71 protein-coding genes (2 of these 71 running past the window's edge) are annotated in these 51,891 nt (G+C 59.0%); 54 read left to right on the top strand and 17 right to left on the bottom strand.

What is annotated here, in order from left to right; all coding sequences use genetic code 11:
• The 5 genes in view from GOQ25_RS11595 to GOQ25_RS19675 are tightly spaced (at most 3 nt apart) and all read right to left on the bottom strand, a layout consistent with a single transcriptional unit that may run on beyond the window.
• Nucleotides 1-487: the 5' portion of a hypothetical protein gene (locus GOQ25_RS11595; protein ID WP_160350620.1), read on the bottom strand. It extends 272 nt beyond the left edge of the window; 487 of the gene's 759 nt are visible here — the first part of the coding sequence; it begins with the start codon at nt 485-487; its stop codon lies off the left edge, out of view.
• Between the two features lie 3 nt (nt 488-490).
• Nucleotides 491-682, bottom strand: a complete 192-nt coding sequence (locus tag GOQ25_RS11590; protein ID WP_160350619.1) for a hypothetical protein — start codon at nt 680-682, stop codon at nt 491-493.
• Nucleotides 682-1,005, bottom strand: a complete 324-nt coding sequence (locus tag GOQ25_RS11585; protein ID WP_160350618.1) for a hypothetical protein — start codon at nt 1,003-1,005, stop codon at nt 682-684. Before GOQ25_RS11585 ends, GOQ25_RS11590 begins: the two co-directional genes overlap by 1 nt.
• A complete protein-coding gene (locus GOQ25_RS11580; RefSeq protein ID WP_202109420.1) occupies nt 1,002-1,589 on the bottom strand; it encodes a hypothetical protein in 588 nt (195 codons plus the stop codon). Before GOQ25_RS11580 ends, GOQ25_RS11585 begins: the two co-directional genes overlap by 4 nt.
• Nucleotides 1,586-1,714, bottom strand: coding sequence for a hypothetical protein (locus GOQ25_RS19675; protein WP_255448234.1), 129 nt, complete (start codon nt 1,712-1,714; stop codon nt 1,586-1,588). Before GOQ25_RS19675 ends, GOQ25_RS11580 begins: the two co-directional genes overlap by 4 nt.
• Before the next feature lie 276 nt (nt 1,715-1,990).
• On the opposite strand from GOQ25_RS19675, the gene GOQ25_RS11575 reads away from it, so the two are divergent.
• Complete coding sequence (locus tag GOQ25_RS11575) at nt 1,991-2,347, top strand: hypothetical protein (RefSeq protein WP_160350617.1); 357 nt, start codon at nt 1,991-1,993, stop codon at nt 2,345-2,347.
• Between the two features lie 59 nt (nt 2,348-2,406).
• On the opposite strand, the gene GOQ25_RS11570 is transcribed toward GOQ25_RS11575, so the two are convergent.
• The 4 genes from GOQ25_RS11570 to GOQ25_RS11555 are packed head-to-tail and all read right to left on the bottom strand — an operon-like array spanning nt 2,407 to nt 4,633.
• A complete protein-coding gene (locus GOQ25_RS11570; protein ID WP_160350616.1) occupies nt 2,407-3,306 on the bottom strand; it encodes a recombination-associated protein RdgC in 900 nt (299 codons plus the stop codon).
• A 39-nt stretch (nt 3,307-3,345) separates the two neighbouring features.
• On the bottom strand, nt 3,346-3,843 hold the full coding sequence (locus GOQ25_RS11565) for a hypothetical protein (protein WP_160350615.1): 498 nt from the start codon (nt 3,841-3,843) through the stop codon (nt 3,346-3,348).
• A gap of 12 nt (nt 3,844-3,855) precedes the next feature.
• Nucleotides 3,856-4,332, bottom strand: a complete 477-nt coding sequence (ssb, locus tag GOQ25_RS11560; RefSeq protein WP_160350614.1) for a single-stranded DNA-binding protein — start codon at nt 4,330-4,332, stop codon at nt 3,856-3,858.
• Nucleotides 4,333-4,351: 19 nt separating this feature from the next.
• A complete protein-coding gene (locus GOQ25_RS11555) occupies nt 4,352-4,633 on the bottom strand; it encodes a hypothetical protein (protein ID WP_160350613.1) in 282 nt (93 codons plus the stop codon).
• Between the two features lie 706 nt (nt 4,634-5,339).
• Here GOQ25_RS11555 and GOQ25_RS11550 point away from each other — a divergent pair.
• A complete protein-coding gene (locus tag GOQ25_RS11550; RefSeq protein ID WP_160350612.1) occupies nt 5,340-5,648 on the top strand; it encodes a hypothetical protein in 309 nt (102 codons plus the stop codon).
• 3 nt (nt 5,649-5,651) lie between these two features.
• Here GOQ25_RS11550 and GOQ25_RS11545 read toward each other — a convergent pair whose 3' ends face one another.
• Nucleotides 5,652-5,855 carry a hypothetical protein gene (locus tag GOQ25_RS11545; protein WP_160350611.1) on the bottom strand — a complete coding sequence of 68 codons (204 nt, stop codon included), beginning with the start codon at nt 5,853-5,855 and terminating at the stop codon, nt 5,652-5,654.
• A 441-nt stretch (nt 5,856-6,296) separates the two neighbouring features.
• On the opposite strand from GOQ25_RS11545, the gene GOQ25_RS11540 reads away from it, so the two are divergent.
• The 3 genes from GOQ25_RS11540 to GOQ25_RS11530 all read left to right on the top strand — a co-directional run bounded on the left by GOQ25_RS11540 (nt 6,297) and on the right by GOQ25_RS11530 (nt 8,096).
• Nucleotides 6,297-6,551, top strand: a complete 255-nt coding sequence (locus GOQ25_RS11540) for an SHOCT domain-containing protein (RefSeq protein ID WP_202109419.1) — start codon at nt 6,297-6,299, stop codon at nt 6,549-6,551.
• A 330-nt stretch (nt 6,552-6,881) separates the two neighbouring features.
• Nucleotides 6,882-7,757, top strand: a complete 876-nt coding sequence (locus GOQ25_RS11535) for an exonuclease domain-containing protein (RefSeq protein WP_160350609.1) — start codon at nt 6,882-6,884, stop codon at nt 7,755-7,757.
• A 66-nt stretch (nt 7,758-7,823) separates the two neighbouring features.
• Nucleotides 7,824-8,096 carry a BrnA antitoxin family protein gene (locus GOQ25_RS11530; protein WP_160350608.1) on the top strand — a complete coding sequence of 91 codons (273 nt, stop codon included), beginning with the start codon at nt 7,824-7,826 and terminating at the stop codon, nt 8,094-8,096.
• Between the two features lie 47 nt (nt 8,097-8,143).
• Here GOQ25_RS11530 and GOQ25_RS11525 read toward each other — a convergent pair whose 3' ends face one another.
• The 4 genes from GOQ25_RS11525 to GOQ25_RS11510 all read right to left on the bottom strand — a co-directional run bounded on the left by GOQ25_RS11525 (nt 8,144) and on the right by GOQ25_RS11510 (nt 11,756).
• Nucleotides 8,144-8,527, bottom strand: coding sequence for a hypothetical protein (locus GOQ25_RS11525; RefSeq protein ID WP_160350607.1), 384 nt, complete (start codon nt 8,525-8,527; stop codon nt 8,144-8,146).
• 601 nt (nt 8,528-9,128) lie between these two features.
• Complete coding sequence (locus GOQ25_RS11520; protein ID WP_160350606.1) at nt 9,129-10,169, bottom strand: DGQHR domain-containing protein; 1,041 nt, start codon at nt 10,167-10,169, stop codon at nt 9,129-9,131.
• Between the two features lie 336 nt (nt 10,170-10,505).
• Nucleotides 10,506-10,832, bottom strand: coding sequence for an outer membrane protein assembly factor BamE (gene bamE / locus GOQ25_RS11515; RefSeq protein ID WP_160350605.1), 327 nt, complete (start codon nt 10,830-10,832; stop codon nt 10,506-10,508).
• A 216-nt stretch (nt 10,833-11,048) separates the two neighbouring features.
• Complete coding sequence (locus GOQ25_RS11510) at nt 11,049-11,756, bottom strand: S24 family peptidase (RefSeq protein WP_160350604.1); 708 nt, start codon at nt 11,754-11,756, stop codon at nt 11,049-11,051.
• Nucleotides 11,757-11,842: 86 nt separating this feature from the next.
• Here GOQ25_RS11510 and GOQ25_RS11505 point away from each other — a divergent pair, with 86 nt between their 5' ends.
• On the top strand, nt 11,843-12,076 hold the full coding sequence (locus GOQ25_RS11505; RefSeq protein WP_160350603.1) for a YdaS family helix-turn-helix protein: 234 nt from the start codon (nt 11,843-11,845) through the stop codon (nt 12,074-12,076).
• Nucleotides 12,076-12,342 carry a hypothetical protein gene (locus tag GOQ25_RS11500; RefSeq protein WP_160350602.1) on the top strand — a complete coding sequence of 89 codons (267 nt, stop codon included), beginning with the start codon at nt 12,076-12,078 and terminating at the stop codon, nt 12,340-12,342. The genes GOQ25_RS11505 and GOQ25_RS11500 overlap by 1 nt, the downstream gene beginning before the upstream one ends.
• A gap of 278 nt (nt 12,343-12,620) precedes the next feature.
• Here the strand turns inward: GOQ25_RS11500 and GOQ25_RS19385 are convergent, their stop codons facing one another.
• Complete coding sequence (locus tag GOQ25_RS19385) at nt 12,621-12,785, bottom strand: hypothetical protein (RefSeq protein ID WP_202109418.1); 165 nt, start codon at nt 12,783-12,785, stop codon at nt 12,621-12,623.
• 79 nt (nt 12,786-12,864) lie between these two features.
• Here GOQ25_RS19385 and GOQ25_RS11495 point away from each other — a divergent pair, with 79 nt between their 5' ends.
• The 35 genes from GOQ25_RS11495 to GOQ25_RS11330 all read left to right on the top strand — a co-directional run bounded on the left by GOQ25_RS11495 (nt 12,865) and on the right by GOQ25_RS11330 (nt 37,708).
• Nucleotides 12,865-13,308: a phage regulatory CII family protein gene (locus GOQ25_RS11495; protein WP_160350601.1), complete on the top strand. Its 444-nt coding sequence runs from the start codon at nt 12,865-12,867 to the stop codon at nt 13,306-13,308.
• Nucleotides 13,305-13,679 (top strand): Ref family recombination enhancement nuclease, encoded by a 375-nt coding sequence (locus tag GOQ25_RS11490; protein WP_160350600.1) that lies wholly within the window; start codon nt 13,305-13,307, stop codon nt 13,677-13,679. The genes GOQ25_RS11495 and GOQ25_RS11490 overlap by 4 nt, the downstream gene beginning before the upstream one ends.
• Nucleotides 13,673-13,966 (top strand): hypothetical protein, encoded by a 294-nt coding sequence (locus tag GOQ25_RS11485; protein ID WP_160350599.1) that lies wholly within the window; start codon nt 13,673-13,675, stop codon nt 13,964-13,966. The genes GOQ25_RS11490 and GOQ25_RS11485 overlap by 7 nt, the downstream gene beginning before the upstream one ends.
• Nucleotides 13,963-14,715 (top strand): phage antirepressor KilAC domain-containing protein, encoded by a 753-nt coding sequence (locus GOQ25_RS11480; protein WP_160350598.1) that lies wholly within the window; start codon nt 13,963-13,965, stop codon nt 14,713-14,715. Before GOQ25_RS11485 ends, GOQ25_RS11480 begins: the two co-directional genes overlap by 4 nt.
• 7 nt (nt 14,716-14,722) lie before the next feature.
• Nucleotides 14,723-15,679: a helix-turn-helix domain-containing protein gene (locus GOQ25_RS11475; RefSeq protein ID WP_160350597.1), complete on the top strand. Its 957-nt coding sequence runs from the start codon at nt 14,723-14,725 to the stop codon at nt 15,677-15,679.
• The gene (locus GOQ25_RS11470) at nt 15,676-16,071 is read left to right on the top strand and encodes an endonuclease (RefSeq protein WP_160350596.1); all 396 of its coding nucleotides are present in this window, start codon (nt 15,676-15,678) and stop codon (nt 16,069-16,071) included. The genes GOQ25_RS11475 and GOQ25_RS11470 overlap by 4 nt, the downstream gene beginning before the upstream one ends.
• 133 nt (nt 16,072-16,204) lie before the next feature.
• Nucleotides 16,205-16,465, top strand: coding sequence for a hypothetical protein (locus GOQ25_RS11465; protein ID WP_236844553.1), 261 nt, complete (start codon nt 16,205-16,207; stop codon nt 16,463-16,465).
• Complete coding sequence (locus tag GOQ25_RS11460; RefSeq protein WP_160350595.1) at nt 16,462-16,860, top strand: hypothetical protein; 399 nt, start codon at nt 16,462-16,464, stop codon at nt 16,858-16,860. Before GOQ25_RS11465 ends, GOQ25_RS11460 begins: the two co-directional genes overlap by 4 nt.
• A 200-nt stretch (nt 16,861-17,060) precedes the next feature.
• On the top strand, nt 17,061-17,189 hold the full coding sequence (locus GOQ25_RS19670) for a hypothetical protein (RefSeq protein ID WP_255448233.1): 129 nt from the start codon (nt 17,061-17,063) through the stop codon (nt 17,187-17,189).
• Between the two features lie 163 nt (nt 17,190-17,352).
• Entirely contained in the window at nt 17,353-17,625 is a 273-nt protein-coding gene (locus GOQ25_RS11455) for an HNH endonuclease signature motif containing protein (protein WP_202109417.1), read from the top strand.
• A 98-nt stretch (nt 17,626-17,723) separates the two neighbouring features.
• On the top strand, nt 17,724-18,209 hold the full coding sequence (locus tag GOQ25_RS11450) for a phage terminase small subunit P27 family (protein ID WP_160350593.1): 486 nt from the start codon (nt 17,724-17,726) through the stop codon (nt 18,207-18,209).
• Between the two features lie 2 nt (nt 18,210-18,211).
• The gene (locus GOQ25_RS11445; RefSeq protein ID WP_160350592.1) at nt 18,212-19,936 is read left to right on the top strand and encodes a terminase large subunit; all 1,725 of its coding nucleotides are present in this window, start codon (nt 18,212-18,214) and stop codon (nt 19,934-19,936) included.
• Nucleotides 19,933-21,231 carry a phage portal protein gene (locus GOQ25_RS11440; protein WP_160350591.1) on the top strand — a complete coding sequence of 433 codons (1,299 nt, stop codon included), beginning with the start codon at nt 19,933-19,935 and terminating at the stop codon, nt 21,229-21,231. The genes GOQ25_RS11445 and GOQ25_RS11440 overlap by 4 nt, the downstream gene beginning before the upstream one ends.
• 10 nt (nt 21,232-21,241) lie before the next feature.
• On the top strand, nt 21,242-22,117 hold the full coding sequence (locus GOQ25_RS11435) for a head maturation protease, ClpP-related (protein WP_160350590.1): 876 nt from the start codon (nt 21,242-21,244) through the stop codon (nt 22,115-22,117).
• Nucleotides 22,118-22,120: 3 nt separating this feature from the next.
• Nucleotides 22,121-23,335: a phage major capsid protein gene (locus GOQ25_RS11430; protein WP_160350589.1), complete on the top strand. Its 1,215-nt coding sequence runs from the start codon at nt 22,121-22,123 to the stop codon at nt 23,333-23,335.
• A gap of 71 nt (nt 23,336-23,406) precedes the next feature.
• A complete protein-coding gene (locus GOQ25_RS11425) occupies nt 23,407-23,637 on the top strand; it encodes a hypothetical protein (protein WP_160350588.1) in 231 nt (76 codons plus the stop codon).
• Between the two features lie 2 nt (nt 23,638-23,639).
• Entirely contained in the window at nt 23,640-23,969 is a 330-nt protein-coding gene (locus GOQ25_RS11420; protein ID WP_160350587.1) for a head-tail connector protein, read from the top strand.
• Complete coding sequence (locus GOQ25_RS11415; RefSeq protein ID WP_160350828.1) at nt 23,969-24,343, top strand: head-tail adaptor protein; 375 nt, start codon at nt 23,969-23,971, stop codon at nt 24,341-24,343. The genes GOQ25_RS11420 and GOQ25_RS11415 overlap by 1 nt, the downstream gene beginning before the upstream one ends.
• A complete protein-coding gene (locus tag GOQ25_RS11410; protein ID WP_160350586.1) occupies nt 24,340-24,510 on the top strand; it encodes a hypothetical protein in 171 nt (56 codons plus the stop codon). Before GOQ25_RS11415 ends, GOQ25_RS11410 begins: the two co-directional genes overlap by 4 nt.
• A gap of 4 nt (nt 24,511-24,514) precedes the next feature.
• The gene (locus tag GOQ25_RS11405; protein ID WP_160350585.1) at nt 24,515-25,024 is read left to right on the top strand and encodes an HK97-gp10 family putative phage morphogenesis protein; all 510 of its coding nucleotides are present in this window, start codon (nt 24,515-24,517) and stop codon (nt 25,022-25,024) included.
• On the top strand, nt 25,024-25,389 hold the full coding sequence (locus tag GOQ25_RS11400; protein WP_160350584.1) for a DUF3168 domain-containing protein: 366 nt from the start codon (nt 25,024-25,026) through the stop codon (nt 25,387-25,389). Before GOQ25_RS11405 ends, GOQ25_RS11400 begins: the two co-directional genes overlap by 1 nt.
• 18 nt (nt 25,390-25,407) lie before the next feature.
• Complete coding sequence (locus tag GOQ25_RS11395) at nt 25,408-25,905, top strand: phage tail tube protein (RefSeq protein WP_160350583.1); 498 nt, start codon at nt 25,408-25,410, stop codon at nt 25,903-25,905.
• 14 nt (nt 25,906-25,919) lie between these two features.
• Nucleotides 25,920-26,273 carry a hypothetical protein gene (locus GOQ25_RS11390; RefSeq protein ID WP_160350582.1) on the top strand — a complete coding sequence of 118 codons (354 nt, stop codon included), beginning with the start codon at nt 25,920-25,922 and terminating at the stop codon, nt 26,271-26,273.
• Between the two features lie 74 nt (nt 26,274-26,347).
• On the top strand, nt 26,348-26,599 hold the full coding sequence (locus GOQ25_RS11385; RefSeq protein WP_160350581.1) for a hypothetical protein: 252 nt from the start codon (nt 26,348-26,350) through the stop codon (nt 26,597-26,599).
• Between the two features lie 41 nt (nt 26,600-26,640).
• Entirely contained in the window at nt 26,641-29,061 is a 2,421-nt protein-coding gene (locus tag GOQ25_RS11380) for a phage tail length tape measure family protein (protein WP_160350580.1), read from the top strand.
• 2 nt (nt 29,062-29,063) lie between these two features.
• Nucleotides 29,064-29,561, top strand: coding sequence for a hypothetical protein (locus GOQ25_RS11375; protein ID WP_160350579.1), 498 nt, complete (start codon nt 29,064-29,066; stop codon nt 29,559-29,561).
• Nucleotides 29,554-30,057 carry a DUF1833 family protein gene (locus GOQ25_RS11370; RefSeq protein WP_160350578.1) on the top strand — a complete coding sequence of 168 codons (504 nt, stop codon included), beginning with the start codon at nt 29,554-29,556 and terminating at the stop codon, nt 30,055-30,057. The genes GOQ25_RS11375 and GOQ25_RS11370 overlap by 8 nt, the downstream gene beginning before the upstream one ends.
• Entirely contained in the window at nt 30,054-30,404 is a 351-nt protein-coding gene (locus GOQ25_RS11365; protein ID WP_160350577.1) for a hypothetical protein, read from the top strand. The genes GOQ25_RS11370 and GOQ25_RS11365 overlap by 4 nt, the downstream gene beginning before the upstream one ends.
• Entirely contained in the window at nt 30,401-33,304 is a 2,904-nt protein-coding gene (locus GOQ25_RS11360) for a host specificity factor TipJ family phage tail protein (RefSeq protein ID WP_160350576.1), read from the top strand. Before GOQ25_RS11365 ends, GOQ25_RS11360 begins: the two co-directional genes overlap by 4 nt.
• A gap of 61 nt (nt 33,305-33,365) precedes the next feature.
• Entirely contained in the window at nt 33,366-35,291 is a 1,926-nt protein-coding gene (locus GOQ25_RS11355) for a hypothetical protein (RefSeq protein WP_160350575.1), read from the top strand.
• Nucleotides 35,292-35,305: 14 nt separating this feature from the next.
• On the top strand, nt 35,306-36,049 hold the full coding sequence (locus GOQ25_RS11350; RefSeq protein ID WP_160350574.1) for a hypothetical protein: 744 nt from the start codon (nt 35,306-35,308) through the stop codon (nt 36,047-36,049).
• 88 nt (nt 36,050-36,137) lie between these two features.
• Nucleotides 36,138-36,566 (top strand): hypothetical protein, encoded by a 429-nt coding sequence (locus GOQ25_RS11345; RefSeq protein ID WP_160350573.1) that lies wholly within the window; start codon nt 36,138-36,140, stop codon nt 36,564-36,566.
• Nucleotides 36,553-36,966 (top strand): hypothetical protein, encoded by a 414-nt coding sequence (locus tag GOQ25_RS11340; RefSeq protein WP_160350572.1) that lies wholly within the window; start codon nt 36,553-36,555, stop codon nt 36,964-36,966. Before GOQ25_RS11345 ends, GOQ25_RS11340 begins: the two co-directional genes overlap by 14 nt.
• Nucleotides 36,963-37,466 (top strand): lysozyme, encoded by a 504-nt coding sequence (locus GOQ25_RS11335; protein WP_160350571.1) that lies wholly within the window; start codon nt 36,963-36,965, stop codon nt 37,464-37,466. The genes GOQ25_RS11340 and GOQ25_RS11335 overlap by 4 nt, the downstream gene beginning before the upstream one ends.
• Entirely contained in the window at nt 37,463-37,708 is a 246-nt protein-coding gene (locus GOQ25_RS11330; protein WP_160350570.1) for a hypothetical protein, read from the top strand. Before GOQ25_RS11335 ends, GOQ25_RS11330 begins: the two co-directional genes overlap by 4 nt.
• 279 nt (nt 37,709-37,987) lie before the next feature.
• On the opposite strand, the gene GOQ25_RS19380 is transcribed toward GOQ25_RS11330, so the two are convergent.
• Nucleotides 37,988-38,146, bottom strand: coding sequence for a hypothetical protein (locus GOQ25_RS19380; protein WP_202109416.1), 159 nt, complete (start codon nt 38,144-38,146; stop codon nt 37,988-37,990).
• Between the two features lie 149 nt (nt 38,147-38,295).
• Between GOQ25_RS19380 and GOQ25_RS11325 the strand changes: the two genes are divergently transcribed.
• On the top strand, nt 38,296-38,559 hold the full coding sequence (locus GOQ25_RS11325; RefSeq protein WP_160350569.1) for a hypothetical protein: 264 nt from the start codon (nt 38,296-38,298) through the stop codon (nt 38,557-38,559).
• 354 nt (nt 38,560-38,913) lie between these two features.
• Here GOQ25_RS11325 and GOQ25_RS11320 read toward each other — a convergent pair whose 3' ends face one another.
• On the bottom strand, nt 38,914-39,132 hold the full coding sequence (locus tag GOQ25_RS11320; protein WP_160350568.1) for a hypothetical protein: 219 nt from the start codon (nt 39,130-39,132) through the stop codon (nt 38,914-38,916).
• 160 nt (nt 39,133-39,292) lie between these two features.
• Between GOQ25_RS11320 and GOQ25_RS19375 the strand changes: the two genes are divergently transcribed.
• The 11 genes from GOQ25_RS19375 to GOQ25_RS11270 form a co-directional block, all read left to right on the top strand.
• On the top strand, nt 39,293-39,586 hold the full coding sequence (locus tag GOQ25_RS19375) for a hypothetical protein (protein WP_202109415.1): 294 nt from the start codon (nt 39,293-39,295) through the stop codon (nt 39,584-39,586).
• Between the two features lie 155 nt (nt 39,587-39,741).
• Nucleotides 39,742-41,133 carry a hypothetical protein gene (locus GOQ25_RS11315; protein ID WP_160350567.1) on the top strand — a complete coding sequence of 464 codons (1,392 nt, stop codon included), beginning with the start codon at nt 39,742-39,744 and terminating at the stop codon, nt 41,131-41,133.
• Nucleotides 41,124-41,831: a TadE/TadG family type IV pilus assembly protein gene (locus GOQ25_RS11310; protein ID WP_160350566.1), complete on the top strand. Its 708-nt coding sequence runs from the start codon at nt 41,124-41,126 to the stop codon at nt 41,829-41,831. Before GOQ25_RS11315 ends, GOQ25_RS11310 begins: the two co-directional genes overlap by 10 nt.
• Complete coding sequence (locus tag GOQ25_RS11305) at nt 41,824-42,636, top strand: hypothetical protein (protein WP_160350565.1); 813 nt, start codon at nt 41,824-41,826, stop codon at nt 42,634-42,636. Before GOQ25_RS11310 ends, GOQ25_RS11305 begins: the two co-directional genes overlap by 8 nt.
• Nucleotides 42,633-43,520, top strand: a complete 888-nt coding sequence (cpaB, locus tag GOQ25_RS11300) for a Flp pilus assembly protein CpaB (protein ID WP_160350564.1) — start codon at nt 42,633-42,635, stop codon at nt 43,518-43,520. Before GOQ25_RS11305 ends, cpaB begins: the two co-directional genes overlap by 4 nt.
• A complete protein-coding gene (locus tag GOQ25_RS11295) occupies nt 43,517-44,884 on the top strand; it encodes a type II and III secretion system protein family protein (RefSeq protein ID WP_160350563.1) in 1,368 nt (455 codons plus the stop codon). The genes cpaB and GOQ25_RS11295 overlap by 4 nt, the downstream gene beginning before the upstream one ends.
• A complete protein-coding gene (locus GOQ25_RS11290) occupies nt 44,848-46,779 on the top strand; it encodes an ATPase, T2SS/T4P/T4SS family (RefSeq protein WP_370519940.1) in 1,932 nt (643 codons plus the stop codon). The genes GOQ25_RS11295 and GOQ25_RS11290 overlap by 37 nt, the downstream gene beginning before the upstream one ends.
• Before the next feature lie 22 nt (nt 46,780-46,801).
• On the top strand, nt 46,802-47,626 hold the full coding sequence (locus tag GOQ25_RS11285) for a type II secretion system F family protein (RefSeq protein WP_202109662.1): 825 nt from the start codon (nt 46,802-46,804) through the stop codon (nt 47,624-47,626).
• On the top strand, nt 47,590-48,504 hold the full coding sequence (locus GOQ25_RS11280; protein ID WP_236844269.1) for a type II secretion system F family protein: 915 nt from the start codon (nt 47,590-47,592) through the stop codon (nt 48,502-48,504). The genes GOQ25_RS11285 and GOQ25_RS11280 overlap by 37 nt, the downstream gene beginning before the upstream one ends.
• Complete coding sequence (locus GOQ25_RS11275; protein ID WP_370519939.1) at nt 48,489-48,860, top strand: DUF192 domain-containing protein; 372 nt, start codon at nt 48,489-48,491, stop codon at nt 48,858-48,860. The genes GOQ25_RS11280 and GOQ25_RS11275 overlap by 16 nt, the downstream gene beginning before the upstream one ends.
• A gap of 315 nt (nt 48,861-49,175) precedes the next feature.
• Nucleotides 49,176-51,891 carry the 5' portion of a filamentous hemagglutinin N-terminal domain-containing protein gene (locus GOQ25_RS11270; protein WP_160350560.1) on the top strand. 932 nt of this gene lie beyond the right edge of the window, so 2,716 of the gene's 3,648 nt are visible here — the first part of the coding sequence; the start codon lies at nt 49,176-49,178; its stop codon lies beyond the right edge, outside the window.

Raw genomic sequence — 51,891 nt, 5'->3', positions numbered from 1 at the left:
CAGGAATGGCCGGCTTACGATTCGGCTCTGGTGCGGCGGTGGCTTTGGGCACATCCTCAGCCCTCACATATAAACCGCGAGGATGGGGGTTCATCCCCCCGCCTGGAAGCGGATTCCATCGTGTTAATCCGGAGTCCTTATCTCGTCCCGCAGCGGCGGCTTCGGAGTCCCATTTATCGCCGCTAGGCTGGGGTGCGGCGTATTTGGACAGCAGGGCGCGGGCGAAGGCGACGAGATCAACCCTCATATCGCCCGTGTTCTTTGTCTGCGACCACTCGAACAGGATTTGGTTGTCACTCGGCCCCGCCTTCTGCTCACCCAGCGCGGCTCGGGCTTGCCACGCTTCCCAAGCGGCCTGCAATTTTGGGTGTTTGTACCGCTCATATACAACGATCCCGCAATTACTTTGATCCGGGGATAGGTTTACTCCGGGCCACCTGCCTACAGCCCACGCCTCAAACGCTTCCCGCTCTTTGTCGATGTTCATTGCTTATTCCTCGCAGCGCAGCACTTCGCGCGTGACGCTGTTAAGTTCGTCCAGGGTTTTGCAGGGGTCGTTATCCCCGCAGATCGACACAGCCTCATTTCCGGCTTCGTGCGCGGCATCGTCAGGCCAGTCACGGCGCTTTGCGACGATGCGCACTTGTTCGTACAGGGTTCGTCCGTGGGGCTTGGTATTCATCACTTGCCCTCCTGCGCGGATAGGGCGGCGTCATGTACACATTTCGCCGTTTCTTCGACACGTTCCGGCGATGTGTCGATGCGCTGAACAACCGGCAGGCAGGTGCGAACATTCGCCGGCCGGTTCTCGCTCTGCGGTGCGCTCCAGAGGTGCGCGTTGCGTAGGTCGGCATTCGCGTCGGCAAACAGCACGGCCAGCGGGTCGTAATAGGGCTTGTCGAGCGCTTCTGCAGGCACAACACGCGTAATGCTCTTGTCGCCGATCCAGACGGTGACGCCGGCGTATCCGGGGTGGGGTTGGGTGGTCGGGGTGTGGGCGGTCATGCTGCTCTCCTTTTGTCGGTGACACAGCGGCGCGCAACTTCGACCAGCCAACGGGCAAGGTCGGGCGGGGTCGCTTCGCGCTCGGCTTTGGTGATGTGAGGGCGGTAGTCGTGCCGCTTCCTTGATTGCACGACATAGGCGGCTTCGCCCAGTACGATGGGCAAATCAGGAATGCCGGCAGGCTCTTGGCCGACGATGTAGAACCACGTGGCTTTCTCTGCCTTATGGCCCCACCATTTCTGTGGGGCGGCGAGCGTCCATCCACCCCATGCGTCGCGTCCAGCGCCGGGGTAGGGGATGCGTTGAGCTGGCCATAGCAGGCTGCCCGCTGGATGCTCGAGCACTCCACCGAACTCTCGCACTAGAGCGACGGCCAAGCGGCCTAGGTTGCGCTCGTCTGGGCGTGGTTTGGCAAAAGCCCGAAGGCGACCCCATGCTCGGCAGGGCGGATGTGCAACCACCGGCAGATCTCCGTCATAGGTGCGCGCATCTCGTTCAATGTCGTAGACGTCGCACTCTGGCAGCGTCTTGTAGATGGAGTCGGCGCGGGCAAAGAGGACTGCTACCTCGGCGCTCTCTGTCATACCGCTTCCTCCACAATCATCCACACAGCCACCACCAGCACCGCAAGTGCAACTATCAATGCGCAGTCGATAAATCGGTCGGTGTATGGCTCTGCGGGGAGGAAGTCGTCTTCGTTGACTCTCATGCTGACACTCCTGTGAGGGTGGGGTACGATCGCGATTAGTCCACGACAGGCGAGGGCGCGATGGTGTTCTTTTGGGTTTTGGGTTCGGCTTTCGCAGGGCTGATGTGGGGTATCGCCATTGGTGCGGGAAGCGCGCCTGCAAAGTGGTGGGAGGTATGCACTGCCGTCGGGACCGTGGGTGCCACTATTGGGGCGGTTGGCGTCCCTGTATGGCAGAACCTAGACAGACGAAAGGAGATGTTGCGCGATCGAGTGACTCAGGATTGGGCTATCGCTATGGAAATTGAGCAGATTGCAAGGCAACTGCGTCGAGCGTTAGAGGCCTGGGGTAAATCGGCGCGACAACCATCAGACCATGTGTTCTTTGATTTGAAATCTCGTGCGGAAACTGCAAAAGGGCGTACAAGAGACGCGTTTGGTGTCAACTTGCTCTGTGATCTACAAGGTTTAATAGACGCTTGCAAAACGGAAGCCGATGATGTTTGGGCCCGTACGCACCGAACTGTATCTGCGAAATTTATAAGAGAGCATATCGCTCAGATCAGGACGACAGAGGAGTTCACGAGGGTCTGGATGCGTACTTTACGTACAAGAGCGGAAGATGTAGGAATCAAGTTCGACGCAATTCTTTGACTTCTTCCGTGGACGTAAAGGGGAAGCCCGCCCACATGGGTTCCGTTTGGTGGTGGAGGTTAAAGCGATTTCTCTCCGCGCAGAGCCTCGACGACACCTGCGAGCATCTTCGCCAACTCGCCCGTCATCAGAGTCATATCTGAATCGAATTTCTCATCGTCGTTCTGCATAACGTCTTCGTTATTTTCTTCCAGCACGTCGAGAGGCGCCACGCGCTTGATGTCGAGCGATTCGGTCAATACGAACGACACTCGATCCGCCCAGGTCATCGCCAGCCGCGTGCACTGCTTTCCTGACTGGATGTGCCGGCGGGCGTCGTCGCAGTCGATGGAGTGTTTCAGGTAGCGCACCACGGCGCGACTTTCGCCTGATGCCCTCAGCTCCGTGTCCTGATCGATTGTGAAATTGGGTGGCGGCTCGTCCGCTGCCAGCCAGCCGGTCATGGCTGCCGCTGGGGACTGAGCGACGTACAGATTCTCGATAGGGAGCGGATCAATAGTCTTGACTAGCAGGCCGATCACCTCGTCCGCCTTGGAGTCTGATGCAGTGTCGATAACCAGCCACCGGTTAACTGGATCAATCCAGACGCGGGTGTCACGGTAGACTGTGAGTGCCCTGGGCAGCAGCTCGTCCGTGACGCGCTCCTTGATTTCCTTCATCTGCTTGCGGCCGGGCTTGTAGCCTTCCTGCTCTTCGATTTCCTGGGCGCGAGCCTTGGCTGCCTGATTAACCACGGTAGCGGGTAAGAGCTTGCGTGCAGCGCGGACAGTAAGCAGAATCTGCCGATTGACCGTGTACGAAAGGGCGCCATTCTCGCGCGGAGAGATCCAGCCGATCGATTGCATCTCCAAACCGTTGTCCGCTTTGAAGGCGCGGCGGGCGAGTGAGGCGTCGAGCTGCTCGGAGTCGAAGACGCTGGGGTCTGTCAGGCGGTAAATCTTTAGGTTCTTGAACCACATGGCGAGGTCCTATGTCGGTTGGGGGCGCCGTAGGCGGTGTCAGGGGGCGCGGTTGAGCAGGTAACGTCCCTTGGGGGCGTGCAGCCACCACTGCGGTTGCTTGGCGCCCGTGGGATATTCGTACTCGCGCCATACTTGCACCTTGCTGTTCTTGTGCGATAAGCGAATGAAGCCCCACGGCTTTATGTCGCCAGCGGTGTGGGCAAACAGGGTCCAGCAGGGCACAGGAGTGCCGTCGGCGTCTTCCGGCAGCACTACGCGATGGAAGCTGTCGCCTAGCAGACTGTTGAACCATCTAACCTTGCGGATGCCGGCGCGCGTGAGTTCCCAATACCAACCGACCAGCACGATGCTGAAAGCGAACCGCCAGGGGTGGTCATGCAGGCCTCGGTCGGGGTCTGAACCAACGAAGCGGTGCAGATAGAAGCGCCAGCCAAAGACGGTGCAGAGGTAGTAGCGCTCGAGGTAGGGCGTGCTGGCGTCGCTGATGATGCGGCCGGGCAAGTGCCCGGACAGCCAGTGAAGGAAGCGTTTCATAGCCTGGGGCCTCTAAAAGGGTATGTCGTCGTCCATGTCCGCCAGATTTGAGGACGGAGGGGCGCTTCCATCCCTCTGTGCCGCGTAAGCGTTGCCTTTGCGGTCGTCCTGACCGTCAGGCGCATCTGCGGCATGCCCTCCGCCGCCCTGTCCCGCGCCGCCGAGCATCTGCATGTGATCAGCAATGATTTCGGTCGAGTAGCGATCACCGCCGGTCTTTTTGTCTTCCCACTTGCGGGTCTTGAGTCGGCCCTCGATGTAGACCGATCGACCCTTCTTCAGGTATTCCCCGACGATTTCGGCCAGGCGGTTGTAGAAAACGACGCGATGCCATTCGGTTTCCTCGCGGCGCTCGCCACTGGCCTTGTCTTTCCACTGCGATGTGGTGGCGATCGAGATATTGCAGACGGCCGTACCGTCTGGGCTATAGCGGATCTCGGGATCGCGCCCGAGATTGCCGACGAGGATGACTTTGTTGACGCTGGCCATGCTGGCGAACTCCTTGGGCCTATCGATGGGCCAGTTGATCGAGGTAGGGGTATTGCTGCGCTTCGACGGTGAGGGTGCTGCCGTCAGGGTTTACATGCAGGCAGAGATAAACGTTGCTCAGTGGGTCCTGCACCAAGCGCCCCGAACCGCCGCAACTGCGTGCGAGCAAGGTGGCCCGACGTTTGTCGTCGGCAATGAAAAGCCTTTCGTCACTCTTGACCACTGCGCTGCCGGCGACAAAGGCGGCAGCTGGTACGCAGAGTGCGATAGCCGCGGCGGCGGCAACTTTGAATGTGTTCATGTGGAGGTCCTTGCCCTGGCCGTTGGGGGGTAACAATCTCAAGGCGACACGCGCCCCTGCGAATAAAGCATCGCTTTCATCTGCAGTGCGGAGGAGGGAGGAAGGGCACCGGCGCTAACCCGTTGCCGGGCGCGTGCCGTCTTGAGATTGCTGATAGGTGGCCCGTTTCGTGGACCGGACGGCTGGGAGGTACCAGCACCTAAGGAGCCATCAAATGCGGGCCCTGAGCGCTCACATGAAGCAGTGGTTTCATCACTCAGAGGAGACTCGGACTTGTACTTGCTACGGCGCTAACCCGTAGCCGATCAAGGCCCGCGTTTGATGGCCCCCGTCTTTCCGGGGTGTCAGATGGTGCCGTGCGTTCTACATCCGGGAGGGCCTACGCCTATCACCCGGGTATCGGTCCGACCAGGGGAGGCCAGCACGGAACTCCGTCAGGCTTTCGCCTTCACCATCATCAAGGCGGGCTAAACAACAGCTACTCCGACCGGCCGGCCCATAGAGTGCGCGCCGAAGGGTTTACCTGGTAGATATATCTCAGGACACCTTTACCTTCTAACGCCGCGTGTCCAATTCCACGCCGCCGCCTTGATGATGGCCCCGGCTCTCACCATGCCGGGCATGGGCCTGTGCGTACATCCAGTTCCGGCCACCGAGAAAACTGGTTATGTTGCTAGCTCCAACTACGAACAATGAGGGAGACAACATGGCCCATTTCATCGTCACCTTTAGAATCAAGAATGACGCCACATACCAAGCCCGCTATGACTCTTTTGTGAACACTGCGTCCAGTTTTGCGGACATCATCCCTTGGGATGAAACCACGTCATTCTTGGCGTTCAAAGCAAAGGACCACACGTTGTCATCGGCGGGTTTGTGCTCGGCTCTCTATCTGCAGAGCGAGTTCGACGCGGTAAAGGACATGATGGTTGTTATCGATTTGGATAACCGAACCAAAGCCACGCGTGGTGATATTGCGTATCCAGGGTTGCTGGCCGCAGGCCTTGGCTTCTAACTTTTACGTGCTTCCTGCTGGAGCAGTTTTAGATAGGAGGCTTTCTAGTGCTGCCTCTTTATTCCTTTTCACCTCCTCTTGGAACGCGACCAACCGATTGACCTCGGCGAGTTGTTCGAGCAGAGGTTCTCGTAGTACCGACAGCTCGCGCAGCTTGCTCTCGGCGGAAAGAATTTCGCTGACCACGGCGATAATTTCGTCCTTCATCTGATCTCCTTGGCGATTCATTAATTGCGGTCCATCCGTATGCCCTCTGTCACAGGGTAGGCGGATGATTCCGGGGCAGCACACGCCTAGCTACTCCCGCTCATCGCGGCTCTAGGTCGTGCGCTGCCCATCAATCAACCCGCGCAGCCTGTAGCCTCCCTGGCGTACCGTGCGGGTCGAAAGGCGCTCGATCTTTGTCAGGGGCGGCGCGTGAGCCCTGGGCCTAGCCGCGCAAATGCGCCATTGGCCTGTTTATCTCTTGGCTGGTTGTTAAAGAGCGGGTGATCCGCAGTAGTTCCAGGTGGCTTCCGCCTAGGCGTTCTTTGCTGCGTTGGGTGAATATTAGCGAAGCGCAAACATCTAGTCAATAGCGAAACGCGAACATTTTTATGTAACTCGACTTCAGTTACGATCCGTATGTCTACTTTGAGTGGAGCGGCTATGGCGGTAGCTGACGAATTGAGCAAGCTTGCCGAGTTGAAAGACAGAGGCCTTTTGACTGAGTCCGAATTTGAGGCGCAGAAGGCGAAGCTATTGGTCGGGGATCAGCAGGCCCCGCCACCCACTGAACCGATGGTGAAGGAAGAGAAAAAGGGAAGCCCAGTCTTCATAACTCTGTTGGTCGTGGCGGGAATTGTGTTCGCGTTTTTATATTCGGAGCGTCAGTTGGAGATAGCACCGAGATGCGCGCTTTGACCGCTGATAAAAAGGCCATTGATCTTTGTTGGGACGATCAAAGACGGAAGTCTCTGACGCCGGAGGCGCAGCGTTTCATCGCTGGCACGTGCGAAATGATGGAGGCGAACTTTATTAATCGGTGGGGGCGAAAGCCTTGAAAAACGCTGGTAAGCAGTTCTGGCGCCGATTCGATCCTCCGCACTCCTGCCACGGCCAAAAGTAAACTGCCGCAGCGGAGGAATTTATCTAGCCGCAGCCCGACCCATTGATTTGTTACCAGAATGAGTTCTAGAAAGACGTAGGCGCGAGTGTTAGATTCAGAACCCAACTAGACGAAGGAGAACCATTATGCCGACTTTCGCTGCGATCGATGTGGAGATAGCTAACCCGCGCCTAGCAAGCATTTGTCAAATCGGCGTAACAGAGTTCAAAGGCGGCGAATTGGTGGACCAGTGGGTGACGCTTGTCAATCCGGAAGACTATTTCGACCCAATTAATGTCGCGATCCATGGTATTGATGAATCTATGGTTGCCGAGGCTCCCGTGTTTCGCGATGCGGTTAGCTCGCTGGTGCCACGGCTAGAGGGTAAAGTCGTAACCGCACATACAAGCTTCGACCGCTCAGCGCTATTACGCGCGTTTGAAGCTTGCGGCGGAACTCCGTTTGTCTGCAAATGGTTGGACTCTTCTCGAGTGGCCCGATTAACGTGGCCTACTGTTGCTTCAAAAGGTTATGGACTGGCGAATCTGGCAGCGATGCTAGGTATTGAGTTTCGGCATCATGACGCGTTGGAGGATTCGCGTGTCGCCGGGCTTATCCTGTTAAGGGCGCTCCAGGAAAGTGGTCAGTCCCTCGACTGGTGGTTGGATCGTGTCCATCAAAGAAGTTCCCCAAGCAGCGTCGGGGGGGCTCCGATCGCGCAGCTCGGAAACCCTCTCGGCCCGTTTTCCGGTGAAGTAATCGCTTTCACTGGGCAGTTGTCCATGACTCGGGCTGACGCTGCCAAGGCCGCCGCGAGCGTCGGTTGCGAAGTGGGAGAATCGGTGAATCGCAAGACTACTATTCTCGTGGTAGGTGATCAGGACATTACGCGATTGGCTGGCAAGACTAAGAGTTCGAAGCACCTTAAGGCGGAACAGCTCGTTTCCAAAGGGATGGGAATACGGATTGTGGGCGAATCCGATTTTCTGTCCATGCTCGGGCCAATTTCGCTCCCTGAATAGCTGCCTCCCGCTGAAGGGGGATGGGCTCGCTTGCGCTTCTCTCTCATTAGCCAAAAGTTAAGCGCTATGCCGAAGAAACCTAAGGTCTACATGCCGACCGAGGCTGAGGATCAAGAAATCAACCGTGGGATTGCGGCGGATCCGGATACCTACGTCCCGAGCGACGAGGCGTTCGCGAGGATGAAGCGCCGCGGCCGTCCTCGTTCCGACGCACCGAAAGTCCAGCTCACGGTGCGCTACGACCGAGACGTGGTTGACGCTTTCAAGGCTGAGGGTCCTGGGTGGCAGTCGCGCATGAATGACGCGCTGCGCGATTGGCTGAAAGAGCACCGCGCTTAGGCAAAAAAAACCGCCCGGAGGCGGTTGATCTGGAGCTCAATCGATAATTATTCGTCAAAAAATCCAAAACCTACATGCTGGGCTAGAGCGCGAGGGCCTCTGGACACGAAATTGGCTTTGGGTAAAGTGCTCCGCCTCTCAATATTCAGCAAAAGAGTGCGGAACATGGCAATTAGGAAAGAACAGGCAACCGCAAATTGCTGAATCCGATGCTTAGACATGACGCCAACAAGGTCAATATCCAGCGGGTCCGCTCTCCAGTTTGCGGTTGTCCCGTAAATACGACCACGGTCTATTTCTGCCAAACTGGTGGAGTGCCATACGCCGTGCTGCAGACGGTACTGCATATCGTTACGGGTGGTGCTTAACCAATTTTTTCCACCATTGCCCTGCGAAAGAGCTCTAAAGTCCTGTAGCTTTGCATAGGCCATTTGACGTTTGGCTAGTGGGAGCTCAGATGAAAGGGCGCTTTGAGCCAAGTGGTCTAAAACACTATCTAATTCGTTCCAAAAGGACTCATGGGAAGAGCTTCGCGAGCGCTGTGCGGTTTTCGAAAAAAGAATTCCAGTCCACGGCGCTGAGAATCTACATAAGTGCCCACCCTTCGTGCAGGAAATTGGCAGTGATAACGCGTGGGCCAATGCATTAATCTTGTGGGCGTGCGAGTCGTCAAGCCAGCAGTGCCCATTACCGAAGAGTCTAATTATTACATGTGCGGCATAATAAGCTGAATAGTAGACGCGAATTAGCCACCAAGGAAGTGCTAGCTTTTCATTTGGCTTGCTATCCAGACCGCTCAGGGATTGAATACAGGATATTGACAAGCGGTGACAGTCTGTCGCCAGTAACTCGCCTATATATTTCGGGTCTCGGAAGTCTAGTCCAAAAGAGCTTGTATTAGCTCCAGAGATTACCGTGAAAGCGGATTCTCCGAGAATGCAGTCGGCGAGTGGACTATTGCTCGTTCGTCCCTTGGCCCGAAGGATCGGCAATGCTAGTTCGTGGTTGGTCGCATCAGAGAGAAGTGACACGCTAGCCCCGCTTTTTAGGCCCGCCCAGGGTAAAACCCGTCTTCAGAACTTGCTCATATCGCTCGAACAGGGCAACGGGGCTTTGGCCGGGGTCACAGATATCTGATTTCCTGAGCCTTGCAAAAAAGGGTGTTAAAACTTCGGAGAAATTCTGCGCAGAATAATCATCGCCATGTCGAGCATGTACGCGTTCCGCCACCAACGGAAAGAACAAAAGGATCGCTCTGAACAACGTTGAGTTTGCAATCTGATTTTCCGGAGCGTGAGAGCGAATTTCGCTTGCCCAAATCGCGATGTAGGGTCGAAGCACAGAGTAAACCCAGTCAGAATCTGCATCTCCGATCGTACGAGAAATTGAATTTAGGGCGGCTTTAAACGTAACGCGAGAGATCTTTCCTTTGCTCCGACTTGACGGACTCATTAGACCTAGAAGTGGGCTTTCAGGCCGCTCGTGGAACATATCGTACACTTCGCGGTGTAGGGCGTCGGAACCGGTCTCTGCGTCGGCCAACTTCTTAATGTCTAAAAGCAGTTCGTTGGGTACAGGCCGCTGCTTTGTGTTTATATCAATAAACAACCTGGCCTCATCAGATCTCGACAAGCCGTTATAGATCACCACAGGCACCCTCAAGTTGGTCTTCGCTTTATGAAAGCCGTAGACCCGATGTTGTCCGTCTAGGATCAAGAACGCGCCTGGCACAGGATTTATTCTCAATACTTGGCTTCGGCTAAAGTATTTTAGATCGGCGGACGGTTGAGCAGATAATATGATTGAGCAAGGTATTGTTCCGAAACCGCTATCAATATAGTCTGCTATTTCCTGCGCTCTCTTCTCATCAAGTGCGCGTTGAAAACCCTCGACAGGATTTGAATATCTTGTTTCAACAGTGCAGGTTGCACCCAAGACATCGCTGGGCATGGTGACGGAGTAAAACCGGTATTGCCCTTGTGTGATTAATCGAGCCGCAAAACTTAGGTGACTCTCCCCTGGTTCAGAGGTCACATCTTCGTCTACATCAGCCGTCTTTTTTGCTTTTGCCATGTTACACCTTTGAAAAATTTCGTACGTACTTTAAATGAGTATTAGTCTTAAGTGAAGCCCGATGTATGGGTAGCCTTAAGAGGGAATCCGACTTAAGTCGTCCGCACACCTTCGCCCTCCAGGGCTCCTTTTCTTAAGATCAATGTTCCATGCTTGCCATTCGCTGGGGGCGCACGAGCTTTCCAGAGATGGATATTAGAGGGCGCTGCATTTGCAACAAAGGCTTCCCACGACCGCGCACCGACCCACACAATACGCAGCAATATGCCACGGACTCTGCCCATCGGGGCGATGTCCCGAGGTGCTCGCGGGCGGGAGGGAGGCAGCGCTTAGCCCTCAGCCGCCGAGACGGGCGCCGTCGCCAGCACTGTTCGTGCTCACAACATCGCGCACGGTCTTATCCTGATTGAACAACACGGTCAGGGTCTGCTGCTCCTGCCCCGTTCCGAATGGTCCGGTGTAGAAGTAGAACCACTGAGCCTGGAGCAATCCGTACTGGTTGAAAGACGTGCTCAGAGGAGAGCCAAAGTCCCGCACCATATCGTTGTAAGTAGTCACGCCCGGCTGGATAGTCTGTATCTTGGCCTGATCAATCTGCGAACCAGTGCTCGCACAGCCTGCCAGAACGATCGTAGGCACCACAGATGCAATTGCAAATCTCATTTCAATACTCTCCTCTGCTGTCTGCCGTTCTTTGATGGAGCGAAGGGCCTGGCGCCTCGCTGGCCGTGAGTGACTACCTAGTCAGCTTCGCCCCAACCCAAACTACGCGCCCCAGAATCCGCGCCGCCGGCTTTCTTCAGCTTCTCGGTTGGGTGGGTTGGGGCAGTCCAGCCGGGCAGCAACTGACGCCGCGCGCAAGCTTAGTGCTCGAATGAACTAGAAATCCTCGCTCCGCCAAACCTTCAGCACTCGTCCAAACACTTCGAGGTCCATCGTCTCGTCGATCACCCAGTCCCTGTAGGCCGGGTTCTCCGAGATCGCCAGAAGACCCTTCCCGGGCACGCGCTGCAAACGCTTGATGAAGCCCTCGTTCCCGACGCGGAAGAAGTAGACCGCATCGAACTCAACGGCCTTGACGCTGGAGTCGATGATGAGCGGATCCCCGGAATTGAACATGGGGCGCATCGAATCGCCGAATCCCGTCACCACGCAGAGGCTATTCGTCTGGCTATAGCCGCGTACATTCTTCTCGAGCCATTCCCTACTGACTTTCAGGCTTTCGATGACGCCCGGTTGATCCCGGAGTTCTACCCCACTTAATCCCATCCTTCCTCCTGTGTCGTACCTTCCGATCGTGACGCACAGTCGAGGGTTTTCTATGGCTTCTAACTGTTCGCCAGTTTGATTTTCCCCATGGGGCGTATCTAGCCAACCAGGAGGCTTGCCCGCGGCAGATTCGATCCTGCGGGCGGTGTCCTTTCTCATCCCTCTCGGCTTCCCCGTTTTGGAGTCTTTTGCCCCATCTCTCAGATTCATGAATTGAGCGGGGGACATCTCTAACAGTTTGGCCGCCGCCGAAGGTCCGCCGGCCTCGGCCTCTAAGGAGCGCAAGTTATCTCGCCGGATTTGGTCAATGTCTTTCATTGGAAGAAGTTGATACCGAAACGCGAAACTTTTATATGCGCGAAACGCTATTGAAATAGCTTTCGCGTTTCGCTAATATGTAGTGCATGAAGCTATCTGACTATCTAAAAGCTGAGCGCGGCCGGTTGGCAACCCTAGCTCGAGACATTGGGGCTCCCATATCGAACACCAGCGAGTGGGCTTCTGGGCGCCGCCCGGTTCCCGTCGAGCGGTGTGCTGATATCGAGCGCGCGACCGATGGCGCCGTGACCCGACGCGATCTTCGCCCGCATGATTGGGCACGCATCTGGCCCGAGCTTGCCGAGAAGGAGGTGGCGTGATGCTTCAGTGGCTCCGCAGAAAGCTCTTCACCGCCATTACGGAGACTGCCCAGCCGGTTATCCATTTCGACCATTCCTTGATTGAAGAGGTAGGCGAGGGCGCTCTGGTGATCCTGAAAACCAAGATGCGCCTAACTGGTGAACAACGTGAGGACACCGCCGACTTCTTGGCGAAGCTGCGCGCTGAACGGCCTGATGTGCGCTTCTTGGTATTCGACCGCGATTGGGAGGTTCACATCATTCACCCGGAGGCTAGCTCGCGATGAGGGCGGCAACTATAGCGCCGATTATCGAAAGCGCGACCCATCTGTGTGCCACTACGTCCGCCCAAATACGCTCGACGCGCTCTCGAAAAGGCGGCACGACTTCGCACCAACCGAAGCCAATCTCTTGCCCGGGCGGATCGTGGAACTTCTTTTTGACCCAATGTTTTTCTTTCCATCGCTTCCACCAGTTCATGGTCGGCCCTTCTCCGAAGGATTTCGTGTGTGGTAACCGAAATCATAGCGGGTGTGGGCCGACCGCCCCTTTGGGTCTCCATGCCTTAGTGAAGCGTCGTTTGGGCCGTGTTCGCAGCGTTCCAGGCTCGGCGGTCTGCTTCCTCGCAAAGCCGCTGCCACAGAGACATAACCGTTTCCTGGCTCGGCTGATCAAAAGAGCGCAGCGCCATGTCCTGTGCTTCAGACAGAAGTTTTTCAGTTTCAGACATTGCCGGTCCTTGTTGGTTTTGTATGGCTGGCAGTTTGCGGCAGCGCAACAGTAATTAATACGTTCGGGAGATAAGACAGATGAACACGACAGACGCCGCGTACAACACAGTTCATGACTATCCGGGCGGCAGCGAATCGCTCGGGCCGCGCGTCGGGATATCACCGGCCGTGCTGCGCAACAAGGTGAATCCGAACAACAGCACGCATCACCTGACCCTGGAAGAGGCTCAGAAGATCAGCGCCGTGACGGCAGACCCACGTATGTTGCAGGCGTGGGCGCGCGCTGATGGATATCTGTTGGTGAAGGCCCCTGATTCCTGCAAGACCGAATCAGACATGTCCGTGCTCGAGCAGATGGCGGGCCTTATGGTCGCCAATGGGGCATTTGGGCAGGAGGTCTATAACGCGCTTGCAGACGGCCGGGTAGATCTTCTGGAAGTGGATCGAGTCGAGCAGGCCGGTCGCAGCGTCATGACCGCAGTCGCGGAGGTGAAGCAGCGTTTGAAAGGGATGGCGGAATGAAGGGTATTTCGCCGACGGCTGAGCAGCGTCAATTCCACGACCTTCTTTGCGCCGTGGTGGGCTGTGTTGCATGTCGTCTGCATGGAGTGATTAACACGCACGTAAGCGTCCACCACATTGATGGCCGCACCAAGAAGCTCGCGCACTGGCTGGTGTTGCCGTTATGTGCGGGCCATCACCAAGAGGGCACTGGCGCCCCCGGGATGATTGCTGTTCATCCCTGGAAGGCGCGCTTTGAGCAGAAGTACGGCAAACAGCTGGATCTGCTGCGCCGCTGCGTCCGGTTTCTCCTGGCTAAACGCTGCGAGGTTCCGGCCGCCGCCCTGGAGGCATGTCGTTATGACACGGCATTGGGGGCGCAGCCATGCTGATCATGGGTTACCGCATCACCGAAAGGGTTCAGAAGATCGCCCGTGACGCGATTCTGCACCGGCAGGGGTCTTTCTCTGCTCTTCACATCGGCCGTGAGATCAAGGCCCATATCCGTGAATCCAAAAGCGCATGGCGTGGCATGAGCGTGAATGACGCGGCAGTGGCAGCCGCTGATGCACTCATTTGGGAACAGTACCGCGCAGGCCTGGTGAAGCCCACCGGAACGTGGCTTGGCCGCCAGTACTGGCGTGTGATTGATCAGAAAGCGAAAAGGAGCCAACGTTGAACGCGCTCATTATCGGGACACAAGCCATCCGCCAGGATGCAGAAGGGCGGTATAGCCTGAATGACTTGCATCGATCGGCTGGTGGAGAGCCCCGCCATCAACCCGCTAACTGGCTGCGTCTTGGCCATACGGTGGAGATGGTCGAACTGATTTCTAACTCCTCAGATCTGAGGAATAGCCCTCTGAGTGCGGATCCAGGCCGTTACGGCGGCACTTTCGCGTGCAAGGAGTTGGTGTACGCGTACGCCATGTGGATCAGCCCTGCATTTCAGCTGCGCGTCATCCGTGCGTTTGAAGCGCTGCGCTCGGGGGCGCACAACGTGCCGAGCGATTTTGCCAGCGCGTTGCGTCTGGCCGCAGATCAGCAGGAAGAGATTGAGCGGCAGCGTCTGGCGCTGGCAGAGGCTCAGCCCAAGGTTGAGTTTGCTGAGGCCGTACGCAGCACTGTAGACGCGATTGGCATTCGGGACATGGCCAAGCTGCTCGGGACGGGCCAAAACCGGCTGTTTGCCCGCTTGCGCGCTGACGCCATCCTGATGGCCGACAACCGCCCTTATCAATCCTACATCGACCGCGGCTATTTCCGATTGGTTGAGATGCCCTGGCGCGATGACGAAGGCCAGATTCACGTTTCCTTCAAGACCCTGGTCACGGGCAAGGGTCAGGTGTGGCTGCAGCGCCGCTATTGCGCCCCCAACAACTCAATTTCGGTGCGTAGCGCAGTGCAGCTCGCCCACGCTAACGCATAGGATCACCATGAGCGTAGAAGCCATCACCTGGGCCTTGGGCCAGCAGATTAAACCCTCTTCAGCAAAGTTCGTGCTGGTCGCGCTATCCAACTGTGCCGACGGCCGGGATTTCATTGCATGGCCCTCTGTGGCCTACCTCGTTGAGGCGACGAATCAGGACCGCAAGACGGTGCAGGCCAATCTGGCACACCTGCGCGATCTGGGATTCATCGAAGACACCGGCGAACGTCGCGGCAGCACGAAGCAGGTGGTTGTCTATCGATTAAAGACACCCGAAAACGGGGCTGTTAATAACTCGGATAAAGAGTCCCAAAAACGGAACAGTACCGAAAACGGAACAGTACCGTTTTTGGACGGAAAGAGGCCCAATATTCCCACGAAAGAGGCCCAAAATTCCCCAGAAAGAGGCCCAAAAACGGACCACGGAACCGTAAGGAACCGTAATAGAACCGTAAGGGAACCGTCAGAAGGCGCTGCCGCGCCGTCTGCGCCCCCAAACCCGGTCAAAACGAAAACCACAAAATCGTCCGGCACGGTGACAGCCGATCAGCTGGTCTCTGAAGGCGTTGACCGCCAAGTGGCTGAAGACTGGTTGAAGGTCCGCAAGGCGAAGGATCTGCCTTTGACCGCTACCGCCTGGACTGGCATCAAGGCCGAGGCCGAGAAAGCAGGGGTGACGGCGGCAGATGCCGTGCGCATTGCCACCGAAAACTCATGGGCAGGATTTAAGGCGATTTGGCTGGATAAGTTGAAGGCCGAGGCTGGGGGCGCGGTTGCTGGCGCTGTTGACGATCTGGCCTTCCTGAGGTCTTGGCCCGGCATCGTCGCCAAGGGCAACCAGCTGGGCCTTCGCCAGGAGGACGGCGAACAGGCGCCACATTTCAAACTCCGCGTGCTGAAGGCTGCAAACCTGAGTCCTGAGCAACTGGCTCGCGCGCGTGCTGACTACGGGGTGAACGTATGAGCGCAATCCATTTCGACGTGAAGGGCAGGGTCACGATTGAATTGCCATGGCCACCAAAGGAATTGAGCCCGAACTTCCGCGGGCATTGGAGACCGATCGCAGACGCCAAGAGGAAGTACCGGAGCGATGCTCGACTGCTTGCTCACTCGGCTCTGAAGCATGCTGACGGTATCAGCCGGTTTGAGCCGATTCGTTTGAGTTACGAGTTCTTCCCGCCCGACGTGCGCGCCTATGACCGCGACAATCTCGCCGCCCGCATGAAGGCGGCCACCGATGGGATTGCCGACGCACTACGGATGAATGATGCGGGCTTTCACTTCGCGCCAGCCGTCCTGCGTGAGAAAGTCAAAGGCGGGCTTGTCAGAGTAACGATTGAGCAGGTAGAGCCATGAACATCATGCCCAAGCCTAAAGCCCGATGTGAGCATGGCGTGTGGCTCGTCTGGTGCGATCGGATTGGCCCATCGCCCCGGGCAACGCTGCAGGAGGCTTACCGGGAGTGGGCACGCCGCTGCGGGTGGGCGCTATGACGACACTCAAGCAACGCAGCGAAGCGCAGCAAAGTAGTGCAATTTCAAATGACACTACTTTGTTGCCACGTTGGATGATGGCCGACCCACTGAAGGTACTTCTGAGCAAGGAGGCCGCCGAGCTCAAGCGCACCTGCACCGGATGCAGCCATGCCGCGGAGCGCGTCAGTCCCTTCGGCGAGCCGGTTATGAGATGTCTGAAGGGGAAGCCCTACGGGAAGAAGTGCAGTCAGTTTGTGGGAGGTGAGTCGAAGTGAAGTCGAATATCGAGATATTGTTGGGAGAGTGGGGCGCGTGGAAGCGGGGGGAGAACCGTTCCAGTCTCGGCTATCCTGGCCAGTCAGCCTTTCAACGCATGCGAGTCGACGGGCAGCGGCGCGCCGACCCGTATGCGCTGATGGTCGATGACGATTTGCGAAAGGTGGATGAGCACATAGCCCGACTGTTCCCCGAGGCGCATGTCGTGGTGGTGGCGCATTATGTGTGGCCGGGCCCGGTTAAAGCCAAGCTTGACCGCGTGAGGGCGACGCGCACGCGCTACTACGATCTGCTCGAAATGGCGCACAAGCAGCTGTCGCACTGGATGGGCGATCGATATCAAATCCCGTGTGTTGTTCCGGCCGAATTTATTTTGTCCGGACACCTTGTATGACTGTCCGGACTGAATCAGAATAAAACCCGTACGCTGTGTAGTTGCGTCTGTGGACTTACTTCCCGATCTCGCCCCGCTTTGAGCATTGCTCAGCGGGGTTTTCTTTTTGGACGTTCATGATGAGCTCTATCCCATGTTCTAGTGAGAAGTGCCGGCAGATTGTTGAGTACCTGCGCCAGGAGCTTGGGCTGCCCGGAGGTTTGACACGACTGCAGGTGACCTTCGAGATGGGCGACGTTATCCGTGCGGAGTTATCGTGCTTGCCGCAAGGAGACGCCGCGCACGTCGGTGTGCGCGAGCATGCGGTAGTTGACGTCACCAAACTGTAATTGATCGCAAAGGCAGATTTGCTGTCCACTCAGGAAGAGATCGAACTTATGGGCAGTAATGCCTAAGCGGCCGCAACGCCCTTGTCGTGCTGTGGATTGCCCAGCACTACACCGTAACGCCAATGGCTACTGCGTTGAGCACCAGGCGCTAGCCAAGGTATGGGTGAAGAAGGCCGAGCAATCGGGACGCGGTGGCCGGCCCTGGCGCCGTCTGCGCGACCAGATCCTTGAGCGCGATGGCTACCTCTGTCAGTGCGAGGACTGCCAGCGCAGGCCGTTGCCACTGGTGGCGCATGAGGTTGACCACATCGACAACACGCGCGGCCCGGACGGCAAGCTCAACAATGATCCGAGCAACCTGCGGGCGGTGAATGAGGACTGCCACAAGCGGATCACCCAGGCGCAGGCACAGCGGGCGCGACGGCCTGTCTGGTAGGGGGGAGGGTACCCAAAAAGTTCGAGGGCCTCCCGCCGGACACCGGCCGCTCAGTCAAATTTTTACGCCCGCGAAAAATGAAATTCAGGAGTTGACCTATGGCAGGAGTCGCAGGCCGGTCGGGCCGCAAGCCCAAACCGGTCGCGCGCAAGCTGGCAGCGGGCAACCCAGGCAAGCGAGCAATCAACACGCAGGCGCCCGAATTCGGGACGGTCGTAAACATCGATCCGCCTGATTGGATGCCTGAAGACAGCCCTGGGCGCAGCCTTTGGCTCCACCTGGCGCCACTACTGTGCGCCCAGCAGATCCTTCAGGCGACGGACATTCAGAACCTGGAGATGTACTGCGCTGCCTACACCCGTTTCCGCGAGGGCGAGGCTTCCATTCTCCGGGATGGCATCACGGTGGCCGGAGCACAGGGCGGCTTGGTGAAGAACCCCGCCGCGACGGTGATAAATGAAGCTGCGCGGCAGATGGCGACATACGGCGCATTGCTTGGTTTGGACCCGTCCAGCAGGCAGAGGCTGCTTGGGCCGAAGAAAAAAACCGCAGGTGCAGACCTGGCGGCTATTCTGGAAATGTAGGCATGGCCAAGCCATCCTATCCCGGCGTGGCGATGGCCACGCAGTTCGCGCGCGACGTCGTTCGCGGCAAGGTGCCGTGCTGTCGGTACATCGTCATGGCCTGCCAACGGCACCTGGACGAACTGGCAAAGAGCAAGACGCGAGACTTCCCGTACCGGTTCGACCCGGCCAAGGCTGAAAAGAAGCTCCGCTTTATCGAGTTCCTGCCGCACACTAAGGGCGAATGGGCGAGGCTGCGGCAAAAGGTGAAGCTGGAGCCGTGGCAGGCGTTTGGCATTGCCTGCACGTTCGGTTGGGTTCGCAAAAAGGACGGACTGCGGCGCTTTCGCGAATCGTATTGGGAAGTCCCGCGTAAGAATGGCAAGAGCGTGATCGCCGCGGGCGTCGCGCTGGGCATGTTCTGCGCAGATGGTGAGTTCGGCGCCGAGGTTTACAGCGGCGCGACCACTGAGAAGCAGGCGTGGGAGGTTTTCCGGCCCGCCCGCTTGATGGTAAATCGCACGCCCGAGCTGAAAGAACTGCTGGGCATTGAGGTCAACGCGGGCAACCTGAACCGGCCCGAGGATGGCAGCCGGTTCGAGCCGATCATAGGCAACCCCGGCGACGGTGCTTCACCATCGTGCGCGGTGGTGGACGAATACCACGAGCATGACAGTGATGACCTGTACGTCACCATGCAGACGGGTATGGGGGCGCGACGCCAGCCGCTGATGTTCATCATCACGACGGCGGGCGCCAATATCGCCGGCCCCTGCTACGACAAGCGGCAGGAAGTGATCGAAATGTTGGAGGGGCTGGTCCCCAATGACGAGCTGTTCGGCTGGATCTGGACGATTGATGAGGGAGACGACTGGACCGACCCGAAGGTGCTGGCCAAGGCCAACCCAAATATTGGGGTTTCGGTCTACCAGGACTATCTGGTGGCGCAGCAGCAGCAAGCCATCCGGCGCGCGCGCTTTGCAGGCAAGTTCAAGACCAAGCACCTGAACGTCTGGACGGCGGCCAAATCGGGCTTCATCAACATGGCGAAATTCATGTCGCCGCCGTGCCAGGACCCGAGCCTGTCGCTGGATCAGTTCAAAGGCTGGGACTGCGTGCTGGGCCTGGACTTGGCGTCGAAGGTGGACTTGACCGCCATGGTGAAGCTCTTCTACCAAGACATTGATGGGCGCAGGCATTACTACTGCGTTGATCCAGTGTTCTGGGTGCCCGAGGACACCGTCAACGGAACTGAGAATCGTCGCCTTGCAGATCGCTATCAGGCTTGGGTGGCATCGGAACATTTGATCCAGACGGATGGTGCGGAGATCGATTACCGCGACGTTCTCGCGGAGGCGCTGGAGGTTAACCAGCTGGCGCCAGTGGTGTCGTGTCCTATCGACCCGCACGGTGCCGCGAACCTGTCTCACCAACTCGATGATGAAGGGCTGAACCCCATCACGATCATTCAGAACTACACCAACATGGCCGACGCGATGAAGGAGTTCGAGGCGGCCGTGTTGTCGGGGCGGTTCCATCATGACGGACACCCGATCATGACCTGGTGCGTGGCCAACATGGTGGCGAAGTACCTGCCGGGCAGTGACGACGTGATGCGTCCTATCAAGCAGGGCAATGACAACAAGATCGACGGTGCCGTGGCGCTGATCATGGCGATTGGTCGCGCCATGGCCGGTGTCGAGGGGCCTGATCTCTCGGACTTTTTCAATAATGCGGTGATCGGATGAAACATAAAGCGCACAAGGTTGGTCGGCTCCGCGCCGCGGTGCTTGGCTGGCTCGGCGCGCCATTCGGCCTCACCGACGTTGAGGCCTGGGAGCGGTTTGGGGCGAGTAGCTCCGCTGGTGTCAACGTCAACGACCGCAACATCCTGCAACTGTCGGCAGTCTGGGCGTGCGCGAGGCTTATCTCGGAAACTATTGGCACGTTGCCGCTCGGCATGCACGAGCGAACCGCAAGCGGCAAGCGCCCAGCTCCGCAACATCCGCTGCACTTCATTCTGGGCACACAGCCGAACGTGGACACCGTGTCCTCGGTGCATTGGGAGGCGGTGGTAGCGGCGATGCTGTTGCGCGGCAATGCTCGGTGCGAGAAGCTGATGGTCGGCGAACGAGTCGTCGGCCTGCAGTTCCTGTATCCCGGGCGGCTGGCTATCACTCGCAGGGCAGACGGGGCGAAGCAATACCGCTACACCGAAGACGACGGCCGGCAGCGCATCATCCCGGCCTCGCGGATCTGGACCATTCCGGGTTGGTCCCTGGATGGTCAAACCGGCGTGTCGGTCATCCAGTACGGCGCCCAGGTTTTTGGCGCTGCTCTGGCCACCGATGAGGCCGCAGCTGGCACCTTCAAGCGCGGACTGATGCCGACCACGTGGTTCAAGTATCCGAGCTTGATGAAGGATAACCAGCGCGAGGACGCGCGAAAGTTCATCACCGAGCGGGCGTCTGGGGCGGTGAACTCCGGGAAGCCCCTCATTCTCGAAAATGGAATGGAGGTTGGCACCATCGGGATCAATCCCAAGGATGCCCAGATGTTGGAGTCTCGCGCCTTCAGTGTTGAGGAAATCTGCCGCTGGTTCCGTGTCCCTCCCTGGATGGTCGGGCACACCGAAAAGTCCACGAGCTGGGGCACCGGGATTGAACAACAGATGATCGGATTCCTGGTGTTCACGCTCGGCCCCTGGCTCAAGCGCATTGAGCAGAGCATCGTCAAAGATCTTCTGACGCCGGCTGAGCGCCTGCGCTACTACCCGAAATTCGCGGTGGAAGGACTGCTGCGCGCCGACAGCGCCGCGCGCGCCGCCTTCTACAGCGTCATGGTCAACAACGGCATCCTGACCCGCGACGAGGTCCGGGAGCTGGAAGACCGGGCCCCGATGGGTGGCAATGCAGCAGTGCTCACCGTGCAGACTGCTCTCGCACCGCTGGACAGCTTGAGTAGCAACACAGCAGACCAGCAAGCCCGCGCCGCCATGGCGAACTGGCTGAAAGACATGATGGCCTCATCGGCCGACTCTTAAGGAAAGTTTCATGACCATTAAATCCCTGCCCTCGGCGCCGGGCGGCCGCCCTTGCGCGGCCGTTTCGAGCTACTTGGCGCCGCGTGCGCTCGAGCGTTGGGACGCCAGCGTGCGCGCTGCGGTCGAATCTGAGGACGACCGGTCCATCAGCATCTACGACGTGATCGGCTATGACTGGTGGACGGGCGAGGGCGTGACCGCCAAGCGCATCGCATCAGCCTTGCGCTCCATGGGTGCTGGCCCCGTCACGGTCAACGTGAACAGCCCGGGTGGCGACATGTTCGAGGGCTTGGCCATCTACAACCTGCTGCGCGAGCACCAGGGCGAGGTGACCATCAAGGTGCTTGGCCTGGCCGCGTCCGCAGCATCGATCATCGCCATGGCTGGCGACACCGTGCAAATCGCGCGCGCTGGCTTTTTGATGATCCATAACTGCTGGGTTGTCGCGCAAGGCAATCGCCACGACCTGCGCGAGTTTGCCGACACGATGGAACCGTTCGACGCAGCGATGGCGGACATTTACGCCGCGCGCTCGGGGCAAGACATGGCCGCCGTCCAACGGCAGATGGATGGCGAAACGTGGATCGGCGGCAGCCAAGCGATTGAGCAAGGCTACGCCGATGAGCTTCTGTCTTCCGATCAGGTCGGCAAGGGTGACGCCAAGGCTTCTGCCAGCGCCGTGCGGCGAATCGAAGCGGCAATTCGCGCCGCCGGCTTGCCGCGCAGCGAAGCCCAACGACTGATTTCTGATTTCAAGTCCAGCCTGAGCGATTCGGCTGGCAGCGGTGAGCGCGACGCCACCGGACGCGGCCCGAGTGATTCGGCTGCTTTCAGCACTACGGCCGCACTGGCCGCATCCCTCACCAACATCATCCCGAAGAGGTAAACCATGTCCGTTGAACGCGACATCGAAACTATCAACGCCAGCCTGAGCAAGGTCGGCGATCAACTCAAGACAATGGCCGAGAAGGCTGACGCCGACATGCGCGCGCGCGGTACCCTGGACGCACAGCTGCGCGCGGACATCGACAAAACCCTGACCACCCAAGGTGAGCTGATGGCGCGCTTGGCCACGGCCGAGCAACTGCTGGCCAAGGTCCAGAACGGCGGCGGTGCGCCTTCAGGTCCTCAGTCGATGGGCGCGCAGATCACGGAGAGCGAAGATTTCCAGGCGTTCGCATCGAATCCGCGCGGGACGTTCCGCATGCCGGTTCAGGCCGCCATCGGTTCTGGCTCGACCTCTGCAGGCGACCTGATCGTCCCGGACCGAGTGCCCGGAATCCAGGCCCCGATGCTCCGGCGTCTCACTGTGCGCGATCTGATCAGCTGGGGACGCACGAGCAGCAACAGCATCGAGTATGCGCGCGAGCTTCTGTTTACCAACAATGCCGCCCCGGTTGCCGAAGCTGCACAAAAGCCGGAATCGAACCTCACGTTCGAGGCCGATCAGGCGCCCATTGTCACTATCGCGCATTGTATTCACGCGTCCAAGCAGGTGGTGGCCGACGTGCCGATGCTGCAGTCGTACATCGACGGTCGTCTGCGATATGGCCTGAAGTTCGTTGAAGAGGCTCAGTTGCTGAAGGGCTCCGGCGTGGGGCTGAACATCAATGGCATCTACACGCAGGCTGCTGCGTACGCCAACCCTGGCGTGATGGTGGCGGCGGAAACGCGCATTGATCGCTTGCGTTTGGCGCTGCTGCAAGTCGAGTTGGCCGAGTATTGGGCGGATGGCATTGTGATTAGCCCCATCGATTGGGCCGCCATTGAACTCACCAAGGACGCTCAGAACAGCTACATGTTCACTAACGCGCGCACCTCGATGCAGCCGGGGCTGTGGGGCCGCAACGTGGTCCCGACCCAGGCCATGGATGCCGGCGACTTCCTGGTCGGCGCATTCGGCGGTGGTCTGGCCGTGCAGGGTTGGGACCGTGAGGATGTCAACGTCCAGATCGCATTTGAGGACCGCGACAACATCATCAAGAACATGGTCACGATCCGCTGCGAAGAGCGTGTGGGTTTGACCGTGTACCGGCCACAGGCCTTCGTCAAGGGCGACTTTGACGGTCTGGATGTCGATCCGGATGCAGGCGGCGGAGCGTAAGTAGTCCGACCGACAACCTAAGGGCCGCGCCAATCGCACGATAGCGCGGCCCTGATTGCATGGAGAACATCATGGATATCACGGCGAAATCATCCTTCGTCCATGGCTCGGTCACGTTCAAGCGTGGTGCCACGGCGGAGGTTTCGGACATTACGGGTAAAGCGTTGATCAGCGCCGGTTTGGTAACTGAAACCGCAAAGGCTACAGATAAACCCGCGCCCAAGGGTTCCGGCACCCCGGCGCCCAAAACGTCCGCCAAAAACTCGACGTCCGGCCCGAGCAAGACGGATAGCAAGGAATAAGCATGTCGGTCATCGAATTGGCGGTTGCCAAGCAATATCTCGACGTCATCCATAACAGCGACGACGCAAAGCTCCAATTGTTGCTTGATGCCGCCGAGGATGAGGCCGCGCAGTACATGAACCGGGGCCTGCTGGACCCATATCCCGCAGCGTTGCTTGTTGACGGAGTGCTTGTTTTGGCTCCGCCGCTAGAGAAGCCATTTCCTAGCGTGGTACTTGGCGTCATGCTGCTACTGCAGGCTGCCTATCAGGCGTCGCCTGATGACGCGGAAAAGCTGCGTCGGGCGGCAGAGGTCAAGCTGGCTCCGCATAGAGTGGGACTGGGTGCGTGATGCTTTCCCATCGCCTACGTCACCGGATCACTTTTCAGCACATCGCCCAGCCGTTGCGCGACGCTGACGGCTATCCCATTCCGGGATCAGGCGGTTGGCAAACCGTAGAGCTAGGCGACGGAACGCGGCTGGAGAACGTGCCTGCTGAAGTGCTGACTGGGCCTGGCCGCGAGTTCCAAGGGGCGGCAGCAACCCAGTCGGAAACATCGGCGCGCATCAACCTGCGCTGGTTCCCGGCGTCCGAGCGCGACATGGCCGCTTGGCGCGTCGTGTGGGATGGCCGTATCTACAACATTCATTCCGTCGAAACTGACGCGACAGCACGCCGGGAGTGGCGACTGCGCGTCGTTGACGGTCCGTCGGAAGGCCAATGAAAAGATCACAACTTGAGCGGATTGAGGAAGGTCAGCGCCGTATCGAGGCCAAGCTAGACATCCTCATCAGCGCGCTGGCAGACAACCCTGAGCAAGAAGAGAGGTTCGATCTGGATGGCTCGCCATTGGACGCTGTCGAACGCGATCAAACCCAATCGCTGGACTGATCTGATGAAAATGGAAACCAGTTTGCGCGGCTTGGACGGTCTGCTCGACACGCTGCGCTCCCTGCCGCCGGAACTCGTCAGCAAACGCGGCGGGCCCGTCAAACTTGCGCTGGCGAAGGGAGCACGACTGATCCGCGACCAAGCGGTCGTTAACCTGCGGGCCGCCATCGAGCGTGGTGGCGACGTATCGACGGGGTTGCTGGAAAAAAATGTTGTAGTCACCCGCGGCAAGCCTCCCCATGGTGGCAAAGGGGAGCGCTACCTCGTTCGCGTACGCCGGAAGGCGTATGACATGCAGAAGCTCAGTAAGCGGCAAGCTGCAGGAAAACGTGTGACGACGCACAAGACGGCTTCGCTGCTGGAGTATGGATCGAGCCACCAGCCAGCCACCCCTTGGCTGCGACCGGCTGTTCGGCAGAAAGGTGAGCAGGCAATCCATGTGATCACCACAGACCTCGCGCAGCGTATCGACAAGACAGTCCAGAAGCTCGCCGCAAAGAATAGGGGGCGCTGATGTTCGCACCAGTATTTCGGGTGCTGAGCACCCCCGCGGTTCAGGCTCTCGTTGGCAGTCGAATCTACGGATCGGGCGCCGCGCCGCAGAACACGCCGCTTCCGTACATCACTTGGTTCACAGTAGTGGGGCAGCCGTATGACCAGCTCAGCGGCGCGCCGGATGGGGACAACGACTCTACCCAGATCGATTGCTGGGCAGGTCCGTCCGACGATCAAGAAACAGTCTGCCGCAACATAGCTCAAGCGGTGCGAGACGCGCTCGACAGTGCTGGCATCGCAAATCGGATCGTGGTGCATACCCGCGAGCCGGACACCAAAATTTTTCACATCGGTCTGCAGGCCGATTTCATTCACTCCCGATAATTATTGTGTGAGGTCACTATGACTGACGGTGTAATTAAGACCCAGGGAACTCATCTGTTCTTGGTCGACAGCGTAACGACACCGGAAACTCCGGCGATCGTGAAAATGGCCTGCCCGACGGGCATCACTGGAATGGGCGCCGGTGCGCGCACGCAGATCGACAGCACTTGTCTCGACGCGCTGGTCGATCAGGAATCTATGGCGGGCCTTGGTGCCCCGGGCACGATCTCGGTTCCCTTCAACTTCATCCCCAAAGCCGCGTCGCATCGCGGAATCCTTACGACGCTGAAGGATTCGGGCGAGACGCTGACGTGGATTGTTGGATTCTCGGATGGCACCAGTGTGCCGACGCTGGACAGCGACGGTGATCCGGAATGGCCGACGCAACGCACTGCAGCGCGATTCCAGGCGTACATCACCGAAGTGGTCATTGATGTGAATACCAATGACCGCGTGGTCGGGACGCTGACCCTTCAGCGATCCGGCCCGGTCACCTGGAACTTCAAGACTGCGTAAGAGAGAGATAAAACATGGCGAGTACGATTCCTGACGACATGTTTGCGAGCGACGTGGTGCATGAGCGCACAGTAGAACTCGCTGATGGCCGTCGTCACAAGCTCTACTTTAAAGAACTGCCGATGGTTGAATATCGGCTCTTGACTGAGGCCGAGCGTTCGCAAGACCCATCGGTGCGTGCCAAGTCGGCCGCAGGGATCATTGCAGCTAGCGTGGTGGAGCCTGACGGTACTCCTGCTATGACGGTTGAACGCGCTGCAGCGCTCAAGCCCGGGGCCGCCACCGCAATCTTTCGAGCCATTCTTGAGCTGAACGGCGCTCTGACCCCCGTGGTTGCCGAGAGTGAGGCGGAGGCGGAGGGAAACTGATCAGCGGCCGGGCGTGGTTCTGGCACGTCTTGGCGCTTGCGCTCGGCCGCACGATCGGGGAGTTGCAGCGAACCATGACCCAGCGCGAGTTCATGTCCTGGGTTCGGTTCTACCGCGAGCACCCGTTCTCTGATTCGCACCGGTATCACCGTCCGGCAGCTCTTGTTTCTCAATCCATGGCCAATGGCGACATGGAAGCCAAGCTGGAATGGTTGCAGGGATCGCTGAAGCCTGCGGCCCAGGTTCCACCTTCTGGCGATTATTCCCCGGAAGACTTGAAGACCTTCGAGGCGCTTGGCATGAAGTTGCCCGAGACGCGCAACTGAAAGCGACGCCCACGCAGGTGGGTCAATATTTGGAGTAGGCAATGGCCACTGCGGGCAGTATTGTCGTTGACCTGTTGATGAAAACAGGCTCTTTCGAGACCGATGCACAGCGCGCCGCCAAGGTTTCGGAGCGTCAGTTCAAGGAGATCGAGCGCCATGCGAAGGCAACCGCGTCGTCCATCACTAAGTCATTTTCAGGCCTACTGGGTGGAGCGCTATTCGGCATAGGCGTCCGGGACGTTTTTTCGAAATTCGTCCAGGAAACGCGGAACGCTCAAGATGAGCAGGCGCAGTTGGCGGCAGCTTTGACCGCTACCGGTCAGGCCGCTGGCTATACTGCCGCCCAGCTGAATGATATGGCCACGAAGTTCGCTGGGGCCAGCATATTCAGCGAGGGCGACATCAACCGCGCGCAAACGCGCTTGATCTCTTACTCGGGCATCGTCGGCGAGCAGTTCCCGCGTGCGTTGCAGGCTACGATCGACATGGCCCAGCGCATGGGGATGACCGTCGAGCAGGCAGCCGAGACAGTGGGTCGCGCGCTGGATGTTCCAAGTGCCGGGCTAGCATCTCTGTCGAAGCAGGGCTTCAGGTTCAATGATGATCAGAAGAAGCTAGCCAAGCAGTTGGAGAGCACAGGCCAAGCTGCAAAGGCGCAGGATATTATTCTGGCGGCGCTGGAGTCTTCATACGGCGGTGCTGCGCAAGCCGCGAGAGGGACACTTGGCGGTGCCCTGCAGGCGCTGCAGAATCAGATCGATAGCCTGATGACCGGTGATGAAGGCAGCGTTAACGGTCTGACTGCGGCGGTGAACGACCTGACAGACTCCCTTGGGAACGACGACACGAAGCAGGCGTTTGCCACCTTTCTGCAGGGTATGGCGACAATAGCGACTAAGGCCGTCGAGCTAGGAGCAGACTTTGTCACGCTAACCGAAAGAGCGGGTGGTTTCTTAGAAATGCTCGGCGCCTTTTCGCCGGCCAACGGTATCGCCAGCCTGTTCCGCAATAACTCCGAAAACATTTCGGCTGCAAAGAAAGAGTTGGAAGACCTTGCGGCGATGCAGGAGAGGCTGAACAACGGCACAGCCAAGTGGAACGACTACGGTCAAGAGTCCCTGGACGTGGCGAAGCGCGCGGCGCAGACTCGGCTGGAGTACTTCGAGCGCTTGGCGAAGCGAGGCCAGATAGCGCAAGACAGAGCGCTTTTTGGGCCTTATGGCGGGGTTGAAGAAACGGGCGGATCACCGCTAGCCCCGAAAACTCCTACTGCGCCAGTCTTGTCGGGTAAAGGCGGCAAGACTAAGAAGTCTGCCTCAGAAACAGCATATGAGCGGTATCTCAAGCAGCTGCGTGAAGGCAACGCGCTTTTTGGCGCTCAAACGGAACTGGCCAAGGTCAACGCGCAGATTCAGTTGGGCTCCTTCGGCAAGCTGAGCGAGGCGCAGGCCAACGATTTGCGTCAGGCCGCGATGCGTAGAGACGCACTCGAGGCCGAGCAGGATCTGTACAAAGAGCGCGGCGAGTCACTGGACGAGTTCATCAAGCAGCTGGAGGAAGAAGGAAAGGCTTATCAGGCCTTCTACGACAAGGTAACCGGGCAGGGTGCCGCCAAGGACTTCATCGGCCAGATGGGAATGCTGGCTGCTATGGAAGGTGACCTGACGCCGGATCAGTTTTCCAAAGCACAGAAGGATCTCCTTCAGCAGTTCGGCGACACGATGGATACGATGGATGAGTTTGCGCGATCCGCCGCGCAGAACATCCAAACGCAGCTTGGCGACGGGCTGTATTCGGTGATCACCGGCAATTTCGATGATATAGGCAAGTCCTTTGCGAACATGCTTGCACGCATGGCGGCGGATCTTGCTGCGTCTGAAATTTCGAGGTTGCTCCTGGGCGACTATGGGAAAACCGGAAACGTAGGCGGAGTCTTAGGGAACGCGCTCAAGTTCTTCAGGGGGGGCGCAGGTGCCGGCGCGGCCGCATCGAGCGGAATTTCGGCGAGTTCTTCGTATTTCTCAGCGGGCGCTGCGTTTTCGTTGTTCGACTCCGGGGGGTTCACCGGGGTTGGCGGACGGTACGACCCAGCAGGGATCGTGCACAAGGGTGAGGGCGTTCTCAATCAAGATGAGATCCGCGCGATTGGCGGCGAGCAAGGATTCAACGCGTTGCGCCGTGCCATTCGCACTGGACACTCGGCAGGCGGAATGGCTGGCTTCCCAAGCCTGCCGCCTAGCGCGATTGGGCAGGCCGGCGGCGATGCCGGGCTTTCTTTGGTTTTCGAGACGCATGGTGTCGACGTTGAAGTCGTGGAAGAGCGCGAACGCCAGTACCGCTTCATTGCGCGACAAGAAATCGATTCGCGTGTTCCAGGCCTGATGGCCAGGGAGCAGGCACGTCCCAATAGCCGTTTCTCGCGGCAACAGAGCATCAGCACGAATATTCAGCGACAAAGGTAGTCATGGCAGATCTTGAAAAAATTCCGTTCTGCCCGACTCAGGCGTCGTTCGGGGCGTCCTTTGGTGATGGCTCGGTGAGCACGGCGTTGGACGGGGGCGCGAGTCGCTACCGGGCGGGGCCGGACAACCAGTCCGACACGGTGAATGCGTCCTGGGTGCTGCGCGCTGAGAATTACTCCATGTTCATGGGGTTCTTTCGCAAGATGCGTCGGCTGGGGGGCGGGCCGTTCCTGATTGACCTGTCGTTGCAGTCGCACGAAATGATCGAGTACACGGCCTATTTCGTTCCACGCACGCTGCACTTGGTTTCTCGGCAAGGCGCGGTCTACACGGTGTCGGCACAGTTGGAAGTGCTGTCGCGTGACGACTTCGATCAGGAGGACCTGGACTACTGGGGCAGGCTTGTTACGTTGCTGATCATCTACGGCAACCTGCCTGCCGCCAAGGAGATTCTTGACCTGCTGGCCAAGCTGGTGAACGAGGACTTGCCGCATGACTGACGAAACCAGCTTCTACTTTGATGGCCCTGCCTCGGCAAACGAGATCCAGACGCTGGAAATCAGCCATCCGTCCTTTTCCAAGGTCTGGCGCGTGCAGGGGAAGTACCGCAGCGGCCTCTGGGCCAGGGACGAAGCCAACGCGCTGCAGTGGTTCGACTATGTGCCGCTGGCGCTGCGTCCTCTGGAAGACCGGGGCAATCTCGACTTTGGCCTGACCGTGACGTTTGGCGACTTGGGCGAGATTCTGCCCGATGAGATCGAGCGGGCGCGCGCGGCGGGCACCATGCACATCAAGCCGACGGTGATCTACCGCGCCTATCGCAGCGACGACCTGGCCGGCCCGATGGTCGGCCCGATCACGCTCGAGGCGCGCAAGCTCAATCGGCAGCAGGACGGTGCGCAGTTCGACGCCACGGCGCCGGAGCTGAACGTGAGCAAGACCGGCGAACTCTACACGCTTGATCGCTTCCCTGGCCTTCGGATCGCGCTGTCATGACGGCCTGCCTGGATGATCTTCTGGATCAGGTCTACGACCGCGACAGCAACAACTGCCTGCATTACGCGGCGGTGGTGTGGGAGCGGCTGACCGGTGATAGCCGACTGCGTCAAGTGCGCGAGGATGATTTCCGCGCTGGCCAGCTTGCCGCGCTTTTCCGTGGGTACAAGCGGGTGGACGGGCCGACGCGCGAGCCGTCTATCGTGCTGATGGAAAACCTGTCCGGTGAGTCTCACATCGGCGTGTGCTGGCAGGGTCGCCTAGCCCACATGCCGCAGAGCGGCCCCGAGTTTCTGCCCTTCGACGCATCCCGGGCTCTGTACCGGAAACAAAGGTTTTACGCATGACAGTTGTCAAGTTCTTGGCTGCGCCTGACGGGGAGTACGAAGAGGTCGAGGTCAGCGACGTTCGCGCATTCTTGCTGCAGAAGTTCGGGCGCCGCTGGCCGCGCGGCACGCGCATCACCAGCATGTTGACCGGACGCCAGATGGTGCCGACCAACGACACGGAAGTGTCCGAGGCCTGTGCGATGCCTGGGCCGCTGGTGATCGAGGTGATGCCGGGCGGGCCTGAGACGTGGACTGCGATTGCGGTCTCGCTGGCCATCTCCACGGCCTCGATGATCCTGACCGCGATCCTTGAGCCAAAGACGCCGAACGCCACGCGCCGCAACGTCCAGCACGAAAGCCCGAACAATGGCTTGTCACAGCGCACCAACGAGATGCGCATCAATGGGCGCATCCCGGACATTTGCGGCCAGACTCGATCGACACCGGATCTGCTGGGCGAGACCTATCGGATCTACGACAACCACGTCGAGCGTGAAATCGCCTACATGTGCGTGGGGCGCGGTGCCTATGCGATCCATGACGTGCGCGACGACACGACCGACGTGGACCAGATCCCAGGCATGTCGGTCGAGGTCTACGGGCCGAACACTTCTCCGAATAGCGGCAGCCCGCAGTTGCGCATCGGTGACGCGATCACGCTGCCGCTGGTGGGTGCCAAGCGCATCAACGCGGTGAATGGCCAGACCTTGGCACCGCAGGATGCGGGCAGGGTAGTTCGCAGGGGCATGGTGTTCTCGTCCCCCAATGTGATCACATCGCAGGACCCGGAGATCGACTTCAATGAATATTTCGTCCCTGGTGACACTATCGTCATCACGGGCGCCGCGCAGGCAGACGGGACGTTTATTCAAACGGCCGATGCTAACTTTGAGGTAGAAGACGCTCCCATCCCGGAGTGGGGAGAAGTCACATTATCTGGAGACCACACCGCTGTTTGGGAGATTGGGGACTTAATGACCATCTCCAACGGTACGGTGACGTGGGAAGCCGTTACGGAAGGCGGCGAGGGGTACGTTTATACCGCTTACGGCAACGTGAATGGAATGTACCCGGTTGTGGATGTTGATTTTACCCCTGGCACCCCCGGAGTTACGACGATTCGCCTGGACGTGACTCTAAACAGCTCCGCGTGGCGCCCATTTAGGCCCGGGGCGGCCCGCCAAGGGAATGTGGAAGGGACGCCCACGCTTAGCCGCCCATCTGACACCGAGCAGTTCGACCTCTCTGGCACCTACACTGTCAACACGATGTCCGGTACCACACTGACGCTGAGCTCGCCGGCGTCGGTAAATCCCGACTGGACTGTGATGGAGGACGATTTCGGCGGTTCTTCGATGACGCTGTACCCCGTCATCGAAACGGTTGGCGAGCGCTGGGTCGGCTGGTTCGAGGTGCAATCCGCCTATGAAATTTCGCGCATGATCATGAACGTGGTCGCGCTCAATGGCATGTACAAGGACAACGGGCGCACCCAATACGCCCGCACGGTTTGGTTCACGATCCAAATCGAGAAGCTGGATGCAAACGGCGATCCTACGGGGCTGGTGCAGACGGTCAATCAGGCGGTGGTCGGCTCGTCCGTCACGCGGGCGATGCGGGCGAACACGATCAACGTCGAACTGGATGACGGACCAGGGAAACGCTGGCGCGTGCGCGCGCGGCGCACGACTGACTCTGATACAGACTTTGACGGGTCAGTGGTCGATGAAATCAAGTGGCAGGATTTGTACATCTGCGCCCCGATTACGAATAGCCACTTTGGCGACGTGACCACTGTCTACGCCAGTTCGTTCGCCACCGATGGCGCGCTGGCGATCAAAGAGCGCAAGCTGAACATGCTGGTCACGCGCAAGCGCCCGCAGCGGATTTCAGGCTCGACGTTCACGACAGAGCTGTACGAGACGCGGAACGTGGCTGACACCATCGCGGCGATCTGCCTGGATCCAAAGATCGGCAATCGGTCGCCGGCCGAAATCGACTTCGACAACATCTACGACACGGCATGGGAAATTCGGGATCACTTCGGCGTCGATGTGGCGCAGTTCGATTACACGATCGACAAGGACGTTCTGAGCTTCGAGGAAACTCTGTCGATGATCGCGGATGCGGTCTTCTGCCGGGCATACCGGCGCGGGTCGGTCATTCGCCTGTTCTTCGAGCGCGAAAACGCCAACAGCGCGATTCTGTTCAACCACCGCAACAAGGTGCCAGGGTCTGAGGTGCGCGCGGATTCCTTCGGCGGCGATGCCGAGGGGCACGATGGGGTGGAATACCAGTGGATCGATCCGGAGACGGACACACCGACCACGATCTACATCCCGTCGGACCAGAGCGCGATCAACCCGATGCGCAAGGAGTCGGTGGGCGTGCGCACGTATGAGCAGGCCCATATCCACGCTTGGCGCCTGTACAACAAACTGCGGTACCAGAACGAGGTGGCGACGTTCGACGCGCTGCCCGAGGCGAACCTGCTGACCCTGTCCGAGCGCATCAGCGTGGCGGACAACACTCGAGCGAATGCGCAGGATGGTGAAATTACCTGGGTATCGTCAGACAATCCGCGCTTGGTCGGCCTGTCGCAGGAAGTGGATTGGAGCGCTGGCCCTTACGTGATTTTCCTGCAGAACAGCGACAGGCAAGTCGAGGTGATGGGGGTCAGCGATGGCGGAGGCCCGCGGCGGGCATTGCTTGAGCGAGAACCAAGAACGCCTATCGTCCTACGCGGCGAGGGCTACAACCCCACCGGCTTCATCATTGGTTCGGCGTCCGGCTCGCGCCACGCTCGACCGTTTCTGATCACTGAGAAGGGAGCGACCAATGATGACGGCACGATCCCACTGACCGCGATCAACTACGATGCCAGGTACTACGCGAACGACCTGGATTTCATCGAATAACACACCCCAAACCAACCATCGGCCCCGCCTTCGAGCGGGGCTTTTTTATTGTGAGTTCAGGATGGCCGAACCTATCAGTAAGCAGAAGCTGGTCTATGCCGACGCTGACGCGGACACCTTAAGCAATTTCGCCAATGGCGAAGCTGGGGTTCCAAACATCAATCGTGCGGGCGACGATGTAAAGAATCTGGCCACGATCCGCCAAGAGGCGCTGGCTGCGGCAGCAGATGCGGCTAATCTCCAGACATACTTGTCCTATGACTCTCCCTCCACCAAGCGGATGGTGGACGATGAAAGTCAGCCTGTCGGAATTCAAGGCGACGTCACTAATGACTCAGACCCGGCGAAGAATGGCCGGTATACCTGGGGCGGCAGCGGGTGGACGAAGAATCCGGTGCAACCTGCTAGCGGCGAGACGGTCGTCGCCCTGCAATCTGATGTTGGAGAAATTAATGGCAACCTCGGGAAAGCGGCGACCCTCGTGTCGGCAGATTCACCCGACCATTACCCCATTGCCGCATACCGCCACGCACTAGCTGTCGGGGTACACAAGACGACCGGCGAGCTTTACGCCAAATTCCCCACTAACGACCCAGGCATTAAGCAAAATGTGGACAACCGTTTGGCCGCACCTATGTGGTCAATGGTCCAAGTCGAGACGGATCCGCGCTATGGAGTGATGGCCCTCAGTGCGAACGGGAAGTCAGTCTTCCATTTGGACTTTCAAAAGGGCGTTGCGGTGGCATTTGGCAAGGAGTTAGGGAGTGGTTCCGATCTAAGCCGTTTCCCGCTCGTGGCGGGAACCCAGATGTTGATGATGATCCTCTATGGGCAGTCACTCGAAACGGGCGCACAAGGGCAGCCGCCGCTCTCGACGGCGCAACCCTACTCGAACCTGACGTTCGGCGCAGGACCGAAGGCAACGAAGGCAGGGAGCCTTGGCTCGAATCCCGGCACAAGCACCTCTAAGCTGCTCGTAGAGGACGAGCTAAACGGCGACCAGGGTGAGGGTGGAAATCGAGGCGAAACGTCATGCTCCGGAGCAGCGAACTATGCGAGCGTGATCTTCCGTCGCTATGGAATTGACCCAGCGGATCTGCCGTTCTTCGCTTCCACTGCGGCTCACGGCGGCTATACCATCGATCAACTCGGCGTCGGCTCTTCGTGGCTTCAAGTGTGGCGCGATCATGTGACTGAGCAGGCGGCGCGAATTCGGGAGCTGGGCAAGGTCCCGATCATGCCGGCGCTGATCTGGGGGCAGGGGCAAGCCAACCAGTCGGGCGCAGTCACTCCAGAGATATACGCCGAGAAATTGGAGGCGCTGCGGCAGTATCAGGTGGATTTCGTGAAGAACGTCACGGGCCATGAGTGGGAGCCTCCTATGCTGCTCTTCCCGCCAACGGCCAACGCTATGGGCTACTCCACTCTCGCGCAGCTATGGCTGGCGCGGACGCGTCCGGACAAGTACAGGATTATTACTCCGGATTACTTTTTACCTCGGGCCGCTGATGGCACCCACCTAATCAACATCGGCTACAAGTGGCGGTCCGCTTATCTGGGCCGCGTCGAGGCGGACATCACGCTTAATCGGAAGTGGAAGGACTATGTCATGCCGGGTCTGCCCGTGAGAGTCAATGCGACGACCGTTCGCGTGTCGTGCTTCAGTGGGTACCCACTACAGTTGACGGGCGACACGCCATCTTATGGATTCGCCGTAACGATCAACGGCGCCTTGGTTCCGAGCGAATCGCTGACTGTGACGCTGGTCGGTCAGGACGTCATTCTCACCCACCCAACGGCTGGGCCAGAAGACATAGTCATCGTCCGCTACGCCATGAACTACAAAGCGCCAGGCGTCACGCTTAACGGGTACATGGGGGGGCTTTGTGACACCAGCCCTGATGTGGTCGAGATCGAGGGGCAAGTCTACAACCTGTGGAATTACTGCCCGGCGTTTATGGAAACAGCGCGGTACGAAACCATTTAAAGGAAATCTAGCTCATGGCTAATGTCTGCATTCAATTCCCGTCGGATAGCCCGATCGTCAATCCCGTTCCCGTCACGGTCAACGGAATCTTTACCGCAGGTCCTGAGCCGGATGCGTGGGGTGACTGGCTCTTCGGACCCGATGCTTCGTCGCTTGTCGATCTGCTCAATGGCAATGTGCTAGCGATCTCCCAGAGCGATCCTCCTGGGCCCCCGAGCTTTTCCGCGAACAGCGTAACGCCTCAGATTTACCCGTACGCGCTGGAGTCGACGTTCCAGGACGCAGCGCAAATGACGCAGATCATCGCGTTCCGAGTGCCAGAGAATAGCTGCACGCTCTGCGGCGCCGGGAGTGCTAATGGCGCGGTGGGCAGTGCGTGGGGTTCTCTCATTAACTGGGACTCGACCAACTCGCGGCTGCAGTTCTATTTGCGCATGGGTGGGTCTACCCAGACCGCAAACCTGACTGTCCCGGGCGCGCAAGTCGGCGATGTTTGTATCGCCGCGTTGGTAGACACTCCAACAGGCAGCCGCGGTTATGCGTACGGGGTTTCAACGGTCGCCACTGCTGCTGGCCCAAAAGTGGTTGTCTCTGGGAGATTTGTCTCCGTTGGAGCAAGATACAGCTCACCGAATGGATCAAATCGCGCCGAGGTCAATGCCTTTCAGCTGTACGCGAGTGCCCTAAGCGAATCGGATCTGCGCGCCAAGATGGCCCGGTTGGCATCCCGGCTTGCTGCGCGTGGGCTGCCCATCTGACGATTAGCAACCAGAACTACCCGACGCCCGCTTCGGCGGGCTTTTTCACGTCTGGAGCAAGCATGCACACGAATAACCGGGGCACATCATGAGACACCGATTCCTAACCACTGACGTGTGCGCACGCCTGTTCTGCGTGGTGTTTCTGACCTACATGGGATTGGCGGCATTGACGGTCAGGACGACTGTGCCGGGGCGGCTAGTGGCCATGGAAGGGGATTGGACGATCGTCATCTTCCTCGCGATCTTGGCTATAGCCGGAGCGGTGCTGGTGGATGTCATCGTCAATTCAATATTGCCTGACAGATACGCCTGGCAGTGGGTGAAAAGCCGGCGCGATCTGCTGTACATCATCAGCGCGCTACTCAGCATCATCCCAAGCTGGTACATGACCAAGACGTTCGGCTTGAGCTACGCGGGCAGCATCTTCTATCTGGGCGCGCCGATTCTGATTTTTCACCTGGCGCTGTGCGACATCAAAGCCAAATACGGAGCGCAAGTCAATGAAGCCCGCTAACACCCTCACGCTGGTCTCGTCTGCACTGTGGGGTGGCGCTGCGCTGGCCCAAGATGGCGTCGATTTTGGGGGCCGGTTTTCTGCTGTCTCCCTGTCTACCTGGATTTGGGCGTTCGCCATCTTGATCGGTGGCGTCCTCTTTCGGATGGCGCTCGATATCCGGGCGCAGAAATTCTCCTGGGACGCTGCTTACCTGATTCCGACCGCCGCCATCTGTGTGGGCTGCGGTTTTTTTGCCATCGGTGCAACCGAATGGTACATCGGTAAGGGAAATGCGCTGAACCCCTTCGCGCAGATGTGCGCCATCATCGCCGCGTCAATCAATTCCGAGATCGTGCTGGATCGGGTCAAGCAGTGGATCTCGCGGATCCTGGGTGGCGATAAGGCGGGGCAGTCATGAGGACGTCCGCTGATGGCATTGCCATGCTGCACCATGTCGAGCAGCTGCGTCTGAAGGCGTATCCAGATCCGGCAACGGGTGGCGCGCCGTGGACCATCGGCTATGGGCACACTGGGCCGGAGGTTTACCCCGGCCTTGTCTGGACGCCGGAGCAAGCCGAAGCAGCATTCGAACGGCGGCTGAGGGAGGAATTCGAGCCAGCCGTGATGCGGGCCTTGACGGTCGAGACCGCGCAATGCGAGTTCGACGCCATGGTGTGCTGGGCCTACAACGTGGGCGTGGGCAATATGAAGTCCTCGACCCTGATGCGCCTGCACAATGCCGGCCGCCGCGACGAAGCCGCTGAGCAGTTCCGAGTCTGGAAGCGCGCCGGCGGCAAGGACTGCACGATCCGATCCAACAACTGCTACGGCATCATCCGCCGCCGTGAAATGGAGCGCGCCCGATACCTGGGCGTCACCGGCGCCGAGGCCATAGCCATCTACGAGGCAACCAAATGAACGCGCTGCTTGCCGAAATCATGCCGTATCTGGCCGGGCTGGCTGCCCTCGCCGTGGCCTTCGTGGGCGTCTTCTTCCGGGGAAAGTCCTCCGGCAAGGATGAAGCCCGTGTCGAACAACTGGAGGCCGACACATCGGCCAGAGAGGAAGCCCGTGAAGCTGCTGCTGAAATTGAGCGTCTGGATGATGCTGCTGTTCGTGATCGCGCCCGTGAGCGGATGCGTCGGAACCAAGGTCGGTAATTATTGCCAAGTCGTGCAGCGGCCATTCGAATGGCGGTCGGATGAAGAAATCGACGCCACGCCGATTCGGCCTCTGAGGTGGATCGAGGCGGAGGCGGAGACTTGGGAGAGGATATGTAGGGCGAGGAGATCTGCCGGGGGAACAAGATAATGCTGGCGCACCGCGTCCAGGCGATGGGTCAGCATTTCGAGACTTGCTCATTTGCACAAGTGCACTGCGTGTGTCGGGCTACTGACTGTTAGCTCTTGCCAACTGACGTATGCCCCACTCTGCCGCAGTTATTGAGGAGTGCGCTGTTTGTTTGGGTCGCTTTGAGCTTGCTTGCGTGCAGCGTCATCTTTTTGCTGCTGCGATTGCTTATCTTGTGGCTTATCCGAAGGGTTGGCCTTGGGATCAGTGGAACCAGCGAAAATGCCGAAGCGTGAAGATAAAGTCATGATGGTACCTCTTAGATAATTGTGGCAAGTGCCACCCACCCACAGTACCTCCGGATCTCGTAAACACCTAACACTGAAGTGCAACACATTCCGTTGGTACTTCTAGAGGCCTATACTAAATCTCCTTATGCTCATTTCAAGGATTCGTTATGGCTAACGATCGGATAATTCGAGGGTTAGAGAGCTGGGACAACGAGGGGGGGGCTCAGATTGCTACATTAGCTGCAGCATTCGAGATTGAGGATTTTGAGGCGAGCGAACAACGCATTTTGGCGTTTCTGGGCGCTTCGCTACTGTGCCTGTGGGATGAACTACCCACCGACGCCCGACAGGCCATTTTGAATCAGAAGGCGGTTCAGAAGGCGTATGACGAATCACTCGTTAAGACTCGAATACAGTCGCTTCAAAAATAGCCCGTGTGTCACAATTGTTGTGTGCCGATGCCGCAATCAGATGGCCCGTACTTCCTTAGATGCCATCGTTCTTGGAAGCCGTTCGCTCCCACCGTTCCCACGATCGCTCTGCCCAGCGCCAAGAGTTGATCTAAATCTGTGTTCTGTATGCTCGCCCAGCGGCGGAATATAAACTCCTCCGAGGGCGTGTCGACGTAATCGAGTAGGTGAGGGGCAATGTCACGCACGTACAAAAGTGCGACGACACGTCCTGCCAGAATGGCCGCGACGGCCCATTCGTCACCGTCGTGGCTGTCTTGAAGGTATTCGGGGATTGGGTAAGTCGCCATAGCGCGATGATACCCAGGATTTCACTCAGGCAGGCTCGGCCCTAACCGCCACCCAGAACCAGTGGCTATGCTTGCCCCGCTTGGCCCGCTGGCGCTTGTAATAGATCCGCACGCGCCCGGCGTGGCCGGCATCGATTTCTGCCTGGTGCTCGCCGTCATCGGCTAGCTCTGGCGGGGGTAGGATGTGTGAAGCCTGGGCCACGAATTGGCCGGGCACTCGAGCGAGGATTCCGTTGTCTTCCATGACTGTCAAAATACTGTTTGTGTATACAGTATAGCTTGCGTAAATTGCTGTCTAAAACTCGGCGCGGCACCTTTGTAAATCAAGGGCTTAGGAGCCCTAATACATCGCTGTCATTTAGACAGGCACCAGAATTTCACCTATATAAATCAAATACTTAAGTTTGCATTTTGATGTTTTGACGGAATACATCGTGGTGGTCGCATTGGTGGCACTGGCGTCGGTCGCTGCTTATCAGAACTTCGGGGATGTGCTGCGCACGCAGACATCGGCGATGGCGCACACGCTCGCGGGCGAGGACAACACTGGTCGTGTGAATAATGCCGGCACGTTGGCCACGAATGCGGTGGCAACGGGCCATACGTTGAAGACGTACGGCAAGCCTACCGTCACGCCCGGCGCAGATAAGACCGATACCGCTTCCTCTACACAAACACCAGTCGCCGCCGCTCAATAATGGATTCGCCAGGGAGGCTCCGTGCCGTGGCGGCGTGGTGCGCGCTGATGCGCCGTCAATATCCGACTGCAGCGACTAGGCGCCTACAGGCTGGTCAAGTGCTGCCCCTGATGCTGTGCATCTTGTTGGTATGCGGAGCCGCGTGGATCGGACTGATGCGGATCTCGCTTGCGGCAGACGCCCGCGTGCGGCTAACACACGTGGCAGACGCGGTCGCTTATAGCGGGGCGGTGGCGCAGGCGCGCAGCCTTAACCTGCTGGCTTACGTTAATCGCGCGCAGGTAGCGCATCAGGTCGCGATGGCACATTTGATGACGCTGGCGTCATTGAATCAGTTTGCTGAAAACCTGGCGGTAGTGAAAGCGGCAGGCGATCCTCCCGATTGGTTGTTGCAGCGACATTTTGGCGAGGAGGCGGCTGCCGCTTACCGTATGGCCCATCTGCTGCCGGTTGCCACAGGTCGGCTTGCTGATTCTGAGAGTGAGTTGATTGGGGAAGCCATCCAGCGGCACGACAAGGTCGTACATGATGTGCTGCTGAAGGCGGCCGACGGGGTCGTCGGAAAGATGCGTGCCATGCGTGACGAAACGATGTTGCGAGTACTGCGTGCCAATTACCCGGATATAGATGGAAACGCGGTTCGTCTATCGCAGGCAGACGAGCGCGACCCCGCTGTTGCTATGCAGATCGTCGTGTCTACGGACGATCCAGCGGCGTCTGTTGCGCGCAACGAGGGCCGGAATTCGGGTGAATTTCGTCGGTGGGTGGAGCAAGCCGCCATGCGATATCCGTTTCTGCAGTCACGCGACTTGACGTCCCTGTCGGACTGGGACGCGCGGCACGACAAACGGGCGTGCGGAGAAAAGCGATTTGAATTGCGGCGCCGTGGCCATACGCTCCTGGATGATGCCGGCCATTGGTCAGCGCAGGATAGCCTTTCCTATCACGAGCTCCAGGGCAATGCCGGGCTCGCTTGCTATTACCGGGAGAATCCGCTCGCGTGGGGACAAGCCCGTGATCGGGCGGCGCAGGGGCCCGACGGCGTACGACCGCCAAGGAAGTTCTCCGATGTGCCCTTCTGGAAGTGGGTACGCGAGCACACCACCTGGGACATCGTCACCGGCGAAGAGAACTCGCTGGCGGATACGTACGCGGATTTCGACGCTGGGTTAATGGAAGCTCGCGGCTTACCGGCGTATTACAACGTCGCTGAGGGCATGGCGAATCAATCACTGCGTTTTGCTATTCAGTTGCGTCAGTCGCTAGGGTCATTACATCGCCGCGCGGCAGGCCCACGCCTCGACAGTACGTCTGGCGGCGTATTGGATACGCTCACGGCTGGGCTCGCGGTGACAGTCGGTAGTGCGGCGCAGACGTATTACAGCGATCTTGCGAGCTCGGGCCTGGACTCGAATTCGAGCTCCGATCAAAACCATAATTTGAACGCGAGCCGGAATGCTAATGCATCCATGAGCGCGGACTTGTTTCGCCCTCGCTGGAGGGCTCGGCTCGTACCTTCCAACTCGCAGGAAGCATCATGGCAATGACAGACCCGAGGCATCGCGGCCAAGCGGCTGTCGAGGCGTTATTGGCAATGGCGCTGTTGGGAGTCTTCATGCTCTCGATCATCGATCTTGGCTCCCTGATTCACCGGGTTCAGCATGCTGGACACGTCAGCCGTCTAGCGGCATTTGTTGGAGCCATCGATTCGTCTGCCTCGGATAACGCACTTCAGTCTCGATTGAGCATCGAACGTCAACCCACAGCAGGATCATCGCAAGATGCAAACGTGTCGGCGGTCGGCCAGCATGCGGAGAAAGGTAACGGCTCCGATGCAGGCGATGGCAATACTTCAACAATTAGCGCGTTGATGCGGGATTGGGTCGACGTCGATTCAGAACTGCGCGTGGCGACCGTGACCGTAAGCGCCATGCGGGGAAGTGACGTTAATCGCCCGTGGTTGCCCTCGATAAAGCGCCGGACGGTGATCGCGATCGACGCCGGCACCGAATTGTCGGACGCCGAAGTGGCACGGCGTTTACAGACATCCGAGCACGGCTGGTCGCATAGCGCGAAGCAATCCGCTGAGGTGGCCGATAGCGTGCTCCGACGGCTGGAGCACATCGCCGCTCCCAGGAGGGCCGTGGGTTGGCCTGGTGAATGGGTCGAGGCCTGGAGCGACCTGCCTGCCGGTGTGCAAAGCGGTACCGCTGCCAACAGGAAAGTAGGGAGGAGAGATGAATAAGCCATTTGCGATGCATCCGAGGCAACTCTCAGCGGGATGGATGACGTGTCTTTGGTTTGTCTTCGCCTTCGTCTCGGTCACAAGTGTGGTCCTTGAGGCCCGCGCGGATGACCCGGACTTTGCGTGGCGCATTCCGCCGGATAGCACGCCCGCACTCGCGCTGACGAGCGTGCGCGCGTTTGGCATTCCCCTTGATGTTCAGGCGTTCCATATGCCTTATCCGGTCATCGAGGTGTTAAGTCATATGCGCCAGCAGTATCCCTCGCTGTCCCAGATGCCCGCAAAACCTGAACAGGGCATTCAACTGGCAGGCCAAGTCCAAGGGCGATCCGCGTTGATTACGCTGTCACCGGTGGGACTCAGGCATACGTATGGGACTTTCTCACTGGCATCTCTGACTACCGACGCGGGCGATCCATTGGGTGCATTGGATGTTTCGTTGCATGACGACACGGTGCCGCCGATATGGATACCGCGTTCTGCGTCGTTGACGATGCATGTCGAACAACGGGGCCATCGCGACACGCGGCCGGGCATGCAACACGTGCAGACCCAACGGATGATCAACCCACAGGCGATCAATCAACCCGCGGTGATCCAGCAAGTGTGGCGTCTGACATACCCTTTACAAGTCGCATGGCGGACCATCAATCAGGGGTTGCGTCATAACGGCTGGGTGCAGGAGATTTCGAATGATATGGCTGGTTACTGGCGGCAGGATCGGCAGTCGCTTTATGTGTCATTAGCGGAAATCGAAGAGGGTACCGCGGTGTACCTGCAGCTGACCGAGGAGACAATGCCATGACCTCTCTTCACTCGCCACTGCCCGTCAGGCTCCGCAAACTCGGGGTATACGGCGTATCGCTGGTAGCGGGCTTGTCGGCGGCTTGGGCCGTACACGAGCACATCCAATCGCGCGAAGCGGAACTGGCACGCCAAGCACAGGTGCCGACGCAAGAGCGCGTAGTTGTCGCCGTCGATCTTCCGGCTGGAAAGCCGTTAGGTATCGACGACCTGGCATTGCGAGAGGTGCCTCTGGCTTGGTTACCCGCGCATTCTTTCGGAGCCGAAGCCGTGGATGAAGTCTTGGGCCGAAAATTGGCCACGGATTTGAAGCAGGGCGAAATTCTGCAGCCCACACATATCGCCGCCACAGAACAGCCTGCGCCATCAGAGCGTGTGCAACCGGGTCGACGCGCATTGGCATTGACGGTGGGAGAGATCGATGCCGCCACGGGCGTGCTGCGCACCGGCGATCTGATCGATTTGTTTGTGTCGTTTGCCCATCATGGTCAGCGCATCACCTCCCCACTGGCAACTGGCGTGCGGGTCCTCGCGATGGAAAACGGACCGGATCCTCGCGCACTCATCACACTCGACGTATCGGAAAAGGATGCGATAAAGCTCGTGGCTGCCCGCCAAGCGGGGCGCATGACCGCTGTGTTGCGCCATAGACAAGATGCGGTCGTTGCAGGTAACGCAGAGCCAAAAGATCTGGCGGCGTGGATGGGCCTCGAACGCCCTCACGAGGTGCAGCGCCGCCATGTTCCTGTCCTGTATGGCGACCGTGTAGATAGCCAGAACTGGGTTTTCGAGTCTGGCTCGGAAGGCACAGGTGGCCGTCCCGCATCATCGGGCGCTGGCGGGCGTAGCACGCCTGCGGGCGATGCCAGCAAGCAGGAGAAATGATGGCCGCAGGCGGTGGTTTGACGTGGCTGATTGCCAGCCTTTGTTTGGCGTGCGTAGCGAAAACAGTAGCAGCACCTGCGAATCTGACGATGGAAGTCGGCCAGACCAAGGTCATTTCACATGCCTCGGTGGCACGGGTTGCGGTGGGCAACGGGCAGGTCGTCAGCGCCGTCTCCGTTGATGGCCGCGAGGTGGTGCTATTTGCACGGCAAGAAGGCGGGTCCTCGGTTCATGTGTGGGGAGAAAACGGTGTATCCGCTGCTTATGAAGTGCAGGTCAGGCCCGCGGGATGGGCGCAACTGCACCGGGAAGTCCAGACATTGCTCTCGCATATCCCAAGCGTGCGTAGCTCGATCGTTGGTGACAACATCGTCATAGAGGGGGAGGATCTGGGCGACGACGACCGCGAACGCGTGGCGGCGCTCGTGCGCCGCTTCCCGCGTATCGTGGATTTCACGGGTCAGGTTGGATGGGACCGAATGGTGTTGCTCGATGTGCAAGTGGTCGAGTTACCAAGCATCCACCTGCGGGATTTCGGCGTGCATTGGGATGCCATGTCTCAAGGGGGCTTGCAGACTGGTGTGTTCTGGCAGCCCGGGGGCCAAGCGCAACTCGCTGCAGGCGCGGCACCTTCGCCTCTGACGAGCGCTGGGGCCACCGTGGGCGGATATTTCGGGATGAATGCCTTGCTCACCTCGCGCATTGCGGCGTTGGCCCAGCAAGGTGAAGCGGTGATGCTCGCGCAGCCCCAGCTGCTGGCCCGTAGTGGCGCGACCGCATCTTTCTTGGCCGGGGGCGAGGTGCCCTATACCACTACGGATGCCAACGGTCGCAGTCACACGCAATTCAAACCGTACGGTGTGTCTTTGAATATCACCCCGCGTATTGACCGCAATGGGGCAATACGCTCGCGCATTGAAGTGGAAGCCAGTTCAGTCGATATGTCTCTTAGTGTGGCGGGTGGACCGGCGTTGCGCACCAGGCGTGCCACCACCGAGTTCAACGTGCGATCGGGACAGACCCTGGTCATCGGCGGGTTCCTCTCCAGGGAACGATCGAACGAAAAGAAAGGCGTGCCCGTGCTGCAGGATATTCCGGGCTTGGGCTCGTTATTCTCCGCGCAGCGCGAGCGACATTCAGAAACGGAACTGGCCATCTTCGTCACGCCGCGCATCGTGTCACAAGATCATCCAGAGCTCGCCCAACGCGTGCAGCAGGGCAGGGACGTTCTCGACAGCGCTTTTCCAGAACCCACACGCCTGGGCACGGCGACGCCTCGCAACGATGACGCGGGAGACTGGAGCATGGATCGAGGCCCCGGTTCGCAATGGCAGCCCCTGCACGACGCGCCACCAGGGGAATGAGTATGCTGACTCTCTTACTAACTTATGAAAGTGGCAAACAACAGACTGTCAGTGTGAATACGCCGTTAACCATCGGAAGAGCCGCCAATAGTGGTTTACGCATCAGGAACTGGCGGGTGTCGGGACAGCACGCCCGGCTCAATGGTCGTGGGCAAACGTTGGAGTTAGAAGACCTGGGCTCTTTATTTGGGACCTGGGTGAACGGCCGTCGCGTCACGGTACATCGACCGGTGCTGCCGGACGACGCCATTGTTATCGGACCGTGTCGGATTTACGTGCGGCCTGATGGAGAGACCTCACAGGGCGAAGCCTGTTACGCCATTGCCCATTCCTTCGAGGCCATATGCGCGAATCGCATGGAGCCGGGATCCTGTAATAGCACAGACGATATTGGATTGGATGGTGATTTAGCCAGGCCCGCACGGACGAATAGTCTTCCCACGCCCGCACCGTCTGACACACCAAACCCAAGCTCGCCCGCAGCCCACGACGGCCCCGAAAGTTCAACGAAAAACGCGCCAGGAATTGTTTCGCCGGTGGATATACGTGTATGCGTGGATGGCGCAGACCGGAACGCGCCCGCGGATGCGCGTCTTCAAGCATTACGTCAACGTCTACATACCAAACTGCGTGAAGCGCTCGATCTGCGGCGACGTGATATCGCCAGCATGAGTGATGTGACCTTGCGAGAGGTGGCCCGCACGCTGCTCGAAACGATCTCGGTAGACGCCGACGCGCGCCTGACCGATTCCGAACGCGAGTCCATCTGCCGCGAGGTATTGGACGAAGCCTTAGGCCTGGGCCCTCTGGAGGCTTTGTTGCACGACCCGACCATCACCGAAATTATGGTCAATCGCTACGACGAAATCTATGTTGAACGAGAAGGCCGTCTGTCACGACACAAAGCGGTATTCAGCAGCGAACAGTCGGTACGATGGGCGATTGAGCGCATTGTTGCGCCGGTCGGCCGTCGTATCGACGAAAGTTCTCCCATGGTCGATGCGCGCTTATCAGACGGCTCTCGCGTCAATGCCGTCATTCCGCCGATCGCGTTAAAAGGCGCGAGCCTCACTATCCGCAAGTTTCCCGCTTCCAGGCCGAAAATCGCCGATCTGATAGGCCATGGCTCAATGTCGCCTGTCATGGCGGATTTTCTGATGCGCTGCGTGCAGACGCGAAAAAATATTGTGGTGTCAGGCGGCACGGGAGCAGGTAAGACAACGTTACTTAATGCCCTGGTCGCAGGCATCCCAGGCGAAGAGCGTATCGTGACAATTGAAGATGCGGCGGAGTTGATGCTCGAGCATGGCAATTGGGTGGCGCTGGAATCCCGGCCGCCCAATCTTGAGCATCGTGGGCGTATCGATATTCGCGACCTTGTGCGCAATGCATTGAGAATGCGCCCTGACCGCATCATTGTTGGGGAGTGCCGGGGCGCAGAGGCCTTCGATATGCTCACGGCGATGAATACCGGTCATGAGGGGTCATTGACCACACTACATGCGAACTCGCCGCGTGACGCGCTTAGCCGTCTGGAAAGTATGGTGCTGATCGCGGGCATGGATCTGCCATTGCCGATTGTGCGCGAACATATCGCCGCCAGCCTCGACCTCGTCGTCCAAGTGGTGCGCCTGACTGACGGCCGCCGTGTTGTGCATTCGATCGCCGAGATTACCGGGATGGAGGGCAATCAGATTCAGGTGCAGGAATTGTTCCGTCATACGCGCACGGGGAGCTTTAGAGAAAGCGGCTTGGTGCCCACGTTCATTGACGAATGGCGCGAAGCTGGCGTGGCGTTCGATGGCGCGGCGTTTGGCTCGGCAGCGACAAAAAGGCCGCAAGGCATCGATAGCGGTGTTGACTGTCGACCGCGGGCACACCACGAGAGTACCTGACATGGTTTGGTTTGCACTTGGTATGTCCGCATTGAGTGCCTTGCTCCTGGTCTGGCGCATACAGCTGTCTCTCGGGCCAGCATTGCGGCGCTACCGCGAGGTCTATACCCGCCAAACCCATGTCACGTTGGAGGAACTGTTTCTCTTCGTGGACGACGATCACTTGTGGTTAGGAACGCTGATGTTGGCGTTGATGGCGGGAGGGTTGATATTCGCGTGTACGGGGAGTTTCCTCGCCATGGGGGTGATTGTCCTAGGTACTTTCCAAGTCCCGCGTTTGGGTACACGTTGGCTGCGTCGACGTCGGTTGTTTCGATACGAGCGCGATTTGCCAGCAGCGCTGCAGGCGCTGGCGGCCTCGCTGCGATGTGGCCTGAGTCTACCAGCTGCGTTACGGCATCTGTTGGACTATAGCGAGGCACCGATCACGCAAGAATTCGGCCTGTTGTTGCGCGAGCATCGAGTGGGAGTGCCATTCGATACTGCGCTTCAGCATCTGGGCGAGCGAGTGCCATCCGAAGCCAATATCCTGCTCGTCGCCGCGTTGCGCGTCGCTTCCCAAACTGGAGGCGCGCTCGCTGAAACCCTGGAGCGGCTCGCCGTGACGCTACGCGAGCATCAGCGCATGCAAGACAAAGTCAGGACTTTAACCGCTCAAGGCCGCCTTCAAGCTTGGATCGTCGGCGCGTTGCCCTTGCTGCTGCTGGTGGCGCTAAGCTATCTAGATCCTGATGCGATGCACCAAATGTGGACGACTACCGCGGGCTGGATCACCCTGGCCGTGGTCGCTACCTTGGAGCTAGCGGGCATATGGCTCATCCGCCGTATCGTGACGATCGATATCTGACCGGGGCAACCATGTGGATGCTACTCGGGATAGTGCTGGCGGGACTGGCGGCTTCCAGCGTGACATGGCTGCTATTGAGAGCAATCAGTGCATCGGGTCGCGTGGGTGGCTCCACATACGTTCCAGTCGCATGGCGCCTCGCCTGGCCGTGGTTATCAGCATGGTCCGCCGTGCTGGGCCGTCACCTGACCTGGCGCCAACGAGAATGGTTGACGGCCTGGGCGCAACAGGCAGGCTTGCCTCCTTGCGTGACCCCCGCGCATCTCTGCGCCTGTGGAGTGAGCGTGGCATTGATGGGCACATTCGTTGGGTTTTACCTGGCTGTATTGGCCGACTCGCGCCAGGCGCAGGCTTATGCGATGCTGTTTGGCGCGGTTTTCGCGGTGGTCTGGCTGGGGTCGGTGCTAGATGCTCGGGTGCAGCGTCGCAGGCGAATCTTTGAACGCTCCTTGCCGTTTATGCTGGATATGATCACGCTCTGTGTGGAATCGGGCCTTAGTCTGCATAGTGCGCTGCATCTGGTGGCAAAGATGGGCCCGCCCGGTCCATTGCGCGACGAGGTCTCCCACGCGCTGACGGATATGCGTGCCGGTGTTCCGCGCCAAACGGCGTTGCAAGCCTTGGTCACGCGATGTGGCAGCCCAACCGTACGTGCCTGGGTGTTGTCGATGCAGCAAGCCGCGGAATCTGGCATGAGCCTGAGCGTGTTCTTGCGCGAGCACGCCGCGCATACCCGTCTGCAACGGGTACAGCGCGCCGAGACATTGGCAATGGAAGCACCGGTGCGGATGCTGCTGCCCTTGATCGGGTGCATCTTTCCCTGCACATTCATCGTTTTGGCATTCCCGATCGTCGTGCAAATATGGGGGGGTGGATGACACATCCGCGAGCCTCCAGGAATCGCATCCGTCTCGTGCGGGCGCGCGGCTTTCTCGGCCGCTTACGTGGGCTCTTGTGTCGCGCTACCGCGCCAGGGCCGCGCACCGGATTCTGGCTCAAACCTTGCTCGTCGATCCATACTTTTGGCATGCGGTTCGCTATCGATGTGGCTTTCATAGACCGTGCGGGCAAGGTGCAACGCCTTGTCCGTAATGTGCCCCCCGGGCGTATGGTGTTCTGCTTTGGAGCCGCCTCGGCGGTCGAGCTGGCGGTGAAGCCCTATGAGTCAACGCCAAGATACCGCCGGCGGCTACAGGTTGCGGTGGCTCAGGCCAGCCGAGCACGAAGAAAATGAGCCGCTCGGACGAGCGCGCAAATAGTTCCATCGGATTGGTCTGATTCTTCAAACCGCAACGGAGTCGTAGACTCGCCTCGTTCCAGGTTGAAATCCTTGTAGTGCCTGCATGAATCACCCAGTTTTCCGGTGAAGTCAGGCCATCGGCAGCCCTTTAGCGCTTTTAGAAGCTTGGGTAGTGTTGCGGCCGTCCTTTCTTTATCGAGTAACAGCTGTGCACCTTGTTAGTTTGAGTAACCAGTCGGAGAGACTTGGAAGGTTCCCCGTCATTCCCTCCCTATTGGCTTTTGCGCTTCGTACATCTCCGGCCACATCATGATCAAGAATCGAAAGTGTCCGGGCCGCGTTATCGCAGGACTATTGTTTACCCCCGGTTGGATGTCGGCATGGGCGCAGACGCTGCCCATCACGCCGGATACGGGCGAGCTGGGCAACACGCCGGTGCTCAGCGAGAGCCATGGCGTGCCCGTCATCCAAATTGCCCCGCCGTCCGCGAAGGGCGTTTCGCATAACCGCTACCTTGAATTTAACGTTGGTACGGGCGGCGTGATCCTGAACAATGGTGCGGATGTCAGCCAAACGCAGCTGGGTGGCGAGATCTCGGGGAACCCCCAGCTGGGCGGGCGCCACGCGGCGGCGATCCTGAACCAGGTGACCGCGGCGAATCCCTCGCTGCTGCGCGGCATGCTGGAAGTCGCCGGTCGCTCCGCGCATGTCATCATTGCCAATCCGGCTGGAATCACATGCGATGGATGTGACTGGCTGAATGCCTCGCGTGTCACGCTTACCACCGGTCGGCCCCATATCGGGACGGGGGGTGATCTGGCGTTCGAGATCACCTCCGGTACGCTAAGGATCGACGGTGAGGGATTGAAGGGTGCGAATGCGGATCAGGTGGACCTGCTCGCCCGAGCATTGATCTTGAACGCGGGCGTGTGGGCCGATCGCCTGAATGTGGTGGCCGGTGCGGCGCACGTTGACCTGGACACCGGGCAGGTGCGCAATATCGCCGGGCGAGGCCCGCAGCCAGAGGTGGCATTAGACGCTTCCGCCTTAGGCGGCATGTATGCCAACAGCATTCGGCTGGTGGGTACGGAAGCAGGGGTGGGGGTCAACTTACGTGGCACTCTCGCAGCGCTGACGGGTGATCTGACGGTGTCCGCAGCGGGAGATATAAACATCACACCGCATTCCACCATGATCGCCAAAGAGAGACTTTCTTTATACACACCCGCAAAGGCGGATATCCGCAAAGCCACCTTGCGTGGCGACCAGATCGATATCGGCGCGCAGCAGTTGCGCACCGGCGAGGGCAAGCTGCTTGGCGGCGGCGATATCCACGTGAATTGCCAGGGTGATCTTGTGCACCTGGGCGCCATCTCCTCGGGTGGATCCGCGCAGTTAGAAGCGCGAAACATCGTCAACGAGTCGGGTAGCCTCGTGCAAGCGGGTCGGGTAACGGTCGTCGCCCGAGACGAACTGCGCAGTGCCGGCGCTGACTTCGTGGGCGAGAGCGTCATGCTTTCATCGGGCGGGGACATGTATCTTTCGGCCGACGGGCAACCTGCAGCCGTGACGCCGGCGCAGCGTATCGCCTTTGCTGGAGCGACGCACATTCAGGCCGGCAATTTGACCATGCACGCAGGCAACGATATCGACATGCATCAGGCATACCTCGCGGTCGATCGCGATGCAAACATGTACGCCGCGCAGACTATCCGCTTGCATGATTCCTTGCTGTCGCATCCCGACATCCAGGGATCGCCTAATCATGAAGCCAGGGCCGATCAGAAAGCGCTACCGGACATCGCAAAGCTAAATGCGCTTGAGCCATCCCGACACGTTTCAAATGAACCGCAGCAAACCAACGCCATACCACGCGCTAGAGAACTGCGCCTGAGCGCTGGCCGGGACATCGAAATTAGCGCGGGCACGGTGCATGACAGTACCTCTTTTGTCCAGCGAGACAGTACCCAGGGCTTGCTTTGGTCAACCATCGTGGACACCACGACTTCAGCACGTTCGGCTAGGGCGCGCGCCTCGATGCTATCAGGACAGAACGTCGAATTATTGGCGGGCCAGGACGTCGTCATTTCGGGCTCCGATGTCGGTGCCCGAAACAATCTCCGGATCACAGCAGGGCGCGATGTGTCGATTGTGGCCGCAGCGCATCAGAAAGAAACGCGGCGGGTGGAACAAACGCGTATGACAGGCGCGGGCGTCCTGAGTCTTCTGAGTATTGGACGAAATACACAAACGCGAACGCACCAACTGAATGAAACGCGCCTCGACCCGAGTCTGATCGGCAGCCTGACCGACAGCATCACGATAAAAGGCGGTCATAGCGTTAACGTCAAATCCAGCGGCATTGTGGCGCCGGGGGGGGACATCACCCTGGTCGCTCCGCGTGTCGCCATTCATCACACCCCGAGGCCTCAACGCGCCACAGAAAATGTCGAGCAGCTACGCACCGGCGTCTCGGTTGTCGTCGGGACACCCATACTCGCCGCAGTCCAGCTAATGAGCGAAATGGCCGAGGGCGCCGAGCCCAGCGCCAGCCGTCTGTTGCAAACCCTGCCCACGGGCGCGGCTGCCTTGGCGATAGACAACACAATTTCCGTGATCAGGGAGCAGCGCGCGGTGCCGGACGGAAACTTCGCGGATTATATCGGCAACATCAGGACGAGTCTCCAAGTGGAGGCCGGTATGCAGGCCGCGGAAACGCTGACCGAGTCAACTCGCGTCGCACCAGCCTTCGTCACCGCGGGGAGGAGGTTAACCGTGCATGCATCCGGGCGCGAAGCTCACCTTAGCGTACAGGCATCGACATTGTCCTCGAATGGCGATGTATCCCTGGTCTCGCAAGGGGAGATCGAGTTGCGCGGTGCGCGGCACGAAGTTGAGCAAAAGCGCACCGGTGGCGGTTCGGGGGGGCGTATTGGTATCGGCGCCTCGTTAAGCGCCGCGGGTCCGGCCCTGGGTACGCATTTGGGCGCCAACTATGCCTCGATGCTGAGCGAGGCGGTCGACA

Source organism: Bordetella sp. 15P40C-2 (genome assembly GCF_009763235.1).
Lineage (GTDB): Bacteria > Pseudomonadota > Gammaproteobacteria > Burkholderiales > Burkholderiaceae_B > Bordetella_A.
The sequence above is the reverse complement of the archived record's forward strand: the minus strand, read 5'-3'. Positions and strand labels throughout refer to the sequence as shown.

What these genes read in the sequence shown, in the direction of transcription:
- GOQ25_RS11590 (WP_160350619.1), bottom strand. Translation starts at nt 682, where the DNA reads ATGAATACCAAGCCCCACGGACGAACCCTGTACGAACAAGTGCGCATC.
- GOQ25_RS11585 (WP_160350618.1), bottom strand. Translation starts at nt 1,005, where the DNA reads ATGACCGCCCACACCCCGACCACCCAACCCCACCCCGGATACGCCGGC.
- GOQ25_RS11580 (WP_202109420.1), bottom strand. Translation starts at nt 1,589, where the DNA reads ATGACAGAGAGCGCCGAGGTAGCAGTCCTCTTTGCCCGCGCCGACTCC.
- GOQ25_RS19675 (WP_255448234.1), bottom strand. Translation starts at nt 1,714, where the DNA reads ATGAGAGTCAACGAAGACGACTTCCTCCCCGCAGAGCCATACACCGAC.
- GOQ25_RS11575 (WP_160350617.1), top strand. Translation starts at nt 1,991, where the DNA reads ATGGAAATTGAGCAGATTGCAAGGCAACTGCGTCGAGCGTTAGAGGCC.
- GOQ25_RS11570 (WP_160350616.1), bottom strand. Translation starts at nt 3,306, where the DNA reads ATGTGGTTCAAGAACCTAAAGATTTACCGCCTGACAGACCCCAGCGTC.
- GOQ25_RS11565 (WP_160350615.1), bottom strand. Translation starts at nt 3,843, where the DNA reads ATGAAACGCTTCCTTCACTGGCTGTCCGGGCACTTGCCCGGCCGCATC.
- ssb (WP_160350614.1), bottom strand. Translation starts at nt 4,332, where the DNA reads ATGGCCAGCGTCAACAAAGTCATCCTCGTCGGCAATCTCGGGCGCGAT.
- GOQ25_RS11555 (WP_160350613.1), bottom strand. Translation starts at nt 4,633, where the DNA reads ATGAACACATTCAAAGTTGCCGCCGCCGCGGCTATCGCACTCTGCGTA.
- GOQ25_RS11550 (WP_160350612.1), top strand. Translation starts at nt 5,340, where the DNA reads ATGGCCCATTTCATCGTCACCTTTAGAATCAAGAATGACGCCACATAC.
- GOQ25_RS11545 (WP_160350611.1), bottom strand. Translation starts at nt 5,855, where the DNA reads ATGAAGGACGAAATTATCGCCGTGGTCAGCGAAATTCTTTCCGCCGAG.
- GOQ25_RS11540 (WP_202109419.1), top strand. Translation starts at nt 6,297, where the DNA reads ATGGCGGTAGCTGACGAATTGAGCAAGCTTGCCGAGTTGAAAGACAGA.
- GOQ25_RS11535 (WP_160350609.1), top strand. Translation starts at nt 6,882, where the DNA reads ATGCCGACTTTCGCTGCGATCGATGTGGAGATAGCTAACCCGCGCCTA.
- GOQ25_RS11530 (WP_160350608.1), top strand. Translation starts at nt 7,824, where the DNA reads ATGCCGAAGAAACCTAAGGTCTACATGCCGACCGAGGCTGAGGATCAA.
- GOQ25_RS11525 (WP_160350607.1), bottom strand. Translation starts at nt 8,527, where the DNA reads ATGGCCTATGCAAAGCTACAGGACTTTAGAGCTCTTTCGCAGGGCAAT.
- GOQ25_RS11520 (WP_160350606.1), bottom strand. Translation starts at nt 10,169, where the DNA reads ATGGCAAAAGCAAAAAAGACGGCTGATGTAGACGAAGATGTGACCTCT.
- bamE (WP_160350605.1), bottom strand. Translation starts at nt 10,832, where the DNA reads ATGAGATTTGCAATTGCATCTGTGGTGCCTACGATCGTTCTGGCAGGC.
- GOQ25_RS11510 (WP_160350604.1), bottom strand. Translation starts at nt 11,756, where the DNA reads ATGAAAGACATTGACCAAATCCGGCGAGATAACTTGCGCTCCTTAGAG.
- GOQ25_RS11505 (WP_160350603.1), top strand. Translation starts at nt 11,843, where the DNA reads ATGAAGCTATCTGACTATCTAAAAGCTGAGCGCGGCCGGTTGGCAACC.
- GOQ25_RS11500 (WP_160350602.1), top strand. Translation starts at nt 12,076, where the DNA reads ATGCTTCAGTGGCTCCGCAGAAAGCTCTTCACCGCCATTACGGAGACT.
- GOQ25_RS19385 (WP_202109418.1), bottom strand. Translation starts at nt 12,785, where the DNA reads ATGTCTGAAACTGAAAAACTTCTGTCTGAAGCACAGGACATGGCGCTG.
- GOQ25_RS11495 (WP_160350601.1), top strand. Translation starts at nt 12,865, where the DNA reads ATGAACACGACAGACGCCGCGTACAACACAGTTCATGACTATCCGGGC.
- GOQ25_RS11490 (WP_160350600.1), top strand. Translation starts at nt 13,305, where the DNA reads ATGAAGGGTATTTCGCCGACGGCTGAGCAGCGTCAATTCCACGACCTT.
- GOQ25_RS11485 (WP_160350599.1), top strand. Translation starts at nt 13,673, where the DNA reads ATGCTGATCATGGGTTACCGCATCACCGAAAGGGTTCAGAAGATCGCC.
- GOQ25_RS11475 (WP_160350597.1), top strand. Translation starts at nt 14,723, where the DNA reads ATGAGCGTAGAAGCCATCACCTGGGCCTTGGGCCAGCAGATTAAACCC.
- GOQ25_RS11470 (WP_160350596.1), top strand. Translation starts at nt 15,676, where the DNA reads ATGAGCGCAATCCATTTCGACGTGAAGGGCAGGGTCACGATTGAATTG.
- GOQ25_RS11465 (WP_236844553.1), top strand. Translation starts at nt 16,205, where the DNA reads ATGACGACACTCAAGCAACGCAGCGAAGCGCAGCAAAGTAGTGCAATT.
- GOQ25_RS11450 (WP_160350593.1), top strand. Translation starts at nt 17,724, where the DNA reads ATGGCAGGAGTCGCAGGCCGGTCGGGCCGCAAGCCCAAACCGGTCGCG.
- GOQ25_RS11445 (WP_160350592.1), top strand. Translation starts at nt 18,212, where the DNA reads ATGGCCAAGCCATCCTATCCCGGCGTGGCGATGGCCACGCAGTTCGCG.
- GOQ25_RS11440 (WP_160350591.1), top strand. Translation starts at nt 19,933, where the DNA reads ATGAAACATAAAGCGCACAAGGTTGGTCGGCTCCGCGCCGCGGTGCTT.
- GOQ25_RS11435 (WP_160350590.1), top strand. Translation starts at nt 21,242, where the DNA reads ATGACCATTAAATCCCTGCCCTCGGCGCCGGGCGGCCGCCCTTGCGCG.
- GOQ25_RS11430 (WP_160350589.1), top strand. Translation starts at nt 22,121, where the DNA reads ATGTCCGTTGAACGCGACATCGAAACTATCAACGCCAGCCTGAGCAAG.
- GOQ25_RS11425 (WP_160350588.1), top strand. Translation starts at nt 23,407, where the DNA reads ATGGATATCACGGCGAAATCATCCTTCGTCCATGGCTCGGTCACGTTC.
- GOQ25_RS11420 (WP_160350587.1), top strand. Translation starts at nt 23,640, where the DNA reads ATGTCGGTCATCGAATTGGCGGTTGCCAAGCAATATCTCGACGTCATC.
- GOQ25_RS11415 (WP_160350828.1), top strand. Translation starts at nt 23,969, where the DNA reads ATGCTTTCCCATCGCCTACGTCACCGGATCACTTTTCAGCACATCGCC.
- GOQ25_RS11410 (WP_160350586.1), top strand. Translation starts at nt 24,340, where the DNA reads ATGAAAAGATCACAACTTGAGCGGATTGAGGAAGGTCAGCGCCGTATC.
- GOQ25_RS11405 (WP_160350585.1), top strand. Translation starts at nt 24,515, where the DNA reads ATGAAAATGGAAACCAGTTTGCGCGGCTTGGACGGTCTGCTCGACACG.
- GOQ25_RS11400 (WP_160350584.1), top strand. Translation starts at nt 25,024, where the DNA reads ATGTTCGCACCAGTATTTCGGGTGCTGAGCACCCCCGCGGTTCAGGCT.
- GOQ25_RS11395 (WP_160350583.1), top strand. Translation starts at nt 25,408, where the DNA reads ATGACTGACGGTGTAATTAAGACCCAGGGAACTCATCTGTTCTTGGTC.
- GOQ25_RS11390 (WP_160350582.1), top strand. Translation starts at nt 25,920, where the DNA reads ATGGCGAGTACGATTCCTGACGACATGTTTGCGAGCGACGTGGTGCAT.
- GOQ25_RS11385 (WP_160350581.1), top strand. Translation starts at nt 26,348, where the DNA reads ATGACCCAGCGCGAGTTCATGTCCTGGGTTCGGTTCTACCGCGAGCAC.
- GOQ25_RS11380 (WP_160350580.1), top strand. Translation starts at nt 26,641, where the DNA reads ATGGCCACTGCGGGCAGTATTGTCGTTGACCTGTTGATGAAAACAGGC.
- GOQ25_RS11375 (WP_160350579.1), top strand. Translation starts at nt 29,064, where the DNA reads ATGGCAGATCTTGAAAAAATTCCGTTCTGCCCGACTCAGGCGTCGTTC.
- GOQ25_RS11370 (WP_160350578.1), top strand. Translation starts at nt 29,554, where the DNA reads ATGACTGACGAAACCAGCTTCTACTTTGATGGCCCTGCCTCGGCAAAC.
- GOQ25_RS11365 (WP_160350577.1), top strand. Translation starts at nt 30,054, where the DNA reads ATGACGGCCTGCCTGGATGATCTTCTGGATCAGGTCTACGACCGCGAC.
- GOQ25_RS11360 (WP_160350576.1), top strand. Translation starts at nt 30,401, where the DNA reads ATGACAGTTGTCAAGTTCTTGGCTGCGCCTGACGGGGAGTACGAAGAG.
- GOQ25_RS11355 (WP_160350575.1), top strand. Translation starts at nt 33,366, where the DNA reads ATGGCCGAACCTATCAGTAAGCAGAAGCTGGTCTATGCCGACGCTGAC.
- GOQ25_RS11350 (WP_160350574.1), top strand. Translation starts at nt 35,306, where the DNA reads ATGGCTAATGTCTGCATTCAATTCCCGTCGGATAGCCCGATCGTCAAT.
- GOQ25_RS11345 (WP_160350573.1), top strand. Translation starts at nt 36,138, where the DNA reads ATGAGACACCGATTCCTAACCACTGACGTGTGCGCACGCCTGTTCTGC.
- GOQ25_RS11340 (WP_160350572.1), top strand. Translation starts at nt 36,553, where the DNA reads ATGAAGCCCGCTAACACCCTCACGCTGGTCTCGTCTGCACTGTGGGGT.
- GOQ25_RS11335 (WP_160350571.1), top strand. Translation starts at nt 36,963, where the DNA reads ATGAGGACGTCCGCTGATGGCATTGCCATGCTGCACCATGTCGAGCAG.
- GOQ25_RS11330 (WP_160350570.1), top strand. Translation starts at nt 37,463, where the DNA reads ATGAACGCGCTGCTTGCCGAAATCATGCCGTATCTGGCCGGGCTGGCT.
- GOQ25_RS19380 (WP_202109416.1), bottom strand. Translation starts at nt 38,146, where the DNA reads ATGACTTTATCTTCACGCTTCGGCATTTTCGCTGGTTCCACTGATCCC.
- GOQ25_RS11325 (WP_160350569.1), top strand. Translation starts at nt 38,296, where the DNA reads ATGGCTAACGATCGGATAATTCGAGGGTTAGAGAGCTGGGACAACGAG.
- GOQ25_RS11320 (WP_160350568.1), bottom strand. Translation starts at nt 39,132, where the DNA reads ATGGAAGACAACGGAATCCTCGCTCGAGTGCCCGGCCAATTCGTGGCC.
- GOQ25_RS11315 (WP_160350567.1), top strand. Translation starts at nt 39,742, where the DNA reads ATGCGGATCTCGCTTGCGGCAGACGCCCGCGTGCGGCTAACACACGTG.
- GOQ25_RS11310 (WP_160350566.1), top strand. Translation starts at nt 41,124, where the DNA reads ATGGCAATGACAGACCCGAGGCATCGCGGCCAAGCGGCTGTCGAGGCG.
- GOQ25_RS11305 (WP_160350565.1), top strand. Translation starts at nt 41,824, where the DNA reads ATGAATAAGCCATTTGCGATGCATCCGAGGCAACTCTCAGCGGGATGG.
- cpaB (WP_160350564.1), top strand. Translation starts at nt 42,633, where the DNA reads ATGACCTCTCTTCACTCGCCACTGCCCGTCAGGCTCCGCAAACTCGGG.
- GOQ25_RS11295 (WP_160350563.1), top strand. Translation starts at nt 43,517, where the DNA reads ATGATGGCCGCAGGCGGTGGTTTGACGTGGCTGATTGCCAGCCTTTGT.
- GOQ25_RS11290 (WP_370519940.1), top strand. Translation starts at nt 44,848, where the DNA reads ATGGCAGCCCCTGCACGACGCGCCACCAGGGGAATGAGTATGCTGACT.
- GOQ25_RS11285 (WP_202109662.1), top strand. Translation starts at nt 46,802, where the DNA reads ATGTCCGCATTGAGTGCCTTGCTCCTGGTCTGGCGCATACAGCTGTCT.
- GOQ25_RS11280 (WP_236844269.1), top strand. Translation starts at nt 47,590, where the DNA reads ATGGCTCATCCGCCGTATCGTGACGATCGATATCTGACCGGGGCAACC.
- GOQ25_RS11275 (WP_370519939.1), top strand. Translation starts at nt 48,489, where the DNA reads ATGGGGGGGTGGATGACACATCCGCGAGCCTCCAGGAATCGCATCCGT.